The following is a 53,864-nucleotide window of genomic DNA, read 5'->3' on the forward strand; positions in this document are numbered from 1 at the left end:
CGTCAAAACGGGGCAGGCCCAAGGGGCTTCTGTTCGTGGTTGGCGCCGGATCTATCCTCCCTGGAGCGTTTTCGATGACTACATGCGTTGGTCTCGGCGTACCGGGTTTTCCGATCAGGTTAAGCTGAAGCAGCAAACCGCACAGTAGCGCAATCGCAAAGAGTGCGGGATAGAGCACGCGGTAAACCACAGCGGGCCTCGCTTGCCACAGTTGCCTGAAGCTAAAGTGCGTTTGAAAGCCCGTGAAAAGACCAATGCGATGGGCGCGAAGCTGTCCCCGAAACCGTACTGCTACGTCGGGATCGTCGCCAGACCGACTCAGCATGTCGTAATACCCGGTGACTAGCCTTTCGGTGCGAACCGCGTGCCCGGATGCCTCCCGATAGAGCCATCCGTGGTATCCGTCGAGGATTGCGAATATTGCCGCCACTATCGCTGCCAAAAACCCGAGCTGTGAGAGCTTCTGCTGAAAGGCGAATCCGAGCAATGCAAGCCAAATAGTGACGGATGATCCTCGAAGGGCGGCACCTGTTGCGATAACGCCCTTTATGAATTCGTTCGTCCGCGCGAGGTCAGCTTCTGCCAAACGGATTCTTTCTTTCTCGTTTTCGTCAACCATTCTGTGTCCTCAACTGCATCCTCGTACGTCCGTGAGCACTGTTCTATTCGTGCAGCGAGAGATTCTTGTCCCGTATTGGTAGCCCAGTCGCCGGCCAGCCCCAAGAGACGAGTCAGGTAGTCCTCGTGAAAGATGTCATACGTAACGTCGCTCCCACTGCTGTAGTTGCTTGATAGGTCGCTGTACATGTCGCAGAACTCTTCGAACATGACGATGATCCTGCGGGCGTCCCTGGTGCTGTCTGGTTCGTCGCGATGCAGGCGTTCGGCGAGTTCCCCGGCGTTCTGTTTCGACTTGCGACCGAAACCAGTAATTGAGCTGCCTAAGCTCCCGAAGAACTGATCGAAGAAAGATTCGCAGAAAGCCAGCATGTCGGAGGAGCGCTCAACCGTATCCCAGCGACCAATTTTGCCAGTCTTGAGCTGGTTAGCAAAGTCGTCAATGAAGTCGAAAAGAGACTCTTCAATCGGTGGAGTCACGGCAGTTCACGGCTTCGTTCCAAGAGCCGAGAGATCGCCTCGCGCGCCTCTACCAGCTTGCGCTCGGCCTCAGGCCCAGTGGGGTCGAACGGAAGTTCGATGTCCGAGCTGTCGATTCTTACTCGTTTATAAAAGGGGCCGAGAGACATGATGACATTTATGTCTTCAGTCCAGGTCGGGTGTCGTGCGAGGAGTTCCTGAAAGGCCGACTTTCCGTCGAACTCCAAGACACCCTCCTTTGCGAGGAGCGCATATGCGGTGGCGCGGCCGATCCTGTGTAGATGAGCCAATGGGAATAGGAAACGACCGCCGAACCGCTCGACGTGTTTGTAGGTTTGCAGGTGGTGTTGTTGCGTGTCGAGCTCAGATTCGACGGATATCGGCACCTCATCCGATAAAAGGGTGCGCAGTTGGTCGCCGGTATCGTGTAAAATCTTTCCTTCTTGTCGAAGGTGTGCGCCAAAGCGCGACCAGCGACGAATGTAGGCTGCTAGGCCATCAGAGGTATGCGATGACAATGATATCGGCACCTCGCGCAGGGAAATCGGCAAGTGGTGTCGGAGGTCGGTTATCTCCAAGTCATCTGCGGTCACTAGAATCAATAGGTCGATGTCGCTGTCGCGGCTTGCGCGGCCGCGGGCAACCGAACCGAAGAGAACAACACCCGCTACCTCTGGAACGCTTGCAAGGGCATCCGAGGCTTCTTTGGCCTGTTGAAGTTTCTGTACTGCGGCCGCGGTTGACATGGCTGCATGCTACTGCGGGCGTATGACAAGTTTGGTCGGGTGACTCGCGATCGGAGGGCCGGCCTCCTGGTGTGTTCGCCGAAGAAGCTGCAGGGCCGCGTAACGGTGTATGGTGACCAAAGCTCGCAATTGGGACGAAGAAGCTTGGGATGAAGTGTGCTGCCTCCCGGCGAAGTCATGATCAGAGGTGATGCGACCCGAGGCTTGCTCGCTGCCTCGCGGGTTGTTGACCATGACGTCGTGCTGATCAATGTACGCGGCCGAAGTGGCCTCCAACGCGCTCAGGATCGGGCTCCGTTCTGCAGCGTTGGAGTGCACGGCTACGCCGGCCAGCGATGTGCTTCAAGAGGCAATCGGCATCCAAAGGACGGCCTCCCAGCTCAAGGCAGGGGCGTGATCCGTCCACTTCCTATGCGCTTCGGTCGTAGTGCGGCGGAGAAAGTTCTGTTCGCGAGATGAATCGGCGAGCTGCTAACGGAAGGGCAGTCTGGCGGCCGAGCCTTCCTCGCTTCGCAGGGCACGACCATCCATCAGATCTCAATGGCACGCGCGTCTCAATGGCACCCGCTCCGAGATTTAGGCTCGTTGGCCGTCAGGCCAAGCGCATGTAGCTCGGCGTGCGTGTCTCGCGGATGTTGTGTCCGATCCACGGGGTTCAAGTAAGCAGACAGCAGGTCCACTGCAAGATCAACGGCGGTGGCCTGATGAGGCCACCGCCGTTGGCTTTCGTCGCACCGTCTACCTGCGGGTCACGCTGAACCGCGTCGCCGATCCGGTGGTTTCGCTTCCGTGAGGGGGCGAGGCGCCGCCTGTCCGGCGGTGCCGTTCCCATTGGGGACGCCATACCATCTGGCGATTATGAATGGACAGTCTCTGTTGAGCACCGCCGTGGTCGAGGCGCTGACCTTCCGGCGGTCCCACGGTCCCCCGGACCGGCTCGTGCCCGCGGACCAGTCGGTCCTGGCGCCGTTCCTCGATACGCTGCTGGGCGAGTTGCCGTGGTGGAATCGCGGTTGGCGGGTCGCCGAAGTGGGAGCGGCGCGTTCCAGCTCGTCATCCCGGGCCCTGTCGCCCGAGGTCATGCAGGTCGTCGAGGTGACCGTGCCCGGTCTTCTCAACGGAGACGCCGGCGAGGTGCTGCCGTTCTCGGCGCGGGTGAGGTTTTTGGAAGACCGGCTTCTCCGCTGGCAGATGAAGATCGGGGAGGTAGTCATCGGGCCGGGGCTCGCCCCGGCGGGGGAGCCGGAGCCGCACGCCTTCGGTGCCGTGTTCCAGTTGCTGGCGGAGATGCGCGGCCTGTCGTTCAAGGAGGTGGCCCACCGGACCGGGCGAGCAGAGTCGACGATCAATAGGCTCCGAGCCGGAGCGCTGGTTCCCGAGCGGATGCTGATCGAGGAACTGGCCCGGGCGCTCGACTTGCCGGCGGCAAGTTTGGCCGTGATCGCCGGGCTGGACCCGGCCGACCCGGGGCGGGCAAGGGATCCCGCGCCGCCCGCCTGAGCATGGTCAGCACTCGTGTTGGCTGCTCCTCAAGGTTCAAGTAGGCCGATAGCACCTCCACTGCAAGATCAGATGATGCCTCGGCTGTCGTTCGAGGCATCATCTGGTCGGTGGCTTTCGTTTGGCGAGAGCGGATCTCGACGGGGTGTCGGAGTTTGTCGGCCAGTCGCTCGGCGGGTCCCATCGGTACCCCTCCAGGAACTCTGCGTCGGTGGCTCGGTGCCGACGGCCCGGCTTTTACGATCCCGGGCAATCCTCAGTTCGGAGTGCCTGGCGTGGAGTCCCAGGACCTGGAGGCCATTCCGGTATTTATAGGCAAGTGTGAGCGAGCCAGCTCACGTGTCTGCGTCTGGTCAGACGGCCAGGATGGGGACGTCGTATTTCTGGATGTCCGCGTCTCGGGTGACTAGCGTCAGCCCTTCGGTCTGTGCCTGTGCGATCAGCATCCGATCGAAGGGATCGCGGTGGTGCATGGGGAGTCGGCCGGCTGTGATGCCGTGCTCTGCGGTAATGGACAGGAGGTGAAAACCGCTGTCTCGTACGAGTTCGGGAATGTTCTCCGGACCTAGCTTTCCCAGCGACTGTTTGATGCGACTTCCCAGACGGTCGCCGAGCTGAGATATACGTACGGCTCATGGTCGAGGCGGTCTTTGACATCTTCGGAAAGCGTTGAATCGTTGGCGAGCCACCAGAGCACGACGTGGGTGTCGAGTAGCAGGTTCACGGTGCGAGCCCGAAATCGCCGGCAATGGCTTCGTTCACCTCTGACGAGTCCCAGTCATCAGACATGAGCAGGCGTCCGGCCAGGGAACCCCGGCCGGTCCGGTTGACACGTTGCTTGAGCGGGATGACTTTCGCGACCGGTGAGCCGGCGCGGCTGATGATGATCTCCTCGCCATGTTCCACGCGATCGATGATGCGTGACAGGTTGGCCTCGGCATCATGGATGCTGAAGTTTGCAGCCGGCTCAGACATGGCGACCCCCTCAACAGGGAGACTAGTCCAGCCGAGAAGACTCCGGTCAGAGGTGCAGCTCAGGTAACCTGTGCGGCGCCGGCGTGAGGGGGTTGGAGCGCGGAGCGCCTTTCCTCGGGCGCCGGCTCGGTCTCGGGCGATCAGCGCTGGTCGGCGGAGGGCCGGATCGACTGCAGCCATGTCCTCACTCCCGTGCCGTTGCCGACTTGCCAGAAGGTCCAGCCGTTGCGGTTGTCGTTGATGCTTGGGTTGTAGTGCCTCACGACGGCGCGGGCGGCGCCCGTCGGCGTACCGAATGACTGTCCGGCCAGTGGTCCGTCAACAATCTCGACCCGAGCCGGTGCGTAGAACCTTGCTCGCACGCGATGGCCTTCGTAGTCGGCAAAGATGGCGACGCCTGGCGTGATCTTCTCGTCTTCCCTCGGTGGTGCGCTGCCTCGGACCAGGCGGCGAACGATTTCACCCTCGCTTACATTCGCCATGCGGGCAGCGAGCGACACTGCTTGTTTGGTGTTCTGATCGACCTCGATCAACGCCATCTGCCACCTCCGCGAGGAGGCTATCCCAGCGGGAAGCGCATGTAAAGCATATTGAGAATCGTCCGGAATGTTGGTGCAGGGGGTCTGAACTGCTGACTTGAGCTCTATCCCCGAACGTGGAGTTGACTCGGACGTTACTCGGATGGCCGCCTCAGTCTTGCTTTCGGAGTGCGCTCGGTGGCGCTGATGTGGTGTCCCCCAGGACTGACCCCCCGAGGTTCCTCCAGGTCAACTCGCGAGTTCGAGTAGGTCATGAGCATCTCCACTGCCTAACGGCCCCCCGTTCGCGGAAAGCGCGAACCGGGGGCCGTTTCGGTTTGTCTGCTCCGTGGGCCGAGCCCTCGGACGCCCCACGGTGCTGTGGTTGCGGTACCGGCCACCGCTTGCGGTTCGGTGCGCCGATGCTGCAGTCGGCTTGAAGCGCCTCCGGTCCGGCTTGATGTGCCGCCCGTCACGGTGGGTCGCCGAGTGGAATCTGGGGTCGGCCGGCGAGGTTCGCGCCGATATGACGACGCTTGGAATCATCGGCAGTGGCAACATCGGAAGCACCGTGGCTCGGCTGGCCGTCTCCGCCGGTCACGACGTGGTGCTGAGTAACTCGCGTGGCCCGGAGACCCTTCAGGACCTGGTGGCCGAGCTCGGACCCAAGGCGCGTGCCGCGACGGCGGCGGAAGCGGCGGCAGCCGGCGACGTCGTGGTAGTGACCGTGCCGCTCAAGGCGTACCGGGAAGTCCCGGTCGAGCCGCTGGCGGGCAAGGTCGTCATCGACACCAACAACTACTACCCGGACCGTGACGGCGTGTTTGACGAGCTGGAGAACGGTTCCACCACCACCGGCGAGCTGCTGCAGAAGCACCTGCCGGAAGCCCGCGTGGTGAAGGGATTCAACAATATCTGGTTCGATCACCTGCGGACCCTCCCGCGGCCGGCGGGCAGCCCGGACCGATCGGCGCTGCCGATCGCCGGTGACGATGCCGCCGCCAAGAAGGTGGTCACCGAGCTGCTCGACAGCCTCGGCTACGACACCGTCGATGCCGGGCCGCTGGCCGAGAACCGGCGCACCCAGCGGGACACCCCGGTCTACGTCGCTCCCTACGGCCAGTACGGAGTCCTTCCCGGCACGCCGGCGAGCGCGCAGGTCGTCCGCGACGCACTCGCCGCGGCCTAACCAGACCTGTGGGTCGGCTGCCCCGCGTTGCGAGGTTTGCGGTTGGCGCCTTGCTTGCGCTGAACCTGGACTCGGTCTTATGTACCCTTGTTGTTACGTACCTTGATGGTTACGCTCTTGGGCATTATGGATGCTGTTTTGCAGGCGTTGGCTGATCCGAGTCGGCGGACGGTGCTCGAGGTTCTTCGTGGTCGTTCGGCTACGGCTGGGGAGCTTGCGGCTGTGCTTCCGATCGCCCGCCCGGGGGTGTCGCGGCACCTGCGTGTGCTGCGGGAGGTCGGACTCGTCGACGTTCGTCAGGACGCGCAGCGTCGGATCTACTCGCTCCGGCCGGAAGCGCTGGTCGAGGTGGACGAGTGGCTGGAGCCTTACCGCGCGCTCTGGCGAAATCGACTCGACGCCCTGCACACGGAGATCGCCCGAGGGAAGAAGGTGCGCGAGTGAAGATCGTCGGAACCATGCGGTCGCTCGACGGGACGCGCGGAGCGGTGCGCGTCGAGGACGTCTACGACACCGACATCGACGACCTGTGGGAGGCGTGCACCGATCCGGAACGCCTCGCCCGCTGGATCGCCAAGGTCTCCGGTGACCTGCGCGTCGGTGGCTTGATCCACGCCGTCTTCACCAGCACCTGGACGGGCCCTGGGCGCATCGACGTCTGCGAGAAGCCCCACCATCTGCTGCTCACCACCGAGCCGGGCACCGAGGACGAGGCCCAGATCGAGGCATGGCTGACCGCGGAGGGCCCCCGGACGCGCCTGGTTGTCGAGGAGCGCGGCCTGCCGGCGGAACGTCTCCACTTCTACGGTGCCGGGTGGCAGGCTCACCTCGAGGATCTCGCGCGGTCGCTGGAAGGCGGGTCGGCGGCCGGTCTGCAGCCGTGGACCGAGCAGACGCCGGAGCCGACGTGGCGTGCGCGTTGGGCAGAGCTGACACCGACGTACGAGCGGGCGGAGCTCCACTGATGTCCGACACGATCAGGCTCAGCGGCGTCACGGTCAACGCGCCGGACGCCCTCGAGTTGGCCACGTTCTACGCCGTGATCACCGGCGGCGTGGCCCAGGGGACCTCCCACTGGGCGACCGTCACCGGGCCCAACGCGGTCATCGGCTTCCAGCGGGTCGACGAGTTCCGCCCGCCGGTGTGGCCGAAGGGCGCCGTACCGATGCAGATGCACCTCGACTTCTTCGTCGACGACCTCGCCGCCACCGAGGCGCGTGTCCTCGCCGCCGGCGCCACCCGCTTCGACTTCCAGCCGAACTCTGACCACTGCTTCGTCTACGCCGATCCGGCGGGCCACCCGTTCTGCCTGTCCACCTGGGACATCGCGCAGCTCGAAGTGAAGCCGGCCGGCGCCTGACGGCCGCCGTGGCATCATCGGCGGATGTTCACTCCGGTGACCGTGCATGTCGATGATCATTGGATCGACGTGATCGTCGGGCCGCCCGACCATCCCTACCGGGTCCTCGACCTCGATGAGTACGCCGACGCGATCGCCGCCGGCGACATCGATGCCGCGGTCGGGGTCGACGGGCTCCGCCGTACGCAAAGGTTCCTCGACCGGCACCTGAACCGCCGGCATGACATCCGGCGCGACAGCTGGCCGGACTTCCCGCCTCGAGCCATTGCGGCGCTCGCCGCTCTGCCGTTCAGGCCGCGGTCCGAATCGATTGACGACCCGCAAACTGATCTGGCGTGATTTATGCCTTTGTGGTCATGGGGGCTGTTATCTGAGCTATAGCGCTGGCTAGTTGGTGTTGCATTTTTTGGCCACGCTCAGTAGCTGCGCCCAGCGGTAGTGGACGCTTCCGTCAACCAACCGGTTGATCCTGGAATCCGTAGGTGGAGCGATTACCGGCCGGCCGTGGCGCACCAGGATGTAGTACATGCCTCGTTTGAAGAACGTCCTGTCGTATCGGTCCAGCGGCTCGATACTGAGCGTCTGCTCGAAGGATTCGATTCTGTCCGTCGGGTCGTACGGATCGATTCTGTCGGTCGCGTCCGTCGCCTCGGTGCTCTCGGTTCTTTCGGTCGGTTCGATCGGCTCGGTGCTGTCGATCGGCGCGTTCGGGTCGATCCTGTCGATCGGGGTCTTCGCGGCTGCCTTGACTACCGGGTCGTACGCCTTGGCCGGTGTTGTTCTGATGGCCGCCCTGGTCGGGTTGGTCCTGGTCGGGGCGGCCGGGCGGGCGGTGGCAAAGGTTCGCTGAAGTTCTTTGCAACCGGGATGGGTTGGTCGGTGTGTTCTCCAGTGTGCAAGCACTGATGGGAAGCGGGGGACATGGCGGGCAGCGACAGCGCCGACTTTGATGCCTTCTACATCGCGACGGTTCGGCGCGTTGTGGTCTACCTCTATGCGGCCTGCGGCGACCGGGGTGATGCGCAGGACATCGCCCAGGAAGCCTTTGCCCGGGCCTGGCAGCACTGGTCCAAGGTCGGCGGATACGACGATCCCGAGGCCTGGGTCCGCGCCGTCGCCTGGCGGCTCATGGCCAACCGGTGGCGCGGGGTGCGGCGCTGGGTCGCTGCCCGTGCCCGGATGGGTCCGCCGGTCGAGGTGACCGGAAGCCCATCGCCGGATCGGGTGGCCGTCGTCGACGCGCTGCAACAGCTACCGAAAGCGCAGCGGCAGGCCGTCGCCCTGCACTACCTGCTGGATATGTCGGTCAACGACATCGCGGCGACCACCGGCATTCCGGCGGGGACCGTCAAGGCACAACTCTCGAGGGCGCGGACCGCCCTTGCCCGGTTGCTCGGCGAACAAGATCAGGAGATCAGCGATGTCACGTCCCGTTGAGGACCAACTGCGGGAGCTGTCGGACGACGTACAGAATCTGCATGTTCTGCCGGCCGCGGCCGTGCGGGCCCGCGGCCGTCGGCGCGGCCGTCAGCAGATGGCCGCGCTGGCGGTGGCGGGTGCGGTGATAGCGACGACGGCCGGGATCACGGTCACCAGGAGCCTGGAAAGCCCGACCGCGAACCAGTCGGCCGATCGGAGTTCTCCGCTCGCGGCCTGCGTTGTCGCGCTGCCCGACAGCCCGGACGCGGTCCGGATCCGGGTCCTCGACGGCGGGGCGCCGGCCGGACTGCCCGGTACGACGGCTGCCGAACTGCGCGCCCGTTCCTTCACCGTGGTGGCCACCGGCACCAGCAACGACCCTGCCGTCGGCGCCGCCACGTTGAGTTACGGCCCGACCGCGATCGGCGCGGCAAACCTTCTGCGGGCCGTCGTGCAGGGCCAGGTCACCATGCGGTTCGACCCCGAACGCCACGACGACACGGTCGATTTGGCCCTCGGCCCGGCCTTCACCCGGTTGACCACCACCACCGAGCTCAACCAGAACCTCGCCGCCGCCGGCGAGCCGACCGCACCGCCGCAGTGCCCGACCGTCGTGTCGCGCTGAGTGTCGATCAGTAGGAGCCGACGGCTTCCGAGTGGGACCAGGCCTTGCACGGGGTGTCGTAGCGGCCCTTGATGTAGCCGATGCCCCACTTGATCTGGGTTGCCGGGTTCGTCTTCCAGTCGGCGCCTTCCGAGGCCATCTTGCTGCCCGGCAAGGCCTGGGGGATTCCGTAAGCGCCGGAGCTGCGGTTCTCGGCCCGGTAGTTCCAGCCGCTTTCCTTCTTGAACAGCTTGTCCAGGCACGGGAACTGGTCGAGGCCGAAGCCCGCGTCGAGCAGCAGGGCGCAGCCGATCTTTCGGCTTCCGCTGTACTCGTTGCAGCTCGTCGGGATCGGGCCGGTGTAGGCGACCGGCCCGCCGGCCTCGGCCTTCTTCCGGTCCGCCGCGGCCTTCTTCGCCGCGGCCATCTTGACGTTCAGGTCGTGGGCCTTGGTCGCGGCCGTCTTGGCCTCGGTCGCGGCCTTGTCGGCGGCGTCGCCCTCGGCCTGACGCTGGTATGCCCGGGCGGCCACGTGGTCACGCTGGCGCTGCTTCAGCAGCTGCATGTCATCGGTGTCGACCTGCGCCACGTCCAGGGAGACCTGGGCGGAGAGATGTTGCGGCTCATGGTCCCGGCCCATGTAGGCGCCGCCTGCCACGCCTGCCACCAGTAGGGCTATCGCGGCGGCACGAATGCCTACGCGGCTCCAGGGCCGGTTCACAAAGCATCCCTTCGTCGGGGGGCGATGATGCTCGCGCAACACCATGGCCTACGCGGGCGCCAATGGTAAACACCGCCGCGCCGACGCGCGACCGGTCATATCGGACGGTCACCGCCGCCAAAACGGAGCGTCACGATTCCGTACGGACGGTCACCGGTTACTGACCACACGGGCAAGACGTGAGGCACATCACTCCAGCTAGCGTGCGTGCCACCTTCGTTACGAGGAGTGATCAATGGCCGAAGACACCTGGCTTGCCGCCAGACTCATTCCGACATCGGGCATCAACGGCGCGGACGAGCAGGAACGACGGGCGACGTCCGCGTTGCTGGCGGTCATGAGCGCGGTTCGGGAGTTCGGCCGAGCGCTGACGCAACCGCTCGGTGCGCCGGCCGGCACGGTGCAAACGTTCATCGAGGTTCCCTTCCAGTACGGCGAGGGCAAGCTTTTCCCGGACGGCCTTATTCGGGTGAGCCGCGGCCAGCGCCGATGGACCGCTCTGGTGGAGGTCAAGACCGGCACCAACGAACTGCAAACCGAGCAGCTCGAGCACTACCTCGACATTGCTCGTGACCAGGGCTTTGATGCGCTGATCACGATCTCGAACGAGATTCCCCCGATAGCCGGTCAGCATCCGACCACTGTCGACAAGCGGAAACTCAAGAAGGTCGCTCTGTATCACCTGCCCTGGTCGGAGGTTCTCACGGCGGCGGTGATGCAGAAGGAATACCGCGGAGTCGCCGACCCTGACCAGGCTTGGGTTCTGGGGGAGCTGATCCGTTATCTCGAGCACCCGAGGTCCGGAGCCCTTGAGTTCAGTGACATGGGTCCGCGGTGGGTTTCGGTCCGGGATTCCGTCGGTGCCGGCACGCTCCGAGCCGCCGATGCTGCCGCGTCCGAGATCGTCGGACGGTTCGACGCGCTGGTGCGGTTCGCGGGTCTCAAGCTCGGGCGGCAGCTCGGCACCGAAATCGTGCCCGCGCTCAGCCGGCGCGAACTCGCGGAACCCGCGGCGCGTACGCAGAACCTGATCACGCAGCTTGCCGCTACCGGGGCGATGACGGCCGCGTTGCGCATCCCGGGTGCGGTGGGTGTGCTGTCGATAACCGCGGACCTGCGGGCTTCGAAAATCACCTGCCACGTCGATGTGGACGCACCCAGGGAAGGGCGTCCCACGACCCGGGTGAACTGGCTCGTGCGTCAGCTCAAGGACGCCCCCGAGTCGGTGCGCCTGGAGTCGTTCGCGGCTTACTCGCGTGGTCCCGGCAACGCCGAACTCCTGAGGACGGTGCGCGAAAGCCCGGCGGTGCTCGTCGGTGATCCCGGTCGGGAGATCCGGTCTTTCCGGGTGGCGGCGACGTCGGCGGCCGGTGGTAAGCGCGGCACGGGCCGAGGGTCGTTCATCGATTCCGTTCTCGACGCCATCGACGGCTTCTACGGGCAGGTGATCCAGAACCTCAAGCCGTGGATGCCGGCGCCGCCCAAGTTGAGGTCCGCCGAGGAAGTGATCGAGGCGGAGCCGGTCTCCAAGGCGCTGATCTCCAGCGCGATCTCTTCGCAGGACGGGCCGGAGGCCGGGACGGGCGAGCAGCCGGAAGTCCAGGCTCCGCTCGAGGGTCTGCCCAGGTGGCGAACGTAGCGAAAGGAACGATCAGTCGATAAACGGGGGCTGCCCGGTGGTCCCCTTCTTGAGCTCCAGCCGTCGCGGCATTTGCCGGTAGCCGCGGTGGTTCGTGGTGAAATGCGAGAAGCCGCTGTTGTCGTGCCGGCGCCGGGGCGGCGGCACGACGGTGATAACCGCACCGGGTGCTTCCGCCGCCACGGAAGCACCCGGTGCCGCCGGTGCCGGGTGGCGTTGGCGTGAGCGGATGTGCCGCGTCACGAACAACGCCGTGACACACACGAGGATGCTCACCAGAATCATCGTGCGAATCACGGTTGCCACGACCTCTCACACCCGGGGTCATTGGTTATCGAGACAACGACAGTAGCAGTGGCCAATCCCGGAACCAATGGTCCGTGAGTCCCCCGGCAGTGTCCGAATTGTGGACGGGACCGTGCTAGGGGCGGGCCTATGCTGTGCCGATGGCACCACCGCGGCCCGCCACCGGATTCGGCGCCTACCTGAAGGAAGCGATCCTGGCCGCCCGGTTCCCGACGCCGACCCACTTCGCGCGGGCCGTCGGCACCGACCCGTCGGTGGTGCTGCGCTGGCTGAGCGAGGAACAGCGGCCCACCATCAAGTCGATCGAGCGGATCGCGCCGGTCCTCGGCCGCAGCATCAACGAACTGGTGCTGGCCGCTTACCCCGACCGGCTCAGCGGCCCGGCCCCGGCCGCGCCGGCCACTCATCCGCTGGTTCACGAGCTGGGCCGGTTCCTCGCCGACGACTCACCGATCCCGCGCGCCGACCGCGAAGCACTGGAGACGGTCCTCGATCGGATGCTCGATCCCTATCGGAGACTGCTGCGGCGTCGCAAGTCCGGGTGACAGATACCCGCCTGAACGCACGTTGTCGCTGGTCGATGGTCGCGCTGGCGGCTCCGGGTCACTAGCCTCCAAGCCATGACCGAGCGGGGATTCCAGCTTCAGATCAGCAAACTGCTCGTAGTCGCGGTCATCGTCGCCACCGCGGCCACCGGCGCGCTGATCGTCACCCTGCTGACCTCGATGCCGTCCGGGCAGACGCCCGCACCGGGCCCGAACGGCCTGCCACCGCCGCCGCCGAACCTGCGGCCGATCGCCGTGTTCTCGATCGTCACGGGTTTCTTCGTGCTCTCCTGGCTGGCCGTTCTGGTGGTGTTCGCCCGCGACCAGATCCTGCGCCAGCTCCGCCTGCACCAGGAGCCCCTCGGCCCCGACGGCGAGTTGAGCGGCCTGCTGGCCGGCCTGCGCGCCGAGATCGCCGCCGACCGCGAGCGGGACCTCGAGGCGTTGACCGACCGCCTGGCCGACCTGACGGCAGAGTTCGGTGAACGCCGCGAAACCGACGGTTACCTGAACGGCATGCGCAACGCCGCCACCCCGGATCCACCCGAGGCCAACGTCCGAGCGCTACGCCGCACCCCACCCCAGCGCTGAGGTTCAGTCGTCGTCGGTGAGTTCGGCGAGGACCTCGGCGGCGTCGGAACTGCCCATCGCGGCCAGGCGGCGTAGCTCGTCGAGGTTGTTCTGTTCGCCGGCCAGCTCGATCAGGGCGTCGGTCGCGTCGGAGTGGCCCCGGTCGGAGAGGCGGCGCAGCTCGGCCAGGTCGCCCCGGTCGGTGGCCAGCTCGACCAGGTGGTCGGTGGCGTCGGAACTGCCCGCGTCGGCCAGCCGGCGCAGCTCGTTGAGGTCCTCGCGGTCCACCGCCAGGGCGATCAGGGCGTCGAGGGCGTCCTGATCGCCGGAGGCGGCGCGCTGTCGCAGGCGAAGCTCGTCGGGGTCGCTCATCCGGCAACCATGTCAGGCGCCGGTGACCGCCTGGTAGCCCTTGTGGGTGCGGAAGTAGTCGGTCATCGTGTCGGTGCGCAGCGCCAGGAACAGGGCGCGGCAGCCCGCGGTGTTCAGGCGGTTGGCGGTGCCGGCGGTGGTGTGCACGAAACCGGTCGACGGGATCGTGGTGAAGGCGAGGTCGTCCTGGCGCAGGCCGGACAGCTGGCGGACGGTGCGGCCCAGGTCCAGGGCCTGGTCGACGACCAGCGACCGGGCCGCCTCGGACAGCAGCTCGTTGAGGCGGATGGGGTTGGTGAGCACGCCCATCGACAGCACCTTGCCGGTCAGCGCGTGCAGGTACTGCTGCTGCCGCTTGACCCGGTCGAAGTCGCCCTCGGCGAGACCGTAGCGCTGGCGTACGTAGATCTCGGCCTCCTTGCCGTCCAGGTGGTTCACGCCCGCCTTGAACCGGTGGCCGGTGCGGCCGTCCCGCACGGTCTTGCGCACGGTCACGTCGACCCCGCCGACAATGTCGGTGATCTTCCGGATGGCGGCGAAGTCGACCCGGACCACGTGGTCGATGCCGACCCCGGTCAGGTGGCTGACGACCTGCACGACCAGCGGTGCGCCGCCCCACGCGTACGCCGCATTGATCTTGGTTTTGCCGCCGGCCCACCGGCCCGCCACCGGCGGGATATAGACGTACGAATCCCGGGGGAACGACACGATGCTCGCGTGCCGCCGGTCGCCGGCCACGTGCACCAGCATGATCGTGTCGCTGCGGGACTGGCCCTGGGTCCAGCCGACGCGGGTGTCGACGCCGAGGACGAGGAAGTTCTCGCCGGCCCCGAGGCCGATGCCGGGAACTGCGGTGGGCAGGGTGGACGGGCCGGTGACCACCACGTACTCGGAGCCCTTGGTGATCTTCGGGAGTGCGGCGGCCTGCCCGAGCATGTCGTCCCGGCCGACCTGCCCGGCAACATGGTCGGCATAGAGCACAGATGCCCCGAAACCGGCCCCGGCGAGGGCGGCAAGGACCGTGATGGTCACGAGGACCGCTTTAACCCAGCGCACTCACACCCGCCTTCAGCCGAGGATCTGCCCACTCCCCAGACCTATCGGCGCTTCTTTTCGACCCGTGAGGGCGGGCTTCCGGTGTGGGGCGGGGCGTGGCGAAGCCGCCCGGATCGGCGGATTCGTAGCAGTTCGGCCGATGCTTGCGGCGGTGTCCGGGTTCGGTCGCCGACCGGACGGCGGGCCCGCGTTGATGAGCGCTGGAGGTCGGTCTTCCAGGGCGTCCTGAGCCGGTGACCGCATCAAAACAGAAAACCCGGACGCCTGTCCGGGTTTTCTTCGGGGTGGAGCTGAGGGGACTCGAACCCCTGACCCCCACACTGCCAGTGTGGTGCGCTACCAGCTGCGCCACAGCCCCTTACCGCCCCCGGCTCAGCCGGGCACGGAGGAAATACTACACAACCCCGAGGGGTCAGTTCAGGAGGGGGTCCGGAGGGAAGTGGGCCACCGCGGCCAGAATGTCGCCCTGGCGGCGCAGGACCATGCCCCACAGGTCGTCGGGGCGGGCCATGAACGGGTCGCCGGGCAGGGCGTCCAGCAGGAACCAGGAGCCGGACGCTATCTCCTCCTCCAACTGGCCCGCTGACCAGCCGGAGTAGCCCGCGAAGACCCGGATGCCGGCCACGCTGTCGCGGATGCGGTCGGGGTCGGCCGACAGGTCGACCGTGCCGAGCGCGCCGGACACCTGATGGAAACCGGTCACCCGCTTTTTCACCTCGGGGCGGGTGCGGGCCAGGCAGATCGCCGACTCGGGCTGCACCGGGCCGCCCTCGAACAGGACCGCAGGCTCGCCGGCCAGGGAGCCCCAGTCGCCCAGGACGTCGGCCACCGGGACCTCGGTCGCCCGGTTGAGCACCACGCCCAGGGCGCCGCCGGTCTCGTGGGCCACGAGCAGGACGACCGTACGATCAAAGTTCGGATCTTTGAGGGTTGGAGTCGCCACCAGCAAACGGCCGGTCATCGACTCCATCGACCGGCCTCCGATCCGCTGACCCTCGCTATGCACGGGCTACCCACAGCGCACGGGGGTCGTGTTCCACCAACGCCATGCCCAGCACATTAGCCCGAGACTCGGGGCCCCGATAAGGTCTGCCCATGAACGCTGCGGCGGAGATCGGTGTGATCGGCGGGTCGGGACTGTACGCACTCCTGGAGGACGCCGAGGAGTTCGAGGTGTCCACGCCCTACGGTCCACCCTCCGACCCCATCACGGTGGCGCAGGTGGGGGACCGAAGGGTCGCGTTTCTGCCGCGCCACGGGCGCGATCACCGGTTCCCGCCGCACAAAATCCCCTACCGGGCGAATCTGTGGGCTCTTCGCGCGCTAGGAGTACGCCAGATCGTCGCCCCGTGCGCCGTCGGTGGGCTGCGGCCGGAGCTCGGGCCGGGCACGTTCGTGGTGCCGGACCAGCTGATCGACCGGACCAGTGGGCGGGTGCAGACGTTCTACGACGAGGGCGCGGTGCACGTCTCCTTCGCCGACCCGTACTGCCCGGCCGGGCGGGCCGTGCTGCTCGCGGCGGCTCGGGAGGTCGAGCCGGTGGACGGGGGCGCGATGGTCGTGGTCGAGGGGCCACGGTTCTCGACCCGGGCCGAGTCGCGGTGGTTCACCGCGATCGGCGGGGCGGTCGTCAACATGACCGGGCACCCGGAGGCGGTGCTGGCCCGCGAGCTGGCCCTCTGCTACACCACGATCGCGCTGGTCACCGACCTGGACGCGGGGGTCGAGGGCGATCACGGGGTGACCCAGGAGGAGGTGTTCTCGGTGTTCGCGGAGAACACCGAGCGTCTCCGGGGCGTACTCCTGGAGGCCGTGACCAAACTTCCGGCCGCGCGGGAATGCCCGTGCGGGAGTGCCCTCGACGGCATCAAGCTTCCGTTCGCCCTGCCGTAAGGAGCAGTCACTCGGCTCGACACCGTCCATTGAGAAGGTGCAGCCGTGCTCAATGATCGCGCCTCGGCGCGCGCCGTCGGATTCGCCGGGTCCGCCCTGATCGCCGCGGGGGGATTCGGTGCGGGGGCCCTCCCGATCGGCTTCGTCGGCCGTCATGCGCGGCTCGGTCTGGTCGGTGTCTACACCGGACTTCTGCTGCTCCTGCTCGCCTGGTGGTGGTACGGCCGGGTGGCCCGGGAGGAGTCGCACTGGCGCACCCTGGCGCTGTGGTCGGCACCGCTGCTGCTCGCCCCGCCGATGTTCAGCCGGGACGTCTACAGCTACCTCGCGCAGGGGCTGATGATCGATTCGGGGATGGACGTCTACCGGCACGGCCCGGCGCTGCTCGGTGGCGTGGTCGCCGACCAGGTGCCGGCGATCTGGCAGCACACGCCGAGCCCGTACGGTCCGGTCTTCCTGCTCGTCGCGCGGGCGGTGGCCGGCCTGCTCGACGCCCACCTGCTGCTCGGGATTGTGGCGTTGCGCCTGTTCGCGATCGCCGGCCTGGTCATGCTGGCGGTCTCGGTGCGGGTGCTGGCGGGCGAGGCGGGGGTGAGTCCGTCCAGCGCGACCTGGCTGGCCGTACTCAATCCTCTGGTTCTGATTCATCTGATCGCCGGCGCCCATAACGATGCCCTGATGGTGGGCCTGCTGGCGGCCGGCCTGGCGGCCGCGGTCCGGCACCGGCCGATCGTGGGCACCCTGCTGGTGGTGTCGGCCGGCCTGGTCAAGTGGCCGGCCCTGCTCGGTCTGGGGGCGGTGGCGGCGATCTGGGCGACGCGGTGGGCGTGGGCGAAGGTGGCCGCGACCGCCGTCGCCGCGACGGTGGCGATCACCGCGGTGGCCGGGACGGGGTACGGCTGGATCAGCGCCCTCGCCACCCCGATCACCACCGAGAACTGGTCGCTGACCGGGCTGCTGGGCCGGTGGTCGGCCGGCACCCCGATCGCCGAGGTGTGGCGCTGGGCGGGCCCGCTGGCCATGGTGATCGTGGCGGGGGCGGTGTGGAACTATCGCACCCGGCTCGGCCCGGTCTACTGCCTCGGCATCGTGCTGACGGCGGTGGTGGTGTTCGGCCCGGCGATCCGGCCCTGGTACGTGGTGTGGGGCCTGGTCCCGCTGGCGGCGGCCGTCGCCGATCAGCGGGTGCGCCGGATTCTGGCCGGTTTCTGCGCGGCGCTGGTGCTGGTGGTGCTGCCGGACGGGTTCGCCGCGGACGCCGACCGGGTGTCGCTGGCCGTGCTGGGGGCGCTGATCGGGATAGTCGCGTTCTTCGTGGTGACGCTCCCGCAGACGGTGAAGGCGATCCGATGAGGATCGCCCGCATCGTGCTGGTGATCGTCGCGGCGGCCGCGGTGGCGCTCTTCCTGGCCACCGTCCCGACCTTCCGGCACTTCTTCGACCTGGGTGTCTACCGCGGCGCAGTCCGCTACTGGCTGTTCGACGGCGGTGACCTCTACCGGTACCGCTACCAGGGCACCGAGTACGGCTTCACCTATCCGCCGTTCGCGGCGCTGACCATGAGCCCGCTGGCGATCACGTCCTGGCCGGTCGCGGTGGCAGCGAGCCTGGTGCTGAACTCGGCCGCGGTGATCCTGCTGCTGCGCTGGTACTTCGTCCCGATTTTGCGCCGCTACCGGGCGCCGGTCTGGACCGGTTGCGCGCTGATGTTCCTGGGCTTCCTGCTGTTCGAGCCGTCCCGGGACACGTTCAGTTACGGCCAGGTCAATCTGCTGCTCCTGGTGCTGGTCTGCGGCGACCTGCGGAACAAGCGGTTCGCCGGCGTCGGCATCGGCCTGGCCGCCGCGATCAAACTGACCCCCGCGGTCTTCATCGGATACCTGATCCTGGCTCGGCGTTACCGGGAGGCGGCCACCGCGACGGTCACCGCGGCCGGCGCGACGGTCCTGGCCCTGCTGGCGGCGCCGGACGCCTCCCGCGAGTTCTGGACCGACGCGGTCTGGGACACCAGCCGGGTCGGCCGGCTCTACCACGTCTCCAACCAGTCGCTGCGCGGCGTGCTGGCCCGCCTGGACGCGCCGGCGACGTGGTGGCTGGTGGCCGTGGTGCTGGTACTGGCGTACTGGTCCTGGTGGGTGCGCACCCGCCGGCCCGACGCGGCCACCGGCTTCGCGGTGACCGGCGTGATCGCCGTCCTGATCAGCCCGATCAGCTGGGTGCATCACCTGGTGTGGCTGATCCCCGGCCTGTTCCGGCTGATCGACCGCGCGCTGTCGGCGCCGCCCCGGGAACGACGGTGGCGGCTGGCCGTCCTGTTCGCCGGTTTCGTCGTGATGAGCAGCAGCATCGTCTGGCTCTGGTGGGCCCATCCGCACGGCTGGGCGGCCTTCCCCGGCAGCAACACCTACGTCTGGCTGAGCATCGCGGTTCTGATCGCGCTGACCGCGAAACCCGCGGTCATCTCGCGCGAGGCGGATGGTCGCTCCGCATTCGAGGAGTACGCGCGGGAGCGTTGACAACCGCAGGAGACCCCGTCCCGAGGCACCGGGTGCAAAGCGCCCGTCCCGTAGGTCAGGCCCGCCGGCCGAGGAGCGGCAGGGTGAAGGTCATTCGCGAGCCGCCGCGGTCATTTCCGGCCACGCTGATGGTGCCGCCGTGCCGTTCCACGATTCGTTTGCAGATGGCCAGGCCCAGGCCGGTGCCGGCGTAGCCCTGGCCGGTGTGGGCGCGGTGGAAGTTCTGGAAGATCGCGTCGTGCTGGCCGGCCGGGATGCCGATGCCGTTGTCGTCCACCGCTACCCGGACGAAGCCGTCGCCGGTCGGCTCGCAGGACACCGCGATGCGCGGCACCACTCCGGGCGCGGTGTACTTGATCGCGTTGCCGATCAGGTTTTCCAGCAGTTGCCGGGTGAGCACCGGGTCGGCGTCGACGACGGCCAGGTCGTCGATGTCGAAGCGGGGCATCGGCGCGGACATGCCGGCCGCGTTGTCGAGCCGCCCGGTGGCGATGTCCCGGACGATTTCGTCGAGGTCCACCGCGGTCGGCGACAGGCTCGCGTCCCGGGCCGTGGTGTAGGCCAGCAGCCCGTTGATCAGGCTGCGCATCCGGGTGGCGGCCCGCTGGATCCGGGCCACGCTGTCGCCCTGCGCCCCGCCCAGGTCATCGGCGAGCGCCTCGGACCAGCCCTCGATCGTGGTGAGCGGGTTGAGCAGGTCGTGCGCCACCACCCCGGCGAACGAGGTGAGCTCGTCGCGGTGCCGGCGGTCGGCGGTGACGTCGTGGAAGACGATCACGGCCTGCCGGCGGCCGTCCGCCGAGGCGGCCACCTCGGAGCCGGTGACCTGGACGATCCGGCCGTCGGGCACGGCCGCGTTGCGGATGAGCAGATCCATCGGCTCCCGGTAGCGGCCCGTGAAGATCTGCCGGTAGACGTAGTCGTCCTCGGCGAGGGGGGTGCCGTCGGGGTGGAACAGGCCGTAGAACCGGTTCTCCCGCATCATGTCGTCGTCGCTGGTCACGCCGAGCAGCCGGGTGGCGGCCGGGTTGCGGACCCGCAGCCGGCCGTCCTCGTCGACGACGCCGAGGCCCTCGGCCATCGAGTCGATGATCGTGGTCATCGTCCGGGCCTGTTCGACGGCCGCCCGCTCGGACTCGCGCAACTGCTCGACCAGCGCCTCCCGCTCGTCCCGGCTGAGCGCCAGGGCCAGGCCGACCACCGCGACCATGCCGACGAACAGCTGGGCCACGAGGGCGCGCATCGGGTTGGCCGCGATCTCGGCGAACGGGCCGGTGCCGTGCAGCGTGAACAGGATGGCGAGGGCGCCGAAGGCCACGTCGTGCAGGACCACGAAGGTGGTGCGCATCCGCAGGCCGGCCCAGATGGTCAGGGAGATCGCGACGAAGGCCAGCGGCAGGCCGTTGGCCAGGCCGAAGATCATCCCGTAGACGAGGAGGGACACGGCCACCAGGGTGATGTACTCGATCCGCCGGGCCGGGCCGAGCGCCGACCAGATGCCGGGCCCGGTGCGCGACCGCCGCGATTGCCAGATCCAGGCGATCCGCCGGGCTCCGATGCCGATGAGCAGCACACTGACCGTGTTGCGGGCCAGCCAGACGAGGGTTGACTCGTACGAGAAGTGTCCGTTGATCAGCCACATGCCGAGGGTGCCGAGGCCCGCGCCGGCGACCGTGCTGGCCGCCGCGGCCGCGATGAACCGCCACAGTTCGGACAACCGGGTCATCGTCCGCCCGCAGGGCGTCCACAAGTCGGGCAGCCATTGGTCGAAGAGCCGGGCGAAGACGACACCCTGCACCAGGTTGGCGACCACGAACACCACCGCGGCCCGGGCGCTCGCTCCGGTGGCCAGGTTGACCGCCATGGTGACGACGGCCAGCGCGGCCCCGTCCACCCAGCGCCACGGCGACCGCCGCTGGGTGGTGAACCACACCGCCAGGATGCCGGCCGCCGGCCAGATCATGCTGAGGTTCGTGGCGTCCATGACCGTGAGCCGCCCGGCGTACGTGGCGACCAGGTACAGCACGGTGAAGCCGAGCGTGCGCCGCAGCGACCGGTTCAACGTGTCGGACATGCCATGCCCTTCGGCAGCCCGCACCGGCGACCTTAATGTCAGTGTTGGGCGGTGGCCAGGAGCAGCCAGTTGACTCGGCGCAGCATCTCCACCTGGCTGAACGGCTTCGGCAGGTAGTCGTCGGCGCCGATGGCGAAGCCCCGGTCGATGTCGGCCGGCCGGTTGTTGCCGCTGATCATCAACACCGGGATCTGCGCGGTCTCCGGCCGGGCGTGCAGCTCGTAGCAGACGCTGAGGCCGTCCATCTGCGGCATGCTCACGTCCAGGACGATCAGGCGCGGGCGGCTCTCCACCGCCAGGTTCAGCGCGGACTGCCCGTTGTCGGCACTCAGCGTCCGGAAGCCGGCCACCTGGAGTTTGAAGGCGATGACGTCACGGATGTCGTCATCGTCGTCGGCGATCAGGATCGTGGAGCTGATCGGCGCCGAGATCGGCGGCGAGGTGAGCGCCTGGATGAACTCGTCGGGGCGCGGCTCGGTGATGATCATCTGGGTGAACCTCCTAGCGGATGGACGGGTGCCGGTTGGTGATGAGGTCTTGCAGTTCGGCGACCAGCAGCCGCGGGGAGAGCGGCTTCGGCAGGTAGCGGTCCGCGCCGGCGCCGAGCCCGGCGTCGACGTCGTAGGCGTGCGTGTTCGACGAGATCATCAAGATCGCGGTGTCCCGGTTGGCCGGGTTGCGGCGGGCGAGCTGGCAGAGCTCGATGCCGTTGAGCGCCGGCATCCGGACGTCGGTGATCAGGCCGACCGGCTTGGCCACGGTGAGAATCCGGGCCGCCGTGTTGCCGTCCTTCGCCGCGACCGTCCGGTAACCCGCGGACTCCAGGGTGAAGGCGAGCATGTCGCGGACGTCGGTGTCGTCCTCGGCTATCAGGATCAGGTTCTGGTTCATGCGGCGCTCCCTCTGCGACCGGCTTCCGGCTCTGCGACCGGCCTGATCGTCCGCGGCGGGGTGACCCTGAACGAGATTCCGGTTGCATCCCGGGAGCGGCGTCTGCCGATGGCAGAAGAACTGGGCACAACCGAGCGCATCGGTGAGGATCGAGCGATGGTGACCTTCTCGCTGCAGGCGCAGCCGACCGACGCCGCCGGGTGGCTCGACATCGCCCGCCGGGCCGAGCAGATCGGATTCGACTCGCTCTACGTCGCGGACCATCCGGGTTCCTGCGCGGCACCGTTCGTGGCGCTGGCCGCGGCGGCCGCGGTCACCACCCGGCTGCGCCTGGGGTCATACGTGTCGAACGCGGGCGTCCGCGAACCGATCCTGCTCGCCACCGATGTGGCCACCCTCGACGTGGTGTCCGGCGGCCGAGCCGTTCTCGGCCTCGGCGCCGGGCACACTCCGGCCGAGTGGGCGGCGGTCGGCAAGGTCCGGCCCGGCGTGCGTGGCCGGGTCGACCACTGCATCGAGGTCGCCGAGCGGACCAGGGCGATCCTGGCCGGCGACGGTCTGGACAAACCGCGCCCGGTCCAGGAGCCGGTGCCGTTGCTGATCGGCGGCGGCAACAGCCGGCTGCTGCGCTGGGCGGCCGGGCACGCCGACCTGATCGGCCTGTCCGGCTTGGGCCGCACCCTCGAGGACGGGCACAGCCACGAGACCCGCTGGTCCGCCGGTCAGGTCGACGCGCAGGTGGAGTTGTGCGGCGACACGCCGACCGAGGCGCTGGTGCAGCGCTTCGAGATCACCGACGACGCCGGTCGGACGTATGCCGAGTGGGCGAAGGAGTGGGGCGAGGACGAGGCCGACCTGGTGGCGGCGCCCTACGCCTTCGCCGGCACCCGGGACGAGATCGTCGCGCAGCTGCGGGAGATCGAGCGACGGTGGGGAATCACCCGATACGCCGTCCGGCTCCCGGTGATCGACGCGATCCCCGCGATCCTGGCCGCTTACTGATCCTCGAAGAGCTCCCGCTCCACCCGGTCCCGGTAGTCGACGTAGATCTGCCGGTACCGAGCCAGGGCGGCCCGCGTGTCGCCGCCCTCGAGCAGCGCGATGATCTCGTCGTGCCCCTGGATCCACACGTTCCACAGGCCGCTCTCGGCGGTCATCGCGAGAATCCGCATGGTGCGGGCGACCACAAGATCCACCATGGACTGCAGCTCGCGGTTGCCGCTGGCCAGGATCACGATCGAGCTGAAGTCGGCGCCGGCCGCGCCGGCCGCGAGCACGTTGCCCAGCCGCAGGGCCTCGGTGAACTCCTTCTGTCGCCGGCGCATCAGGTCGAGGTGGGTGTCGGTGAGGTTGTCGACCCCCCACTCGAAACCGGCGCAGGCGAGCACGCTCATCACGTCGATCAGCTCGAGTGCGTTCTTCTGGGTCACCTGGGTGACGTGCCGGGTGCGGTTGGGGGCGATGTCGATGAGGCCTTCGACCGAGAGCTGGGCGATGGCCTCGCGAATGGGCGTGATGCTGACACCGAGCCGGGACGCCAGCTCGGCATCTTTGATCAACGTGCCGGGTGGCAGCTCGCCGGTGACTATCTCGTTGCGTAGCTGCCGGACCACGGCTGCGGTGCGGGTCGGTGGGACCGCGTAAGACATATGGGCAGAGTACTCACGGTGACCAGATGCCGACGCGAGTACTCGCCGGGCATGCTGAACCCATGGTGGCCGGCGTACCCCTCATCGATCTCGATCGTCCGTCGCCGGCGCCGGACCCCGCCTCGGCGCGGGCGCGGGTGCGCCCGGCGCTACTTCTGGTGGCGCTCGTCGCGGTGCTGCTCGCGCTGGGCGGCGCCGCGCCGGCCCGGCGCGGGTTGACGCCCGTGCTGTCGGTGGACGAGCCGGTCACCTCGGCCGAGCTGGGTGCCGGGTCACTCTTCCTGGCCACCCCCAAAGAGGTACGCCGGTACGCGCTGCCCGCCGGGACCCGGGACTGGACCACCCCCTCCGAGCTCAGCGTGCAGAACCTGTGGGTGGACGAGGTGGCCGGGGTGGTGCTGGTCCTGGCGGCCGGGGACGGTGACTCGCTGACCGCGCTGGACGCCCGCTCCGGCCGGGAGCTCTGGACCCGGCCGGCCGGTGACACTCTGGTGATCTCCCTGTCCCGCGGGGGACTTCTCACCCAGACCGGGTTCGGCGAGGTGGCCCGGCTGACCCTGAACGACTCGCGGACCGGCCAGGAACGCTGGAGCCGCGAGGTCGACCCGGCCGGTTTCCTCGGCCCCGACGACATGTACGAGGGCCGCTCGTCGATGATCGTGGCGGTCGGTGCCACCGGCTCGGTGGTGGTGCTGTCCTACACCGACGGGTCGGTGCTCGCCGACGGCGTCCTCGACCTGAACCTGCAGACCACTACCGACCGCTCGGTGCCGGCCAACTTCACGTCGGTGAGCGTGGTCGGCGACCGGCTCTACCTGTCCCGGCGGGTGCTCGGGCGGGCCTCGCTGGCCGCGTACTCGGTGCGGCCGCTGGCCGAGCTGTGGCGGGCCGAGGGCGGCCCGACCGGCACGGTCACCGACTGCGGGCCGGTGCTGTGCGTCGCCGACACCCGCTGGGTGACCGGGGTCGACCCGGCCGGCGGCGCGGTGCGCTGGGAGCAGACGGCCTGGGGCGTCGCCTACCGGTACGACGGGCACCGGCTGTTCGCGTACGACAACCAGGAGGACGCCCGGGCCGCCCTGCTGGACGCCGCCAGCGGCCGGGTACTGCGCCCGCTCGGGCAGAGCCGGCAGCTGGGCGACCTGATCCTGCGCACCGACGGCAGTCGCACCTTCGTGACCGTGCCCGACCCGGCCACCGGTGACCTGCGGACGGTCGGTTCGATGGTCGACGCGGCCTGGTTCCGCTGCCAGGCCGGCGGCGACTACCTGGTCTGCCCGACGCTGCGCGGCGACACCGCGGTCTGGCAGGTCAACTAGCGACCTGACAGGCGTCACTCTTGCGGCAGAACGCGCTGAGCACGATGCTGGCCGTGGCCGCGTCGTCGCTCCCGGTCACCGAGACCGAGGTGATCAGGACGGCCCGGCTCTGCACGGTCTGGAGCCGCTTGAGCACCTTGGAGATGTTGGCCGCGGTGCCCTTCACGCTCAAACCGATCGGCACCGAGTAGACCCCGGCCGTCCCGGTGACCGCCTGGGGGGCACTGATCCCGACCGAGTCGATCTTGATCGTTACCGCGCTCTCCGAGGTCTGGAGCAGGCGCAGGTAGCCGGTCATGTCGTACTTCTCCGGCAGGGCGGCTTCTTTGGCGGTCAACTGGGCCTGGTAGGTAGCGAGCTTCGCGTCCTTCGCCTTGAGTTCGTTCAGGTCGTGTCGGAGCACGACCAGCTGCACATCCTGGTCGTCGGCCTGGCCCAGCAGGTCGGACTTCTCCGCGTAGACCGGCTTGATGGCCAGCAGGAAGGTGGCCGCAACGATGATGACCACCGCCGCCACCCCGCCGAGCAGCCACAGCCGGTTGCTGTTCTGCGTGCCACCCATCATTTGCTCCCGCAGGTCGTCGTGCTGAACCGGCCGCAGAGGTAGTCCTTGGCGACGGCGGCGGTCAGGGTGAAGGTCCAGGTGCTGTCGTCCTCAGCGGTCGTGGCGGTGAGGTAGACGTTGTCGACCCCCTTGACGCCGGCCAGCGCGTCGACGACGTTCGCGACGGTGGCCTTGTCCTTGGCGGTGCCGCTGATCTGCAGGGTGCCGACGGTGTCGCTGGTGGCGGTACTGCCCGCGGTGTCCTCGGTGAGGGTGGCGGCCACGTCGGTGAGCGTTCCGCCCTTCTTGGACGCGGCGCTGCGCATCGCGTCGAACAGGGTGTACCAGGGCAGGTCCTTGGCCGTCGCCACCTTGAGGTCGGCGACGATCTGGTCCCGCTCGTTGATCACGTCGGTGACCTCGTCGTAGGTGCGCGCCGCCTTGCGGGCGTCGTCCACCTGGCCGGTCACCGAGGCCAGGTCGCTCGCGGCCAGGTCGCGTTCCTTGTCGGCCAGCAGGTACCAGCCGCCCATCACGAGGACGACCAGCACGACCGCGCCGATCAGCAGGAACCGGGTGCGGCGGGCGTTGCGCCCGGAGAGGATCTCGTCGGGCAGCAGTCTGGCGCGGATCGGCAGGATCCGCAGCGCCTGCTCGGGGGAGACGGCCGCGTCGAGCGGCATCAGGGCCGTGGTGGTGGTGCTCATCAGGCTGCCGCTCCCAGGGTCAGGCCGATCGACACGGCCGCCGACGGTACGAAGCTGTCGAAGCCGTTCTCGCGGCCCTTGCGCGTGTCCCGCAACCGGCTCGCGCCGTCGGCGTACATCACGGTGATGCCCAGCTGCTGCTGCAGGTGCTCGGCGAGGCCGGGCATCAGCGCGCTGCCACCGCAGAGCGCGAGCCGGGTGACCTGCTTGGCCCGCTCGCCGGACGCCAGGTAGGTGAACGAGCTGCGCAGCTCGCTGGCGATCGGGCGGACCGCCTCGGCGGCCGCCTCCACGGTGACCGGGTTGCCGTCGCCGTGCAGGCCGAAGCGGCACTTGACCATCTCGGCCTCCTGCGCCGAGATGCCGAGCCGGGTGGCCATCGAGGCGGTGATCTCCTGGCCGCCGCGGGGGACGGTCCGCACGATCAGCGGTTCACCGTCCGCGTGCACGACCACACTGGTCACGTCGGCCCCGATGTCCACGATCGCCTCGACCTGGGTGTCCAGCCGGGAGGCGGCCCGCAGCAGGGCGAACGTGGCCAGGTCGACCCCGTCCACGGTCAGGCCGGCCTTCTGCGCCGCGTCCACCGCGGCCAGCACGGCGTCCTTGGGCGTGGCGATGAGCAGGCCGCGTACGGTCGGGTTGCTGCCCGGCTCCTCGAGCGGGTAGAAGTCCAGCACCGCCTTCTCCACCGCCAGCGGCAGGGCGTCCTTGACCTGGAACGGCAGTGCCTGGTGCAGCTCCTTGGCCGGCAGGTTGGCCACCGACATCTCGCGCACCACCAGCTGCGGGTGGGTCACCCCGATGCTGACGTGCTTGGTGCCGAACTTGTGGGTGGTCCAGAGCTGCCGCAGCGCGGTGGTGACGGCGACCGGGTCCTGGACGACGCCGCCGGTGACGGTGCCCGGCGCCAGGGCGATCTGGCCGAAGTTGGCCAGTGCGTAGCCCTCCTTGGTCCGGCGGGCCTCCACGGCACGGATCGTGGACGAGCCGATGTCCAGCCCGATCGGTATGGCGCCTGCCATGGGGATCCCTTCGAGTGCTCAGGCGGTGGGGAGAAGGAGATTCGCGTACCAGTCCGCGATCGGCGCGGCCGCGAAGACCGCGAGGAAGGCGCCCGCGAGCATGTACGGGCCGAACGGGATGCGGCTCCTGCGGGTGGCCAGCTTCGCGGCCATCAGCAGGACACCGGCGACGCCGCCGAGCAGGAAGCCGGCGAACGCGCCCACGACCACCGAGCTCCAGCCCAGCCAGCCCAGGTAGAGCCCGAGCAGCGGGGCGAGTTTGACGTCGCCGCCGCCCATGCCCTTGGGGAGCACGGCGAGGATCCAGTAACCGGCGTAGAGCAGGACCGCCGCGATCAGGCCGCGGACCGCCGCGTCCCAGCTGTGCTCGGCGATGACCGCCGGCAGCAGCAGGAGCGGGGCCACCGCGTAGGACGGCAGCACGATCTTGTCGGGCAGTCGCATCAGGTCGATGTCGATCGCGGCCAGGGCGATCGACACGGCGGCCAGGTAGAGGTAGGCGGGCAGTTCCCACGACCAGCCGAACTTCGCGGCGACCGCCACGAACAGGGCGGCGGTGCCGGCCTCCACCAGTGGGTAGCGGGCGCTGATCGGCGCGGCGCAGTCGGCGCACCGGCCGCGCAGCACCAGCCACCCGAGCACCGGGACGTTGTGCCGGTTGCGGACCGCGCTGCCGCAGTGCGGGCAGTGCGACCCGGGCTGGACCAGCGACTCGTTGCGCGGCACCCGATAGATCACGACGTTCACGAACGAACCCACCGCGAGGCCGAGGAGGCCGACGATGCTGAGCAGCAGGGTCTGCGGCATTGTCCGTCCTCCTCGGCCGGGTGCGGGTGGTGGTGTCCGGATTGCGCCCTGGGGGCGCGACCCGATGGGTGGATCAGGTGCAGGTGGCCACGGAGGGGGTGCCGGCGGTGGAGGTCTTGACCGAGCCGCCGTTGAGGCTGTTGTAGATGTAGACCTTGCCGCTGCCGCCGCCGTTGGTCGCGCAGACCACGTACGAGGTGCCGCTGGTGTCGAGCAGGTAGGTGAAGGTGGTCTTGTCCGACAGCGTGATCTTCTGGTTACCGATCGCCACCGGCGACGTGGACTGGCTGACCAGGGTGGTGGCGTTCGCCGGGTACGTGTTGCCGTTGTCGGTGTAGTACTGCTCGATCGCGCTGATGGCGCCGCGAACGTCCGACTGTGCCGACTTGTCGGCCGCGCCCTTGCGGTAGTTCAGGTAGACCGGGACGGCGATCGCGACGAGTACGCCGATGATGACCACGACGACCAAGAGCTCGATGAGGGTGAAGCCCTCGTCGCCCTTCTTGGTGCGGAGCCGGTTGATGATGTCGGTCATGGGGGTGCCTCCATGGCTGAGGATGGTGCGGGGAAGGGGTCAGGGATGGTGCCGCCGGGACTTACGCACCCGGGCAGCCGCAAAATCGGCCGTTCGCAGCAAAACTTGAGGCTCAGTTGCTCTGGATGTTCTGGTAAATCGTGAACATCGGGAGGTACAGACAGACCACCATTCCGCCGACCACGGCGCCCATCACGAGCACCATGATCGGTTCGATGGATGCGGTCAGGGATTCGGCGGCGCTGTCGACTTCCCTGTCGTAGAAATCGGCGACTTTGTCGAGCATCTGACTGATCTGACCGCTTTCCTCCCCGACCTCGACCATCTGCGTGACCATCGCGGGGAAGATCTTGTGATGTCGCATGGCGGAGGACATGGGCTGGCCGTCCCGTACGGCACCCTGGATGTCCTTCATGGCGACGTTGATGACCTCGTTGCCGGTCGTCTCGCCGACCACGGCCAGCGCCTGCATCACCGGCACGCCGACGTTGAGCAGTAGGCCCAGGTTGCGGGAGAAACGACTCATCGCGAGCTTCTGGAAGAGCGATCCGAAGACCGGCGCCCGCACCTTCAGCTTGTCCACCGCCAGCCGGAACTCGGCGCTGCTGCGCGCCTGGTGCTTGTAGCCGGCCGTCCCGCCGACGAGCAGGATGACGATCAGCGGCCCGATCCACCACATGTTGTGGCTCGCGTCCACCAGGAACTGGGTGATCGCCGGCAGCTCGCCGCCGAGGCTTTTGAACATCGCCTCGAAGATCGGGACGATGAAGATCAGAACGGCCGCGATCAGGACGAACGTGAAGGACAGCACGATCGCCGGGTAGGTCAGCGCACCCTTGATCTTGCCGCGGAGGGCGGTGTCCTTCTCCAGGCTGTCCGCGATCTGCTCCAGCGCGCGGTCGATCATGCCGCCGGTCTCGCCGGCCCGGATCATCGCGATCATCAGGCGCGGGAAGACCTTCTCGTGCTTGCCCATCGAGGCGGACAGCGAGACACCGCCGGACACGTCGCTGCGGACATCGCTGAGCGCCTTCTTCAGCGGGGGCGACGAGGTCTGGTCCTCGAGGATCGCCAGCGATCGCAGCAGCGACATGCCGGACGCGGTCATCGTGGCGAACTGGCGGGCGAAGACCGCCAGGTCCTTGAGGCTGGTCCGGCCGCCCAGTCCCGGGATCTTCAGATCCCGGTTCAGGCCCTGACCGGCCTCCGTGACCTCGAGCGGCACCTCGCCGCGCTGTCGCAGCGCCTGTGTCGCCGCGGCCTCGTTCGGTGCCTCGACGGTGCCCTTCGACTTGCGTCCGGTGGCGTCGATGCTGTTGTAGTGGAAGGTCTTGGTCGAGGGCATGCCATCACATCCGGCCGATGAGTCGCTTGAGTTCCTCCTGCGAATGACAGAGCTCGAGGGCGACCTGCAGGGTCACCACGCCCTCCCGCACCTTCTCGGCCAGGTGCTGGTCGAAGGCGAGCATTCCCTCGCTCCCGCCGGCCTGCATGAACGAGGGGATCTGGTGCGATTTGCCCTCGCGGATCAGGCTGCGGATGGCCGGGGTCGCGGTGAGGATCTCGGCGATCACCACCCGCCCCTTGCCGTCCGCCTTCGGTGCCAGGGCCTGGGTGACCACGCCCTGCAGGGACGCGGCCAGCTGGGCCCGGATCTGGAGCTGCTGGTGCGGGGGGAAGATGTCGATGACCCGGTCGATGGTCTGGGTGGCGCTCTGCGTGTGCAGGGTGGCCAGCACCAGGTGACCGGTCTCGGCCGCGGTCAGCGCGGTCGACGTGGTCTCCAGGTCACGCAGCTCACCGACCAGGATGATGTCCGGGTCCTGCCGCAGCGCGTGCTTGAGCGCGCTGGCGAAGTCCTCGGTGTCCGAGCCCACCTCGCGCTGGTTCACCACGCTGCGCTTGTGCGGGTGGAGGAACTCGATGGGGTCCTCGATGGTGATGATGTGCGCGGCGCGGCTGCGGTTGGCGAGGTCCAGGACCGAGGCGAGCGTGGTGGTCTTGCCGGAGCCGGTGGGGCCGGTGACCAGCACGAGGCCACGGGGCAGGTGGGCGAAGCGGGTCACCGAGTCGGGCATGCCCAGTTCGTCCAGCGGCTTGATCTCGTGCGGGATGGCCCGGAAGACCGCCCCGCACGAGTTGCGCTGCACGTAGAGGTTGCCGCGGAAGCGGGAGACGCCCACGATGCTGTGCGCGAAGTCGAGCTCCTGCTTGTTCTGGAAGGTCTGCCACTGCTCGGCCGTGATGGCCGCGCGGGCCAGCAGGGCGGTGTCCGACGAGTTGAGGTTGCCGTAACCGGGCAGTGGGCGCAGCGAGCCGTGCACCCGGATCATCGGCGGGGTGCCGACGGTCAGGTGCAGGTCGGAGCCCTTCGACTCGACCAGAGTCACCAGCATCTGGTTGAGCACGGCCAGATCGCCCGACGAGGAGGCGGGCGGCGCCGGTGGCGCCGCCTGCTGCTGCGGCGCCGGTTGGTCGGTCGTGTACATCGCACCGGCAATCTGTTGGCTTTTCGTGATGCCACCTAAATTCGGCACCGGGCCGGGCCGCTTTAGCAGGCATTTCGCAAGAATCGGGCGAAGCCCACCACGGCTGGGTAGACTGCGCGTTTTTTCCTAGATGGCGACCCGGGAGACCTCGCGCACCGAGGTGAGGCCGCCGGCCGCCTTGGCCAGGCCGTCCGCTCGCAGGTCGTACATGCCCTGGTCGAGGGCGACCTCGCGGATCTCGTTGGAGGACGCGCGCCGGATGGTCAGCGACTCGATCTCCGGCGAGATCGGCATGACCTCGTGGATCGCGATCCGGCCGCGGTACCCGGTGTTGGCGCAGTTGCGGCAGCCCTTCGGCCGGTACAGCGCCTCCGGCACGACCAGGTCCTCGAACGGCCACCGGGCCCCGACCAGCTCCTCCTCGGTCGGCGTGTACGCCTCCTTGCACCAGTCGCAGAGCCGCCGGGAGAGCCGCTGGGCGAGCACGCAGTCCAGCGACGACCCGACCAGGAACGGCTCGATGCCCATCTCGGTGAGCCGGGTGACCGCGCCGGGCGCGTCGTTGGTGTGCAGGGTGGAGAGCACGAGGTGACCGGTGAGCGAGGCCTCGACCGCGATCTGCGCGGTGTGGCTGTCCCGGATCTCACCGATCAGCACCACGTCCGGGTCGGACCGCAGGATGGCCGGCAGCACGGCCGCGAAGGTCAGGCCGGCCTTCGCGTTCACCTGCACCTGGTTGACCCCGCGCAGGCGGTACTCGACCGGGTCCTCGACCGTGATGACGTTGATCTCCGGCTTGCTGATCCGGCCCAGCGTCGCGTACAGCGTGGTCGACTTGCCGGAACCGGTCGGCCCGGTGACCAGCACCATGCCGTGCGGTTTGCTGAACGACTCGGCGAAGCGACTGAGGTTGTGCTCGGTGAAGCCCAGCTTGTTCATGTCCAGGTCGATGCCGCCGGTGTCGAGCACCCGCAGGACGATCTTCTCGCCCCACACCGTGGGCAGCGTGGCGGTGCGCAGGTCGACCGGCCGCTCGCGGATCAGCGCGGTGATCCGGCCGTTCTGCGGCACCCGCCGCTCGGTGATGTCGACGCCCGACATGATCTTGATGCGGGAGATCAGGGCGGCCATCACGCCGCGCGGCACGATGTCCACCTCGTGCAGCACGCCGTCGATCCGGTAGCGGACCCGCATCTCGTCCTCGGTCGGCTCGAGGTGCAGGTCGGAGGCGCGGTTCATGACCGCCTGCTCGATCAGGTTGTTCACGTACCGGACGATCGGCGCGTCGTCCACGCCGGCCGCCTGGGCGGCCATCCCGACCTGGTCCTCTTCGTCGTCGGCGATGTCGGCCAGGTCGCTGGACTCGCGCTGGAGCTTCTCGATGATCCGGCGGACCTCGGAGCGGGCCACCACCACCGGGCGAATGATCATGCCGGTGGCCGCCCGGACATCGTCCAGCGCGACCACGTCACCCGGGTCGGTGACGCCGACGACCAGTTCGCCGTCGTTCATCGACAGGCCGAGCACCCGGTGCCGCAGCACCACCGACAGCGGGATGCGCTTGAGGGCCTGCGGGTCGGGCGTGAAGCCGACCAGGTCGACCGTGTTGATCCCGAACGCGGCCGCGGCCGCCGTGGTGAGCTGTTCCTCGGTGACGACCTGATCGTTGATCAGGACGGCCCGGACCGAGCGCCCGCTGCGCTGCGCCTCCTGGGCAGCCGCGTCCACGGCCTGTGCATCGACACCGATCTGCTTGAGCGCGTCGAGCAGCGGCCGGAACGTCTGATCCATTACATCCTCAGGGAGACAATTCGGTCTTGTCTCTCGCATCGGACGCGGAGGCGCATTACTGAGTCACTATGACGCAGATTGCACCGGGCGGAACGTCTTCCGGTACGCGCTGGGCGCCACTCCGATCGACGCCTGCATGTGCTGGCGCAGGGCCGTGCCGCTGCCCAGGCCGGAGCGGCGGGCAACCGTCTCGATACCCAGATCGGTCGACTCGAGCAGAAGCTGAGCGTGGGCCACCCGCTGCCGCAGCAGCCACTGCCGCGGGCTCACCCCGGTCTCCTCCCGGAACCGCCGGGTGAACGTGCGCACGCTCATCCGGGCGTGCGCCGCCATGTCCTCCAGGCTGACCGGGTCGGCGAGTCGGTCGAGCGCCCAGTTCCGGGTCGGCTCGGTGCCGATGCCCGCAGCGGGCGGCACCGGCCGCTCGATGTACTGAGCCTGGCCGCCCTCGCGGAACGGCGGCACCACGCACCGGCGGGCGGCCCGGTTGGCGACCTCGGTGCCGTGGTCGTTGCGCACGATGTGCAGGCAGAGGTCGATGCCGGCGCCCACTCCGGCCGAGGTGAGGACGTCGACGTCGTCGACGAACAGGACGTCGAAGTTCCAGTCGACCCGGGGGTAGAGCGGCGGGATGCGGTCGGCCCAGGCCCAGTGGGTGGCGGCGGTGCGGCCGTCGAGCAGCCCGGCCGCGGCCAGCACCGAGGCGCCGGTGCAGATCGAGACGATCCGGGCGCCCCGCTCGTGGGCGGCGCGCAGCGCGTCCTTCACCGCGGGATCGAGGGTGCCGTCGGTGACCGGGCCGCCCCGGCCGATGCCCGGGACGATCACCGTGTCGGCGACCGCCAGCTGCTCGAGACCGTAGTCGGGCACGACGGTGAAGCCGGCCGTGCTGCGCACCGGGCCGGTGCCGCAGACGCGCACGGTGTAGAGCCGCTCGCGATCGGAGCGGCGGGCCGCGTGGAAAACCTGCGGCGGGGTTCCCAGGTCGAGTGCGACGATGCCGTCCAGGGCCAGCTCTGCCACCAAATGCGCCATGGCCCAATTCTTGCGCATGATGGCCTTCCGGCCACTCGTTCGAGCGGCCGAAACCAACCAGGATCGAGAGCGTGCAGAAGTCGTACCGAATTCATCCGGCCTGGTTCGTCGCCGTGATCGCCTTTGTCGCCCTGGTCGGCGCGGCGGGTTTCCGCGCCACCCCGTCCGTCATGATCCGCCCGTTGCACGACGAGTTCGGCTGGTCGCTCGGCACGATCTCGGCCGCCGTCTCGGTGAACCTGCTGCTCTACGGCCTGACCGCTCCGTTCGCGGCCGCGCTGATGGAGAAGTTCGGCATCCGCCGGGTGATCATGGCGGCGCTCGTGCTGGTGTCGGCCGGCTCCGGCCTGACCGTCTTCATGCACTCCAGCTGGCAGCTCATCCTCTGCTGGGGGGTGCTGGTCGGGCTCGGCACCGGCTCGATGGCGCTCGGCTTCGTGGCCGTCATCACCAACCGCTGGTTCGTCAAGCACCGCGGCCTGGTCACCGGCGTGCTCACGGCCGGCGGCGCGGCCGGCAACCTGGTCTTCCTGCCGGTCCTGGCCCGGCTCACCGAGAGCCAGGGCTGGCGGGTCGCGGCGCTGACCGTGTCCGGGGTGGCGCTGCTAGTCGTGCCCCTGGTCTGGTGGCGCCTGCGCGACCACCCGGCCGAGCTGGGCCTCGGCGCCTTCGGCGGCGAGTATGAGGAACCGAAGCCGATCGCCCCGGCCGGCGCCGCCCGCACCGCGTTGCGCGCGCTCGGGCAGGCCGCGAAGACCCGGCCGTTCTGGCTGCTCGCGGGTGGCTTCGCGATCTGCGGTGCCACCACGAACGGCCTGGTCGGCACCCACTTCATCCCGGCCGCGCACGACCACGGGATGGCCGAGACCACCGCGGCCGGGCTGCTCGCCCTGGTCGGGCTGTTCGACATCGCCGGCACGATCATCTCCGGCTGGCTCACCGACCGGGTCGACAGCCGGGTGCTGCTCGGCGTCTACTACTTCGGCCGCGGGCTGTCGCTGCTGGTCCTGCCGTCGCTGTTCGCCGCCACCGCGCACCCCAGCATCGTGGTGTTCATCCTGTTCTACGGCCTCGACTGGGTGGCCACCGTGCCGCCCACGGTCACCCTGTGCCGGGAGTACTTCGGCGCCTCCGGGCCGATCGTCTTCGGCTGGGTCTTCGCCTCGCACCAGTTCGGCGCGGCCGTCGCGGCCAGCGCCGCCGGCCTGCTCCGCGACCAGCTCGGCACCTACAACGCGGCGTGGTACGGCGCCGGGGCACTGGCGATCCTGGCCAGCCTGCTGAGCCTGATGCTCTTCGCCGGCAAGCGGCTCAAGCCGATCGCGCCCGGCATCGGACTGGCGCCGGCGGTATCTAAAGCGTGACTTCGACGACCTCGAGCAGGCCGCTCAGCATGAGAATCTGGTGAACGGTGCGATTCGGGTGGGCCAGCCGGAATCGGATGCCGGCGTCCCGGGCGCGCTGAAATCCGAAGATCAGCGCGCCGAGGCCGGTCGAGTCGATGAAGGTGAGCTCCCGCAGGTCGACCACGATCTGCCGAGGTCGGACGGCCAGTGCCTCCTCCAGAGCCACCCGAACCTGGTCCACGGTGAGCACGTCGACCTCGCCCTGGAGGGCCACGGTGGTGGTCTCCGCGTCACGGTCGAGATTCGTCACGATCTCGTCAGGCAACGGGTCCTTCTTCCACAGTCGTCATGGTTCCACGTACGGTAATCGGCATCACCAAACACGTGAGGAGCGTGGTGTGCCGATCCTGGGCGGTCTGCCGCCGCGTAACCCCCGTTTCGTGGGTCGCGAGGATCTGCTGGCCCGATTGCGGGGCCGGCTGGCGACCGGACCTGTCGTCCTGCTGCCCGGTGAGGAACACCCACTGGGCGGCACTGGACGTACCCAATTGGCGGTGGAATATGTCTACCGCTACGCCGAAACGTACGATCTGGTGTGGTGGATCCCCGCGGAGCAGTCCGCGGGCACCCGGTCCGCGCTGATCGGCCTGGCCCAGCGCCTCGGCCTGGCCGAGACCGGCGACATGAACCGCACGCTGGCCGCGGTGCGCGACGCGCTGAGCCGGGGCGAGCCGTTCCGGAACTGGCTGGTGGTCTTCGAGGACGCCAACCGGCCCGAGGAGATCAAGTCTTATCTGCCCTCCGGGGCCGGGCACGTGCTGATCACCAGCCGCAACCCGCGCTGGCCGGCCGAGGTGGCGCAGTCGGTGCCGGTCGGCGTGTTCGACCGCGCGGACAGCATCGATCTGCTCAAACGGCGTACCCCCGATCTGGCCGTCGCCGACGCCGAGCGGCTGGCGGACCGCCTCGCCGATGTCCCGATGGCCCTGGAACTCTCCGCCGCGGTCCGCGCGGCGACCGGCTGGCCGGTCGCCGACTACCTGGAGCGGTACGACGTTCTCGCCGAGGAGCTGGCCTTCCCCAGCCCGATCCGGGTGTCCTGGGGACTGGCCGCCGACGCGCTGCGCGAGCACGCCCCGGCCGCCTACCGACTGCTCGAACTCTGCGCCTTCCTGGGCAGCGCGCCGGTCTCGTGGCGGTTGCTCTGGGGTGCCCGGATGCTGCCGCTGCCGGCCGACCTGGCCGCCACGGTCGGCATCGAGCGGCGGCTCAAGACCGCGCTGCGCCTGATCGGGCGGTACGGCCTGGCCGAGCTCGACCCGCCCGGCGAGCACCTGATCGTGCACCCGCTGGTGCGCGGCATGCTCGGCCAGGGCCTCAGCTCCGAGCAGCACGGCACCCTGCTGGCCACGGTCCGGGGCATGCTGGCCGCGGCCGACCCCGGCGACCCGGACGACCCGACCGGCCACCCGCGGTACGCGGAGCTGACCCCGCACCTGATCCACTCGGACGTGCTCGGCGCCGGCACCGAGGAGATTCGCCAACTGGTGATCAACGCGGTCCGCTACCACTACGCCGGCGGCGACTACGACTCCAGCCGCGCCCTCGCCGCCGCCGCGGTGGCCCGCTGGCGGGAGACCCTCGGCGAGCACGACGAGCAGACCCTGCTGGCCTCGTTCCACCTGGCCAACGCGCTGCGGGCGGTGGGCCGCACGGCCGAGGCGCGGGTGCTCAACGAGCAGACCCTGCGGGCCCAGCGCGAGGTGCTGGGCGGCGACGACGAGACCACCCTGGCCACCGCCAACAGCGTCGGCGCCGACCTGCGCATCCGTGGCCACTTCGAGCAGGCCCGCCAGCTCGACGGCGACAACCTGGTGCGCTACCGGCGGCTGTTCGGCGAGGGCTTCCCGACCGCGCTGCGCTGCGCCAACAACCTCGCCGCCGACCTGCGCCTGCTCGGCGACTTCCGCGGCGCCCGCACGATCGACGACCAGACCCTGCGGCAACGCCAGGCGATCCTCGCCGACGGCCACCCGGAGATCCTGTCGTCCCGGGCCGGGCTCGCGTTCGACCTGTTCGGCCTGGGCGACTACGCCGGCGCCACCGAGACGCTGGCCGCCGTGCGCGGCGACGCGGTGCCCGACGATCACCCGTTCGCGCTGTGGGCGAGCCGGGTCGCGGCCATGGCGGCCCGCCGGCGCGGGCTGGCCGACGGGCTCGGCCTCGCCGAGACCACCGCGACGCTGACCCGCCGCCGCTTCGGCGACCTGCACGTGGAGACGCTCGCCGCGGTGGTGACGCTGGCCAACGCGGCCCGGGCCGGCGGTGACCTCGACCGGGCCCACGAGCTGCTCGAACGCGCGGTGATCCGCTATCACTCGGTGCTCGGCGACGATCATCCGTTCACGCTGACCGCCTCGGCCGGGCTGGCCGGGGTGGTGCGGGCGACCGGCCGGCACGCCGAGGCCCGCCGGATCGACCAAGAGGCCCTCGGCGGCCTGCGGCGCAGTGTCGGCTCCGACCATCCGTTCACGCTGGCCTGCGCCAACGGCTATGCGACCGACCTGTTCGGGCTGGGCGAGCGGCAGGAGGCACAGCAGATCGCCGCGGACACCTGGCAGCGGTCCCAGCTGGTCCGTGGGGCCGAGCATCCCGACACGCTGGCCTGCGGCTGGAACGCGGTGCTGGACGGCGGCGACGAGGAGGCCCGGCACCAGGCGACGGTGGCGCTGGTCAAGGCCTACGGCGAGGGGCACCCGACGCTGGCCCGGGTCGCGGCCGGCGAGCGCCTGGAGACCGACGTGGACCTCCCGCCGCTATAGCCGCCGGGACGTTCGCGGTCAGGCGCGGGAGGGCATGAGGGATCGACTCAGCCACTCGGTCACGGTGTCCAGTCCTGCTTCGTCCGCCGAGAGCCACACGGCTCGGACGAGTTCGGGCTGCTCGTACAAGGCCCGATGCGGCGCGACCACGGCGAGCCCGGCCCAACGATCAAGATCCCCAGGCCCAACCCCCAAGTCTTCGACGTACGCGGCGTAAGCCGTCCCTGCCTCTCCGTCCAGGTAGGCGTCATCCCCAGGCCGTAGGCCGCTTCCGGCCCGGCCCGGGTGGTCACCGTCGCGCAGTAACCGGTGCACGAGCGCGAGCCGCACGCTGTTCTCCAGGCGGCGTCCGTCATACCGCCGGAGTTGCGCCTCGGGCACGGCGGGTGCGGGCTCACCGCGCCGCCAGGCCGCAACCAGCTCGGCCACCACGTCATCGGGGACGGCGAGATTGCGCAGCCGCCACCGGGCCCGATGCTCGGCGTTGGCCCCGTCGGCCAGCCGGGCCACCCGCGAGTCGACGGCGTCTCCCTGCCACCCACCCACCTCGTCGTGCATGACCTGCACGAACCGCTCGCCGGCCAGTGTCAGGTGCCCGCTGGCCAGCAGCGTCTCGGCCGCCCCGGCCACGGCGGCCCGCCAGCGGGCGAACTCGAATTCGGCAAGGCGCCCCCCAAGCCCCGCCGGCCCAGCACTTCCCGTCGCCGTCCCGCGCGGTCCCGCCTCATGGAGTGCGGGCGGCTCGGCGACGGGAAGGTGGGCAAGAGAATTGTCGGTCGGGGCCGAGCGGGGTGTCAGGGCCGTTCGGCCCTGTCGCTGGGCCGGGATCCGGACCGCGGCCTCGGTGCGCCAGAAGCGGGTCACCGACTGGTAGGCGTAGGCGCCGTGCAGCAGGCCGGCGAGCGGGCGCGGGTCCTCCCGCCACGGCGAGCACACCCTCGGCCCACCCGGGTCGACCAGGTCGAACAGGGTGTTCGTGGCGTTCAGCAGGCTGTGCTGGCACTCGTGCAGGAGGCCGACCGCGAACGCGCGCGGATCACCCGGGGTGGAGATGGCCACCGCGCCGAAGGCGTGGGCCGAGGTGGCGCTCAGACCGCCGGAACCCGGATCGGCCTCCACCGGGACGATCACCGACAGCACCGCGGCCAGGATCTCGGCGGCCGGGCGGTGCCGGGTGGTCAGCAGACGCCACCCGGCGGTGAGCAGTTCCCGCCAGGTGGCCACCTGGTCCGGTGTCAGCTGTCGGGAAGGCGTCAGCCCCAGCCGGGAGCGGAGCGGGTCGGTGTCCTCGAGGCGCACCCGCAGGGTCAGTCCGGCGTGGGTGATGCTCAGGTCGTGCCGGGCGGCGACGCGGGGCGGCGGGGGAGCGGTGCCCGCCCGCAGCGCGGCCAGCGTCACCGACGTGTGCAGCGCGGCCATCGGGTCGTACCGCTCGATCGGCTCGGGAATCGGGCCGCCCAGCCGGCGGATCTCGCCGAGCAGGAGGAGGTGGCGGCTGGCCTGCGCCCGGCGCAGGACGCCGACGGTGTCCGCGGACGGGCGACCGGCCGCCAGTTCGGCGAAGGCCCGGTCGGTCAGCCGAAAGGACTTCAACTGTTACAACGCTGAGTTGAAGCCGGCGATCGGCTCGCCGGGGTCGGTCTGCTCGTCGGAGAGCCGGCGCAACGCGTGGGCCAGCGCGGAGTCACCCTCCTGGGCGGCCAGCTCGTCGAGAGACATGCCGGAGACGTCGACCATCGGCGATCGCCATTCGTCGGCGCCGTCCTCGGCGGTCCGGTCCACGACACCCTCTCTCCCCGTTGCCGGTGACAATCAATGTATTGCCTGAAGGTTACGGTGGTCGCCGGGGCGGGTGGTGCCCGGGCGTTGTACGGGCGGGTGCGGATGCCGTCGTTGCACACCCGTGATCTCATAGGACGCCACAGCCCGAAAGTCGGCAACGGAGGACAAAACTGTGCCGGGTGGAACTCTCGCGGATCGGCTCGCGGCGCTCAGCGCGTCCGCGACCGGTGACGACGGCGTGGTCACGGTGACCGTGACCGGGTCCGGTGTCGTCACCGGCCTGCGGCTCGACGACCGCGTACAGCGACTGAGCGGCGCCACGCTCTCGGACGAGATCCTGCGGACCATGCGCCGTGCCCACGTGGCGCTGGCCGAGCAGGTGGAGGCGGCGGTCGACGAAACGGTCGGGGCCGACACCGAGGCGGGCCGGCTGGTGCTCGACGCGCTCGCGCGGGCCGGTGCGGCCGACGAGCCGGCCATGCCGGTGATGCCGTTCCCCAGCTTCCAGAACGTGCCCACCCTGCCGCAGCAGTCGCCCGGCAACGGTTACGAGAGCGGAAGGGACAGTCGTGCCCGCTGAATTCCCCCAGCTGCCCAAGCGCGGCCCGGCTCCGGCGGTCGATCGGATGAGCAACGCCGAGCTGGCGCGGATGATCGAGGCGGAGCATCCCTATCGGGGGAAGGCACTGTTCGAGCTCTCCGACCGGATCGCCCACGACGACGACGCGGCGACCAAGGTGGCGATGCTGAGCCGGTTGACGTCCCTGCGGCAGGCGCGGCTCTTCGACCGGGTCTCGCTGGCCTGGTCGGCGATCATCGCGCTGCTGGCGGCCGAGACGGAGCACTCCCGGGCGTCGGCCTACGAGGCGTTCGGCGCGCTCGACCCGGCGGAGCAGGGGGACATGCTCGATTACCTCGAGGTGTCCGCGATCGAGGAGGCCCACCCGCGCATCGCGTGAGCGGGCCTCACATGGTCAGGCTTCTACTCGGACGTCCTTGCGGAAGGCAACCCGGTCTCGTACGGCCTTGGCGTCCGGCTTGGGCTCCGGGTAGAACCAGACCGCGTCCGGAGCGGTGTGCCCGTTCGACGACAGTGTGTAGTAGGACGCCTTGCCCTTCCAGGGGCAGACGGAGTGAGTCTCGGAGGGAACCAGCACTTCCTCGCGCACCGATGTGCGGGGGAAGTAGTAGTTGCCCTCGACAATCACGGTGTCGTCGCTCTCGGCGATAACTTCGTCGTTCCAGATGGCCTTCGGCATACCGTCGAACGTAGCGCGCGCCGCGCCCGACGTCCGATATGCGAACCTTAATCGCTATAGTGGGTGAAACGTGGCGATCGTCCCCCTATTGCCGCGTGAGTGTAAGAAGATCTAGAGTCGATCCGCCAGACCCCCCGACCGAGAGCGGCCCGGTGAACCATCTGAGCACGCTACCGAGCACCGGTGAGCAGGCCCGACACGCGCTGCTCCTGATCGGCGCGCCCGCCGGCGCCCGGCTCGTGGTGGACGTGCACGCGGCCATCTTCGACGGCGACCTCTCGATGGCCGACCTGGCCGGCCGGGTGCCCGGCCTGTGCGCGGCGTTGCGACCCGACCTGACCGCGGCCCCCGGCCTGCTCGCGCTGGCCGAGTGGCCGATCGAGCGGCGCATCGTCACCCCCGCGCGGCGGCAGGCCGACGAGCTGACCATGATCATCCGGGTGGCCGAGTTCGTGGCGCTCCGGCCGGGGCGGGCCGCCACCCGGTTGCTGCGGGAGCTGGCTCACCGCGTACCGGATGGGGTCGAAGCAGTTGATCTTGCTGACGCGGCGCGTGCCGCGCTGGCGTCGCCGCGGCTGGCCGCCCAGCTCGCGGCCGAGGTCCCGGCCCGGGAAGACGCGGTGGCGCGGGCCGCCGCGCTCGATCCGCGGCACCAGCTGTTCGGCCTGCCGAGCGTGCCCCACCAGCGAGGACATGGGTGAAACTGGATCGGTTACGCGGCCCGGCCAAGGCGAAACGACACAACGCGCGGACCATCGCTGCGCTGACCGGCAACCCCGGCTGCGCCCGCCGGTCGGTGCTCGACGCGGCCGGGATCGACAAGGTCAAGCTGGCCGAGCGGATCGGCTTCCCGGGCAGTTTCGGCCAGTCGCGGTTCGCGCTGGCCCGGGGAAACGCGTTCGAGGCGATGCTCAAGGCGGACGGCTGCGCGATGCTGCGCTCGGTGCTGGACGTCGGCGTCGTCGACTACCAGGACCTCGGTGAGGACGCGGACGACACGCTGGGCGCGCGGCACGACCGGACGCGGTCACTGCTGGCGTCCTCGACCTCGGCGCTGATCGACCATCCGCTGCTGACCCTCTCGGTGGCCGGCCAGACTGTCTTCCTCGAGCCCGACCTGATCGCCTTCCAGAGTGAGGGCCGGCTGCGGGTCGTCGAGATCAAGTCGTTCGCGGTCGTCGACGGCCAGGCCGACGCGGCCAAGGTCTCAGCCGCGGCGGTGCAGGCCGCGGTCTATGTCCTGGCCCTGCGGGAACTGCTCGGCGAGGACCGGGTCAGCCACGAGGTGGTGCTGGTCTGCCCGGAGAATTTCTCGCTAGAGCCGGTCGCCGTGATCCTGGACGTCCGCAAGCAGCTCTCCACCCTCCGTCGCCAGCTTTCCCGCCTGTCCTCGGTGTCGTCGCTGGTAGAGGCCCTGCCGGAGTCGGTTTCGTTCGACGTGACCCTGCCGGTTTCGTCACTTCTCGCGTCCCTCGCCGAGGTCTCGGCTCGTTACGTGCCTGAATGTCTCTCGGCTTGCGAAATGTCGGTTTATTGCCGGGACGAGGCGGCCGGGTCGACCGCGGCGCTCGGCCGGTCGGTGCGGGAATCGCTCGGCGGGGTCGAGACGGTCTCGCTGGCGCTCGACCTATCGACCGGGGCGGCTTCGCCGACCCCTGAGCAGGAGGAGGCGGCGGCGTTGCTGCGCGCCGCGGCCCGCCTGCGCGAGGAGGCCCTTTCTTGAGTACGCCCCTCTTCACCGGATGAGCACGCTCGTCGCGCTCGCTCGCGCGCAAGCGTTCGCCGCCGGCCGGGCCCAGCCCATCGCCACCGTGCGTCACCTGCACGTGCAGGATCACCCGTTCGTGCTGATCCCGCTGGCCATGGCGGGCGAGGCCAACGCGCCACTGGCCGCCATGGTCGGCACCACGCCGGACGACCCCCGGCTGCTGGTCGTGGCTCAGCCGCGCAACCGGGACGAGCGGTTCGCCTTCGCCGACGGTCTGGCGACCGCGCTGGTGCCCTACCTGACGTCGTTCGCCGGCGACACCGAAGCGGTGCCGGTCGACCGGGGCCGGGACGTGCGGCACCGCTTCGTCGACGCCCCGCAGGTGTGGGTGCCGAACACCGGTGGCGTCGACTTCCTGCGGCTGTTCGGCCGCTCGACCCGCTTCCGCCGGGTGGACGGCGAATACCCCGTGCCGCCGACCGTCCCGCTGCTCGGTCAGTGGCTGACCTTCCTGGCCGGCGCCTCCGAGGTGCCCGGCTCGTCGCTGCTGCTCAACGCGGTGCAGGCACTCGGGATGCACTGGGCGACCGGCCAGAGCGGCGCCGAGGACGCGCACCTCGGTTCGCTGCTGGCCTGGATCGAGTCCGGTGCGGCGGCGGCCCGCGAGGCCGAGGCGGGCCCGGTGGCCGGGCCGGCCACCGACCCGGACTTCGACAACCGGGTCCTCGCCCCGCTGATCGCCGACGGCGACCCGGCCCTCGCCTCGGTGTTGCGTGAGCTGATGCTGCCGACCTGGCAGCAGATGTGGCGCACCCTGGCGCTGCTGCGCACCCTGCCGGCCGGCGACCGGGTGGCAACGCGCTGGGACGGCGACCGCGACTCCTACTCGTCCTTCGTGGAGCACCTCGCCGAGAGCGGCCTGCCCCAGCCCCGCCGCGACGGCGCGGTGGCCGCGGCCGCCCGCCTGCAGCGCCTGGAGAACGCGGCCACGCGCTACGCCGTCCAGCGCGCCTTCGACGATCCCCTGGTGATGGCCGAATATCGGCTGGCCGGGGTGGCTTTCGGTGGAGTCGTGACGCTGGCCAACCCGGACCGGGTCGACGACACCGGCAAACGGCCGGTGCTGCGCCCGCGGATCATGGTCGCCACCACCGAGACGCTGCGCATCGAGGCGGGCGCGACGCTGACCTCACCGGCCCGCCCCGCCCAGAAGGCCAAGGTCATCTCCATCACCCCGACCGGGACGGGCTGGGACGTCCTCCTGGAGCTGTCCGGCGGGATGGGCCGCAAGCTGGTGGCCGACCCGGGAACCGTCCCCCTGGTGGGCGAGAAGCTGCTGCTCACGACGTTGAGCGAGGCCTACCGTCCGGGTGTGGCCTTCCCCGACCCGACCGAGACACCCTGGACCCACGGCGGCCCGCCGGAGCCCTACGCGGAGCCCTGATCCGGGCTACGCCGGGGCCCAGACGAAGCGGATGTCCGGCGCCTTCTCCTCGTTGCCGGCGCCGTCGGTCGTTTCGGCCTCGATGAAGCCGTGCCGGCGGTAGAACCGCTGCGCGCCGGTGTTGGTGGCGAACGTCCACAGCTGGAGTCCGCCGGGGCGTCGCGATTTGGCCAGTTCGACGAGCTGCGAGCCCAATCCGTGGCCGGTGACCGCGGGCTCGACGTAGAGCTGATCGATCCAGTCGTCGTCCAGCACCAGCGCCGCCAACGGGCGGCCGTCGGCATCCTCGGTGAGCCACACCTCGCGGTCGGGAACGACGACGGCGCCGATCCACTCGTGCACCTCGGCATCGGAGTGGACCGCGGCGGGAATCGCGCCGGCCGCGGCCCGACGGGACCGGATGATCACGTCGGCCACCGCCGGGGCGTCGGCCGCCTCGGCACGGCGGGAGATTGCCAGTTCGCGCCATCCGCTGTCCACAGGACTCATGAGAGCCATGCTGTCGCGCCCGGGTCGCCACGCAACCGAATTACCGTGCCGCCGGTCCCGCCCGGCGGCCGGAGACGGGATCGCGCGCCGCTGCGGGCGGGCCTGGCCCGAGCTCGCCACGCCCAACCCGCCGGCACGAACAGTCCCGGGCGACAGCTCGGTCGGCCGCGATCTTGTGGACTTTCCGCGAGGGGAGAGCGGCAACTCCACAAGATCTGTGATCCCGGGCGCCACGACGTGGCATCTAGCTCCGCCGATGGGACGAATGGGTGCAAAAACGCCCTCCGAGCAGAGGAAGCGGTAGGTATGGGTGAGAAGGGCAAGGCGAGGGCTGGGTGCGTGCGTCGTTGCGCGAGAGTCGCGGCACGTGCCGGTGTGGCACGGTGCTTGCGGGGTGGCGGCGGTCGGGTGATGTTGCGGTTGGTGACGGTGTTGCCCGTACCGGAAAGTGGGTTTGATTCTCGCGAGCCCCGAAGATAACTAAGGGTCAGGTCAGGCGGATGACCAGGAGGGCGATGTCGTCGTCGCGGCGGGTGACCGTGCTCAGCAGGCGGGCGCAGAGTTCGTCGGTGGGGAGGGTGGCGTTGCCCTCCAGGACCTTGCGGAGGCGGGCGATGCCGTCGTCGATCAGCTGGGCCGGGCTTTCCACCAGGCCGTCGGTGTAGAGCAGCAGCGTCGAGCCGGGCCGGACGTAGCGGCGGTGGGTGCTGCGATCGTCGCGGGGGAGCAGGCCCAGCAGCGGCTCGGGAGTTTCCCACCAGACCTCGACCTCGCCGTCGGGGCGCAGCAGCACCGGCGGTGGGTGGCCGGCGTTGGCGAAGGTCAGGTCGTAGCCGTCGCCGACGCGGCGCAGCCGGGTCAGCACGGCGGTCGCCGCGGCGGGCATGCTCAGGCCGTGCAGCGCCCGGTCGAGCTGGGCGAGCAGCGGGCCGGGCTCGTCGTCGCGGCCGTAGGCGTCGCCCCGGACCAGGTTGCGGACCTGACCCATCGTCGCGGCGGCCTCGATGTCGTGACCGGAGACGTCGCCCACGGCGAGCATGACGCTGCCGTCCGGCTGGAGGAAGGCGTCGTACCAGTCGCCGCCCACCGCCGCGCCGACCTGCGCCGGGAGGTATCGAGCGTGCAGCTCGATGCCGGGAATGTCGGGCAACTCGGGCAGCATGCTGTGCTGCAGGACCTCGGCGACGTGCCGCTGGCGCCCGTAGAGGCGGCTGTTATCGACGGCCAGCCCGGCTCGGCGGCCGATCTCGGTGGCGGTGCCCTCCTCGGCCTCGCCGAACACGCCCCGCTCGGCCCCGTTGACCAGCATCAGCACGCCGACGGTGCGGCGGCCGACCGGTGCGGTGATCGGGGCCGCCAGGTAGGAGGCGAAGCCGAGCCGCTCGGCGATCTCGGCGATCTCGCCGGTGGACATCCGGGTACGCAGCGATTTCGGGTCGGCCTCGTCGCGGCGGAGCGGGCCGGACGCACGTTGCACCGCCGCCATCAGGGCTTTGATCTCGCGCGGTGCGTCGGCGGCGAGCCGGGCCAGCCGAGCGGTGGCCGGGGCGTGCGCCGGGTCGAAGTGCGCGACCGACACGTGCCGGACGCGGCCGGACGGCTCGGCCAGTGCGACCACGCACCAGTCGGCGAGGCGGCCCGCGACCATCTCGCCGAGCCGGCCGAGGGCCTCGTCGATGTCCATCGTGGCCGACAGCGTCTCGGTCAGTTCGCCCAGCAGGCTGAGCTGGTCGTGTGCCGACTCGGCGTGCCGCCGGGCCTCGTCGGCGATCTCCCGCGCGATGCGCAGCCGCAGCTCCGAGGAGCAGATCTCGCCGAGCTCGACGAGCAGCGCGACCTCGCTGCGCGTCCAGATGCGCGGCTCCCGGTCCATGACGGCGAGCGTGCCCAGCACGTGACCGTCCGAGTCGGTGAGCGGCACCCCGGCGAACGCGATCGCCCCGAGATCGTGCACGGCCGGGTTGTCCCGCATGACCGGGTCGGTCCGCACGTCCTCGACGACCAGCATTCGGCCGGCCTCGAGCACGTGCCGGCTGAGCGAGTGGGTGAGCGGCATCTCCCGCGCCGACGCCAGCGCCTCCGGCAGGCCGACCTGCCCCGGCAGGAACTGCCGGTCGGCCGCGAGCACGGTCACGAGCGCGACGGGGGCGTCGACCAGACGCTCCACCAGGTCGGCGATCCGGTCGAAGGCCACGTCGGCCCGGGCGCCCAGCCCGAGGCGCCGCACCGCACGCAGGCGGGCCGGGTCTTCCAGGACCGGACCCACAGCTTTATCGACCAAGTCTCCCCGCAGCACGTCGCCCCCCGGCCGCTTCAGCCTCGACAGGCTACCCGCTGGGCAACCCCTGATCGACCCCCCGTTCATCCGTTCCTGCCTGCCAAAATCCTGTGTGCGGAGGGTCTCAGTTGTTCGGCGCCGGGTCCGCCGCCGTGGTGACATCGGCGTCGGCCGCCACCGGGGCCCAGCGTTTCGTCCACTCCTCGCGCAGCGTCTCGAAAGCGGCGTCGTCCAGGCCGTAGGTCGAGACCGTCACCTCCATCCGCCCCGCATCGCGGTCGCCGAGCGGCAGCCGGCCGGCCACCACGACCAGGTGCCCGTCGGTGTCGACCACCCACGCCACCCGCGGGCCCGATCTCTCCCACTCGCCCGCGGGGCTCTCGACCAGGGCCAGCGCCTGCCGTCCGGTCGTCTCCCCGGTCAGGTAGAGCGTGCGCCGGCGCCCGGCCGGCCGTCGGTCGAGCAGGAACCGCAACTGCACCAGGAACGCCCGCCAGCCCTCCTCGATCGCGTCGTACCGCTCCGGGCCGGCCGAACCGGAACCCTCGCGAATCACCCGCACGGTGGCCCGGTCGTCGTTCCCGGTGACCTCCAGGTAGGACCCGTCGGCCCAGCCCATCTGCTCCGGCGCGAGCAGCACCGCCTGGTCCACGAAGATCTGCTGGATCTCCGCGCCGAGCCCGTCGTAGTCCCAGCCGAACCACTGATGCAGCACGGCCGGCTGCGTGACGGCGTCCCAGGTCTCGTCCCGACCGGCCGCCACCGCGACCTCCACGTCGTAAGGCTTCAAGCCTCGTCGATCGCTCATGCCCTCAATAGTGGAGTACGCGATGGTTCGGCATCGATGGGTGCCCGGCGACCCGCCGTGAGCCCGGACCGGATCGTGCGCCGCACCTCGGCCCGGCCGAGCCCGGCCCGGCGCGCGGCCGCGTCGAGCTCACGGACGACGTCGCCGGTGTCGAGCAGGCCCGCCCCGACCAGCCGGCCCAGCGCGAACGCGGCCCGGTTGAGCGTGTCGTTGCGGGAGCCCACCGGCGCGGCCGCCACCCGCTCGGCCTCGGCCGCGAGCGCGACCTGCGCGTAGCGGTCCGGATGGGTGATCGGGCGGTGGTCGGCGGGCCGCGGCAGTGGTCCCTCGATCAGCGCGAGCAGCGCGGGCGCGCCGGCCGGCAGGTCACCACCCGGACGCCGCACCCACCGGTAATCGGCGCCGCGTGCGTGCCGCGACGGCGGGGCCACCACGTAACCGCCCGCGCCGCGCCAGTCGAGGCCGGGCAGCAGGTGCACGCGGTTGCCGAACCCGGTCGGCCGGAACCAGAGATGCCACCCGCCGCCGCCCGTGCGCACCCGCGGGCCGGCCGGCAGCGAGCCGCCGAGCAGGTGGACCAGGCCGTGCCAGCCCTCGGCCGAATCGATGTCGGCGACGTCCATCGCGATGCCGGTGCGCAGGCCGACGTTTGCCTCCGGCCAGTGGGACCACCACATCTCGATCTGGCGCGGGTCGGTGCTCGCGTCGGTCAGGCCGTGTCGCAGGCGGGGGTGCTTGCCGGGTCGATCGCATCGGACTCCTCTGTCGCAGGAACAGCCGCCGCTCGGGTCAGGTGTGTGCACCGGCAGGACCGGGATGCCATGCCGGGCGTATGCCAGTGCGGCTGCCAGTGACATTAGAACAAGCGTACGACAGTTTTCAGAGGGTCGAGAGGACGTGGGCGATGTGGTGCGAGGTGCTCCAGGACATCCAGCTCGCCGAACTGCCGCCGCCGCGGGCCGTCCGCGCCCGCCGGGCGATCTCGGCGTCACCCCAGGAGAACCGGGCGCCCTCGGCCGGCCAGTGCGGCGAGTGCACCAGCGTGCGGCACAGGTCCTGACAGCGGTCGTCGGACCGCCCACCGCGCCGCGACCAGCGGTAGATCCACCAGTTGTGCTCGGCCGTGTACCGCAACGTCGGCAACTGCCGGTGCCGCTGCACCCCGAGCCGGCGAACCGGCGAGGTCACGCCGTAGTCCGCGTACCCGATCCCGGGTTCACCCAGCCTGGCCCACACCCGCGCGTCGAGCCGGCCCACCGTGACCGGTAGATCGGTCGGCAGATCGTCGAGATTCGCCGGCATCGCGCCGGAGGCCACGCTCACCGACCGCCACGGCATCCCGTGCGCCCACCGCAACACCCGCCGGCACTGCTCCTCGACCGTGTCCGCGTGCGACACGCAGGCGGTCTCGGCCAGGTCGATCAGCAGGTCGATCTCCTCGACCGCCAGGCCCGACCGGCGCAGCAGCCGCTCGGTGACCTCGGTCGCCTCCGCCGGATTCCCGGCGTCGGCATGCGGCTGAAGCCGCAGCACGGCCCGGCTCAGGTGCATCCGTGCGGCCCGGCCGTGGTCACCCAGGCGACGACTGCTTTCGTACGGGCGGAGCACCGGCAACATGGCTACGCCCAGGTCGGCCAGCGCCTCGGCCATGGTGATCGGGTCGGCCCGGTCCTCCGGCAGGGCACCGAAGTCGATCGCGATCGCGCCGGTCCGCGGTGGCAACTGCCGGATCAGCGGCATGATGCTCGGCCCCGGTTCCACCTCCAGGATCGGCATGACCCGGGCGGCGTCGGAGGCTGTCAGGTGACTGAGGGCCGCCAGCTCACCGCGGCGTGGACGCAGGATGGGACGGTAGGCGTCGTCGCGCAGTGACCCCGCCGTCGTGAAGACCGCCATTCACTCAAAGTAGCGGCAACCTGTCGGATTAGCGACACTCATCGATGTAAATGCGAGAGTATCGCCTGATTTGCCTCCCAGCCGTCCGGGAACTTTACCGGGACGTTGAGGTGCACCGGCTCGGTCGACGGATGTTCGTCGAGCAGTTCCGCGATGCCGTCCCGGGCCACCACCACGCACGCGTGCCGGTGCCGCGAGGTCAGCACGCACAGTCGCCCCGACTCGAGGTGGAAGGCGGTGGCGTCGCGCCGGCCGGAGAGCGGGTGCAGCACGATCGTCAGGTCGTACTCCCGGCCCTGCAGCCGGTTGGCGGTGTCCACGGTGACGCCGGCCGCCTCGGCCGGCAGGTGCGCCCGGATCGCCGCGGCCTGGTCGCGGTGCGCGGCCCCGATCGCGATGCGCTGCGCCGTCAACGGCCGCTCACCCGCCTCGGAGACGGTCACTCCGCCCCGGGCCAGCGCCCGCGCCGCCAGTGCCGCGCAGGCGGCGGCCGCCTCGGCGTCGGTCCGGATCGTGAAGCGTTGCGCCAGCCGGTGCAGCCCCCAGCCGGTCGCCGCGGCCGTGTCCAGCACGTCGTCGAGCGGCCCGTGCCCGCCCTTGAAGGTCAGCGTGCGGTCGCCCGGCCCGGTGCCCGATCGGAACCCGGTGAACGGGTAGAACGCCTCGGCGACCACTCCCGCCGCCGAGTGCGGGAGGCGCCACGACACCGGCAGGCGGTGCACCGGTAGGTCGGGGTTGTGCCGCAACAGGACCGCGACGGCGCTCTGCATCGGATCCCAGGACAGGCCGGTCCAGCGGTCTACCTCGACCGTCGAGAACGGGTCCAGCTGACCCGGGTCACCCACGAACAGGGCCCGCTCGAACCGGGACGCGACCCGCAGCAGGGCATCGGACCGCATCTGGTACGCCTCGTCGACGATCGCCCACGGCCAGACCCCGTCGGCCACGGTGGCCCACTTGGCCGCCGTACCGATGGTGACGGCCGGTGATCCCAGATCCGCGACCTTCGCACCCACCCGGCAGGCCGGGTGGTCTTTCACCCGATCGGACGGCTCGTAATCCACCGCCGAGAGCCGCCCCACGGTGACTTCCGGCGACCGCGCGCCGAGCCGCTCGACCAGGTCGTCCACCTGCTCATTGGTCTGCGCCACGATCATCAGCGGCACTCCGGTGGCCGCCAGCTCGCCCGCCGCCCGCACCACCAGCGTCGACTTGCCCGCCCCCGGCGGCGAGTCGACCACAACCCCGCGATGACCGCCGGTCCGCAGATCACGCAGCACCGCGTCGACCACCCGCCCGGCCTCGACGGCCGGCGTGTTCGCACTCACCCCGGCACGGTAGCGCGCTGATCATCACCCGCTCGGCAGGCGGGCCGACCGGGCCGGCGACCGGGTCACGCTTTTCTGATCTTGCGTCTCACTATGTGGTTGCGGATCTTTATGCGGCAGTGGCTTGTGGACGGTGCTTTTCGTGGCGCGCCGAAACCGGCCTAACGGGCGAAGTGGTGGGCGTTTTCGGGGTAGTGACGGAAATCTGACACCAGGGTTGTAGGAGGCGCGGTAGCGGTGCCTCGCAGGGCCTTCGCCCGCTGGTGGTGTGAGTGGCCACTGTGGATCTCACCAGATGGTATGGGAGCGCGCCCATTCTTGAAGGTTTTCGGATTGGTCTATGTCTCTGCGCAGGTGAGAGGCGCTCGATCGTCACTGTGAGTGGATGTTTGCGCGGTGGTCACCACTCTGAAATATGGGAGTGATTCACTCTGATTGCGGGTTGAATTTCGAAGCCGACATGCAACTTGCACGCGCGGTTCGCCGTGCAAGTTGCATGTTTCGGAGGCTCTCGACCTGCAGCTCCATCGTCGTGGCTCTGTTCTGATCGTCGCACTCGTTTTCATTCATGAGCGTTTCTGCGATGTCCGAAGCCGACCCTTCCAGTCGATCACCGGAAGTGGAACTCTTCTAAGCCAGCAGTAACGCCAGCGACACGGACGGTGGTGGTAACGAATGCGCCCAGACGTTCTGGTCGGTCCGAGCGAGTGGGTGGTCGAGCAGTTCGGCGACAAGGTTGCCGGCGAACTGTGGACCCGGGTTCCCGAGGCGTTGAGCACCGCGATCGACCGCGAGGTCAACGCTCACCCCGCTATGACGCAGACCATGGAACGAGTGATCGCGAATCCGCGATGGCCGCTTCCTTACGAGGAGCTCGTGCTGTTTCTCGGCACGCTCCCCGGCGCAGAGATCATCAGTGTTCCCAAGTCCATCTACCAGCTTGTTGTGATCAACGGACATGTCGTGGTGCCGTGGTGCTACGGCCAGTCCGCGTTGACGTCCATGCGCGACGTCGAGGTCGGTCGCTCGTTCGGCCGGCTCGCCCGGGAGCTGCTGCGCCGGTTCGGTCCGCCGTGGCGCCGTTCCCAGGCCGAGACCCCACTCCCGCTCGACGCCGTCGACGAGCGCGAGGTTGCCAAGATCTGTGCGGCGATCGCGAAGATCGATCCGAAGCCCGAGGTGGTCATCGCCGGCTTTGCCGGGGCGCCGCACCTCGGTCTGCTCCGGGCCTGCCTCGGTGAGATCAAGTCCACCGACAACGGCCACCTGCTCTGGAGCCACATCGACGACCTGCCGCTCCCGCCGCCAGTCATCCCCCGCCCACGCCGCATGCAATTCCCCTGATCGGCCCTTCCCCGCAGGCGGGCGACCTTCCCGGCGCCGCCTCGGGGAACGACCAGCCCGCAGGCCGGGCGGTCCGCGATGCAGGTCCCGGTCATCGGCGACCTGCCACCAGAAACCACACGCGGACCGCGACCGGGCATCCGTCCGGGCCAAGAGCGCCGACGCGGCGCCAACGAAGCCGCCGCGGGCCGGCGAACCCGTTCTTTCCCGAACCGCTTGGCCGTCTGCGTGTTGGCATGCTTCGCATTTCGGGCCGCTTGGCCGGCTGCGTGTTGGCATGCTTCGCGCTCCGGGCCGCTTGGCCGGCGGGGCGCCTCGCTTTCTTTGAGCTGCCGGGCCGGCGGATCCACCTCCTCGAAACCCTCCGGGGCGCCTCGCGGTGGAATGGTGGTGGGGGCGGTGTTGTCGGGAGGCGGGAGTGAGTGGGTTGAGGTCGCATGTGGTCACGGGTGGAGGTCGCGGGGTGGGGCGCGCGATCGTCGAGCGGCTGGCGGATGGCGGTGACGCCGTGGTGATCGTCGAGTTCGACGAGTCCGCGCTCGACTGGGTCGGTGACCATCCGGCCGGGGAGCGGCTCGTGCCGGTGGTCGGGGACGCCTCGGACGAGGCGGTGGCGGGGACGGCGGCCGAGGCGGCCGCCAAGGTCGCGCCGCTGCGGGGGTGGGTCAACAACGCGGCGGTCTTTCGCGACGCCTGGCTGCACGAGGTGCCGGCCCGCGAGGTCATCGGCCTGATCGGGCGCAATCTCGACCCGGTGGTGGTGGGGTGCGCCGCGGCGATTCGCCACTTCCGGGCGGCCGGCGATGGCGGGGCCATCGTCAACGTCTCGTCGCATCAGGCTCAGCGGGCGGTTCGGGGCGCCTTCGCATACGCGACGGCGAAAGCCGCCATCGAAGGCGTGACCCGTGCGCTTGCGGTTGATTACGGGGCTTCGGGCGTACGCGTCAATGCCGTCGCCCTCGGATCGATCGCCACCGACCGCTCGGACGCGCATCTCGCCGGCCTGGCCGGCGAGGAGCGGGAGCGGTTCGCCCGGGAGATCAGCCTGCTGCAACCGCTCGGCCGGATGGGGCGGACCGCCGAGGTCGCCGATGTGGTGGCGTTCCTGCTCTCGGACCAGGCGGCGTTCGTCAGCGGCGCGATCATCCCGGTCGACGGCGGCCGGTCGGCGGTGGGGCGCGACCCGGAAGAGGCCTGAACGGCGGATCACCTGCGGGGGATCTGGCACGGTCGGAAGTACGCGTGCCGGTTGTCATGGGACTATAGTCGTGTGCATGGAAGAGCTGATGCGCCTCGCCGGCGCACACGAGGTCAAGCAACTGCTCGGCGTAAGCCGCCAGCGGGTCTATCAGCTGGCCGCCCGATCCGATTTCCCGAAACCGGTGGCCGCCCTCGCGCAGGGCAAGGTCTGGCTGCTCGGTGACATCGAGCAGTGGCTGGCCGAGCGCCAACTGCTCTTCGGCAAAG

The 53,864-nt window shown here is 69.6% G+C and carries 60 protein-coding genes, 1 tRNA gene and 1 pseudogene (1 of these 62 running past the window's edge); 27 read left to right on the forward strand and 35 right to left on the reverse strand.

Annotated elements, in window-relative coordinates:
- The 3 genes from Ato02nite_RS05465 to Ato02nite_RS05475 form a co-directional block, all read right to left on the reverse strand.
- The coding region (locus Ato02nite_RS05465) for a hypothetical protein (protein ID WP_213005272.1) at positions 1-619 on the reverse strand (619 nt) is incomplete at its 3' end.
- The gene (locus Ato02nite_RS05470) at positions 547-1,098 is read right to left on the reverse strand and encodes a hypothetical protein (RefSeq protein WP_213005273.1); all 552 of its coding nucleotides are present in this window, start codon (positions 1,096-1,098) and stop codon (positions 547-549) included. The genes Ato02nite_RS05465 and Ato02nite_RS05470, both read right to left, overlap by 73 nt.
- Positions 1,095-1,844, reverse strand: coding sequence for a nucleotidyltransferase domain-containing protein (locus tag Ato02nite_RS05475; RefSeq protein ID WP_213005274.1), 750 nt, complete (start codon positions 1,842-1,844; stop codon positions 1,095-1,097). Before Ato02nite_RS05475 ends, Ato02nite_RS05470 begins: the two co-directional genes overlap by 4 nt.
- A gap of 876 nt (positions 1,845-2,720) precedes the next feature.
- On the opposite strand from Ato02nite_RS05475, the gene Ato02nite_RS05480 reads away from it, so the two are divergent.
- Positions 2,721-3,344, forward strand: a complete 624-nt coding sequence (locus Ato02nite_RS05480) for a helix-turn-helix domain-containing protein (RefSeq protein WP_213005275.1) — start codon at positions 2,721-2,723, stop codon at positions 3,342-3,344.
- Between the two features lie 353 nt (positions 3,345-3,697).
- Here the strand turns inward: Ato02nite_RS05480 and Ato02nite_RS52805 are convergent.
- The 3 genes and pseudogenes from Ato02nite_RS52805 to Ato02nite_RS05495 form a co-directional block, all read right to left on the reverse strand.
- Positions 3,698-4,068: pseudogene (locus Ato02nite_RS52805) on the reverse strand (type II toxin-antitoxin system VapC family toxin).
- A complete protein-coding gene (locus Ato02nite_RS05490) occupies positions 4,065-4,319 on the reverse strand; it encodes a type II toxin-antitoxin system Phd/YefM family antitoxin (RefSeq protein ID WP_213005276.1) in 255 nt (84 codons plus the stop codon). Before Ato02nite_RS05490 ends, Ato02nite_RS52805 begins: the two are co-directional and overlap by 4 nt.
- A 140-nt stretch (positions 4,320-4,459) precedes the next feature.
- Positions 4,460-4,858 carry a hypothetical protein gene (locus Ato02nite_RS05495; RefSeq protein WP_213005277.1) on the reverse strand — a complete coding sequence of 133 codons (399 nt, stop codon included), beginning with the start codon at positions 4,856-4,858 and terminating at the stop codon, positions 4,460-4,462.
- Between the two features lie 439 nt (positions 4,859-5,297).
- Between Ato02nite_RS05495 and Ato02nite_RS05500 the strand changes: the two genes are divergently transcribed.
- The 8 genes from Ato02nite_RS05500 (at position 5,298) to Ato02nite_RS05535 (ending at position 9,430) form a co-directional block, all read left to right on the forward strand.
- Positions 5,298-6,026: an NADPH-dependent F420 reductase gene (locus tag Ato02nite_RS05500; protein WP_213005278.1), complete on the forward strand. Its 729-nt coding sequence runs from the start codon at positions 5,298-5,300 to the stop codon at positions 6,024-6,026.
- Positions 6,027-6,152: 126 nt separating this feature from the next.
- Positions 6,153-6,470, forward strand: a complete 318-nt coding sequence (locus Ato02nite_RS05505) for an ArsR/SmtB family transcription factor (RefSeq protein WP_213005339.1) — start codon at positions 6,153-6,155, stop codon at positions 6,468-6,470.
- The gene (locus Ato02nite_RS05510) at positions 6,467-6,991 is read left to right on the forward strand and encodes an SRPBCC family protein (RefSeq protein WP_246606147.1); all 525 of its coding nucleotides are present in this window, start codon (positions 6,467-6,469) and stop codon (positions 6,989-6,991) included. The genes Ato02nite_RS05505 and Ato02nite_RS05510 overlap by 4 nt, the downstream gene beginning before the upstream one ends.
- Positions 6,991-7,386, forward strand: coding sequence for a VOC family protein (locus Ato02nite_RS05515; RefSeq protein WP_213005279.1), 396 nt, complete (start codon positions 6,991-6,993; stop codon positions 7,384-7,386). Before Ato02nite_RS05510 ends, Ato02nite_RS05515 begins: the two co-directional genes overlap by 1 nt.
- A gap of 24 nt (positions 7,387-7,410) precedes the next feature.
- On the forward strand, positions 7,411-7,725 hold the full coding sequence (locus tag Ato02nite_RS05520; RefSeq protein WP_213005280.1) for a DUF402 domain-containing protein: 315 nt from the start codon (positions 7,411-7,413) through the stop codon (positions 7,723-7,725).
- Between the two features lie 187 nt (positions 7,726-7,912).
- Positions 7,913-8,236: a hypothetical protein gene (locus tag Ato02nite_RS05525; RefSeq protein ID WP_213005281.1), complete on the forward strand. Its 324-nt coding sequence runs from the start codon at positions 7,913-7,915 to the stop codon at positions 8,234-8,236.
- A 71-nt stretch (positions 8,237-8,307) separates the two neighbouring features.
- The gene (locus tag Ato02nite_RS05530) at positions 8,308-8,823 is read left to right on the forward strand and encodes an RNA polymerase sigma factor (RefSeq protein WP_213005282.1); all 516 of its coding nucleotides are present in this window, start codon (positions 8,308-8,310) and stop codon (positions 8,821-8,823) included.
- Entirely contained in the window at positions 8,807-9,430 is a 624-nt protein-coding gene (locus Ato02nite_RS05535; RefSeq protein ID WP_213005283.1) for a LytR C-terminal domain-containing protein, read from the forward strand. Before Ato02nite_RS05530 ends, Ato02nite_RS05535 begins: the two co-directional genes overlap by 17 nt.
- Positions 9,431-9,437: 7 nt before the next feature.
- Here Ato02nite_RS05535 and Ato02nite_RS05540 read toward each other — a convergent pair whose 3' ends face one another.
- A complete protein-coding gene (locus Ato02nite_RS05540) occupies positions 9,438-10,130 on the reverse strand; it encodes an aggregation-promoting factor C-terminal-like domain-containing protein (protein ID WP_213005284.1) in 693 nt (230 codons plus the stop codon).
- Positions 10,131-10,365: 235 nt separating this feature from the next.
- Between Ato02nite_RS05540 and Ato02nite_RS05545 the strand changes: the two genes are divergently transcribed.
- Positions 10,366-11,769: a stress response protein gene (locus Ato02nite_RS05545; RefSeq protein WP_213005285.1), complete on the forward strand. Its 1,404-nt coding sequence runs from the start codon at positions 10,366-10,368 to the stop codon at positions 11,767-11,769.
- 12 nt (positions 11,770-11,781) lie between these two features.
- On the opposite strand, the gene Ato02nite_RS05550 is transcribed toward Ato02nite_RS05545, so the two are convergent.
- Positions 11,782-12,045 (reverse strand): hypothetical protein, encoded by a 264-nt coding sequence (locus Ato02nite_RS05550; RefSeq protein WP_213005286.1) that lies wholly within the window; start codon positions 12,043-12,045, stop codon positions 11,782-11,784.
- A gap of 170 nt (positions 12,046-12,215) precedes the next feature.
- Here Ato02nite_RS05550 and Ato02nite_RS05555 point away from each other — a divergent pair, with 170 nt between their 5' ends.
- On the forward strand, positions 12,216-12,620 hold the full coding sequence (locus Ato02nite_RS05555) for a helix-turn-helix domain-containing protein (RefSeq protein WP_213005287.1): 405 nt from the start codon (positions 12,216-12,218) through the stop codon (positions 12,618-12,620).
- Positions 12,621-12,695: 75 nt separating this feature from the next.
- Positions 12,696-13,211 carry a hypothetical protein gene (locus tag Ato02nite_RS05560; RefSeq protein ID WP_213005288.1) on the forward strand — a complete coding sequence of 172 codons (516 nt, stop codon included), beginning with the start codon at positions 12,696-12,698 and terminating at the stop codon, positions 13,209-13,211.
- A gap of 3 nt (positions 13,212-13,214) precedes the next feature.
- Here Ato02nite_RS05560 and Ato02nite_RS05565 read toward each other — a convergent pair whose 3' ends face one another.
- The 4 genes from Ato02nite_RS05565 to Ato02nite_RS05580 form a co-directional block, all read right to left on the reverse strand.
- Positions 13,215-13,562, reverse strand: coding sequence for a hypothetical protein (locus Ato02nite_RS05565; protein WP_246606149.1), 348 nt, complete (start codon positions 13,560-13,562; stop codon positions 13,215-13,217).
- Positions 13,563-13,574: 12 nt separating this feature from the next.
- Positions 13,575-14,594, reverse strand: a complete 1,020-nt coding sequence (locus Ato02nite_RS05570) for an LCP family protein (RefSeq protein ID WP_246606152.1) — start codon at positions 14,592-14,594, stop codon at positions 13,575-13,577.
- Positions 14,595-14,903: 309 nt separating this feature from the next.
- Positions 14,904-14,976 (reverse strand) — tRNA-Ala (locus Ato02nite_RS05575).
- Positions 14,977-15,030: 54 nt separating this feature from the next.
- The gene (locus tag Ato02nite_RS05580; RefSeq protein WP_213005290.1) at positions 15,031-15,588 is read right to left on the reverse strand and encodes a YqgE/AlgH family protein; all 558 of its coding nucleotides are present in this window, start codon (positions 15,586-15,588) and stop codon (positions 15,031-15,033) included.
- Positions 15,589-15,713: 125 nt separating this feature from the next.
- Between Ato02nite_RS05580 and Ato02nite_RS05585 the strand changes: the two genes are divergently transcribed.
- The 3 genes from Ato02nite_RS05585 to Ato02nite_RS05595 are packed head-to-tail and all read left to right on the forward strand — an operon-like array spanning position 15,714 to position 19,027.
- On the forward strand, positions 15,714-16,511 hold the full coding sequence (locus Ato02nite_RS05585; protein WP_213005291.1) for an S-methyl-5'-thioadenosine phosphorylase: 798 nt from the start codon (positions 15,714-15,716) through the stop codon (positions 16,509-16,511).
- Positions 16,512-16,556: 45 nt separating this feature from the next.
- Positions 16,557-17,864: a polyprenol phosphomannose-dependent alpha 1,6 mannosyltransferase MptB gene (mptB, locus tag Ato02nite_RS05590; protein WP_213005292.1), complete on the forward strand. Its 1,308-nt coding sequence runs from the start codon at positions 16,557-16,559 to the stop codon at positions 17,862-17,864.
- Entirely contained in the window at positions 17,861-19,027 is a 1,167-nt protein-coding gene (locus Ato02nite_RS05595; RefSeq protein ID WP_213005293.1) for a glycosyltransferase 87 family protein, read from the forward strand. Before mptB ends, Ato02nite_RS05595 begins: the two co-directional genes overlap by 4 nt.
- Positions 19,028-19,082: 55 nt before the next feature.
- Here the strand turns inward: Ato02nite_RS05595 and Ato02nite_RS05600 are convergent, their stop codons facing one another.
- From Ato02nite_RS05600 to Ato02nite_RS05610, 3 genes are read right to left on the reverse strand one after another with little or no spacing between them, the layout of a single operon-like run.
- On the reverse strand, positions 19,083-21,101 hold the full coding sequence (locus Ato02nite_RS05600) for a sensor histidine kinase (protein ID WP_213005294.1): 2,019 nt from the start codon (positions 21,099-21,101) through the stop codon (positions 19,083-19,085).
- A gap of 38 nt (positions 21,102-21,139) precedes the next feature.
- Entirely contained in the window at positions 21,140-21,589 is a 450-nt protein-coding gene (locus tag Ato02nite_RS05605) for a response regulator (RefSeq protein WP_213005295.1), read from the reverse strand.
- Between the two features lie 13 nt (positions 21,590-21,602).
- The gene (locus tag Ato02nite_RS05610) at positions 21,603-21,992 is read right to left on the reverse strand and encodes a response regulator transcription factor (RefSeq protein ID WP_213005296.1); all 390 of its coding nucleotides are present in this window, start codon (positions 21,990-21,992) and stop codon (positions 21,603-21,605) included.
- Between the two features lie 156 nt (positions 21,993-22,148).
- Here Ato02nite_RS05610 and Ato02nite_RS05615 point away from each other — a divergent pair, with 156 nt between their 5' ends.
- A complete protein-coding gene (locus Ato02nite_RS05615; RefSeq protein ID WP_213005297.1) occupies positions 22,149-22,994 on the forward strand; it encodes an LLM class flavin-dependent oxidoreductase in 846 nt (281 codons plus the stop codon).
- On the opposite strand, the gene Ato02nite_RS05620 is transcribed toward Ato02nite_RS05615, so the two are convergent.
- Positions 22,988-23,641, reverse strand: a complete 654-nt coding sequence (locus Ato02nite_RS05620) for a GntR family transcriptional regulator (RefSeq protein ID WP_213005298.1) — start codon at positions 23,639-23,641, stop codon at positions 22,988-22,990. The two genes, Ato02nite_RS05615 and Ato02nite_RS05620, sit on opposite strands and share 7 nt — an antisense overlap.
- Before the next feature lie 26 nt (positions 23,642-23,667).
- Between Ato02nite_RS05620 and Ato02nite_RS05625 the strand changes: the two genes are divergently transcribed.
- Positions 23,668-24,960, forward strand: a complete 1,293-nt coding sequence (locus Ato02nite_RS05625; RefSeq protein ID WP_213005299.1) for an outer membrane protein assembly factor BamB family protein — start codon at positions 23,668-23,670, stop codon at positions 24,958-24,960.
- Here the strand turns inward: Ato02nite_RS05625 and Ato02nite_RS05630 are convergent.
- The 9 genes from Ato02nite_RS05630 to Ato02nite_RS05670 form a co-directional block, all read right to left on the reverse strand.
- The gene (locus tag Ato02nite_RS05630) at positions 24,953-25,522 is read right to left on the reverse strand and encodes a type 4a pilus biogenesis protein PilO (protein ID WP_213005300.1); all 570 of its coding nucleotides are present in this window, start codon (positions 25,520-25,522) and stop codon (positions 24,953-24,955) included. The genes Ato02nite_RS05625 and Ato02nite_RS05630 overlap by 8 nt on opposite strands.
- Positions 25,522-26,211 (reverse strand): PilN domain-containing protein, encoded by a 690-nt coding sequence (locus tag Ato02nite_RS05635; protein WP_213005301.1) that lies wholly within the window; start codon positions 26,209-26,211, stop codon positions 25,522-25,524. Before Ato02nite_RS05635 ends, Ato02nite_RS05630 begins: the two co-directional genes overlap by 1 nt.
- On the reverse strand, positions 26,211-27,236 hold the full coding sequence (gene pilM, locus Ato02nite_RS05640; protein ID WP_213005302.1) for a type IV pilus assembly protein PilM: 1,026 nt from the start codon (positions 27,234-27,236) through the stop codon (positions 26,211-26,213). Before pilM ends, Ato02nite_RS05635 begins: the two co-directional genes overlap by 1 nt.
- A gap of 18 nt (positions 27,237-27,254) precedes the next feature.
- Positions 27,255-28,043: a prepilin peptidase gene (locus Ato02nite_RS05645; RefSeq protein WP_213005303.1), complete on the reverse strand. Its 789-nt coding sequence runs from the start codon at positions 28,041-28,043 to the stop codon at positions 27,255-27,257.
- Positions 28,044-28,116: 73 nt separating this feature from the next.
- Positions 28,117-28,578, reverse strand: a complete 462-nt coding sequence (locus Ato02nite_RS05650) for a type II secretion system protein (protein ID WP_213005304.1) — start codon at positions 28,576-28,578, stop codon at positions 28,117-28,119.
- A 112-nt stretch (positions 28,579-28,690) separates the two neighbouring features.
- The gene (locus Ato02nite_RS05655) at positions 28,691-29,923 is read right to left on the reverse strand and encodes a type II secretion system F family protein (RefSeq protein ID WP_213005305.1); all 1,233 of its coding nucleotides are present in this window, start codon (positions 29,921-29,923) and stop codon (positions 28,691-28,693) included.
- 4 nt (positions 29,924-29,927) lie between these two features.
- Positions 29,928-31,067: a type IV pilus twitching motility protein PilT gene (locus Ato02nite_RS05660; protein ID WP_213005306.1), complete on the reverse strand. Its 1,140-nt coding sequence runs from the start codon at positions 31,065-31,067 to the stop codon at positions 29,928-29,930.
- Positions 31,068-31,193: 126 nt separating this feature from the next.
- The gene (locus Ato02nite_RS05665; protein WP_213005307.1) at positions 31,194-32,858 is read right to left on the reverse strand and encodes a GspE/PulE family protein; all 1,665 of its coding nucleotides are present in this window, start codon (positions 32,856-32,858) and stop codon (positions 31,194-31,196) included.
- A 66-nt stretch (positions 32,859-32,924) separates the two neighbouring features.
- Positions 32,925-33,893, reverse strand: a complete 969-nt coding sequence (locus Ato02nite_RS05670) for a GlxA family transcriptional regulator (RefSeq protein ID WP_246606153.1) — start codon at positions 33,891-33,893, stop codon at positions 32,925-32,927.
- A 113-nt stretch (positions 33,894-34,006) separates the two neighbouring features.
- Here Ato02nite_RS05670 and Ato02nite_RS05675 point away from each other — a divergent pair, with 113 nt between their 5' ends.
- On the forward strand, positions 34,007-35,257 hold the full coding sequence (locus Ato02nite_RS05675) for an MFS transporter (RefSeq protein WP_438873013.1): 1,251 nt from the start codon (positions 34,007-34,009) through the stop codon (positions 35,255-35,257).
- Here Ato02nite_RS05675 and Ato02nite_RS05680 read toward each other — a convergent pair.
- Entirely contained in the window at positions 35,247-35,564 is a 318-nt protein-coding gene (locus Ato02nite_RS05680; RefSeq protein WP_213005310.1) for an STAS domain-containing protein, read from the reverse strand. The two genes, Ato02nite_RS05675 and Ato02nite_RS05680, sit on opposite strands and share 11 nt — an antisense overlap.
- Positions 35,565-35,637: 73 nt before the next feature.
- Between Ato02nite_RS05680 and fxsT the strand changes: the two genes are divergently transcribed.
- Entirely contained in the window at positions 35,638-38,061 is a 2,424-nt protein-coding gene (fxsT, locus tag Ato02nite_RS05685; protein WP_213005311.1) for an FxSxx-COOH system tetratricopeptide repeat protein, read from the forward strand.
- 18 nt (positions 38,062-38,079) lie between these two features.
- On the opposite strand, the gene Ato02nite_RS05690 is transcribed toward fxsT, so the two are convergent.
- Positions 38,080-39,654, reverse strand: coding sequence for an aKG-HExxH-type peptide beta-hydroxylase (locus Ato02nite_RS05690; RefSeq protein WP_213005312.1), 1,575 nt, complete (start codon positions 39,652-39,654; stop codon positions 38,080-38,082).
- Between the two features lie 3 nt (positions 39,655-39,657).
- Positions 39,658-39,843, reverse strand: a complete 186-nt coding sequence (gene fxsA, locus Ato02nite_RS05695; RefSeq protein WP_246606156.1) for an FxSxx-COOH cyclophane-containing RiPP peptide — start codon at positions 39,841-39,843, stop codon at positions 39,658-39,660.
- A 172-nt stretch (positions 39,844-40,015) separates the two neighbouring features.
- Here fxsA and Ato02nite_RS05700 point away from each other — a divergent pair, with 172 nt between their 5' ends.
- Positions 40,016-40,423 (forward strand): YbaB/EbfC family nucleoid-associated protein, encoded by a 408-nt coding sequence (locus Ato02nite_RS05700; protein WP_213005313.1) that lies wholly within the window; start codon positions 40,016-40,018, stop codon positions 40,421-40,423.
- Positions 40,413-40,802, forward strand: coding sequence for a hypothetical protein (locus tag Ato02nite_RS05705; protein WP_246606158.1), 390 nt, complete (start codon positions 40,413-40,415; stop codon positions 40,800-40,802). Before Ato02nite_RS05700 ends, Ato02nite_RS05705 begins: the two co-directional genes overlap by 11 nt.
- Positions 40,803-40,817: 15 nt before the next feature.
- On the opposite strand, the gene Ato02nite_RS05710 is transcribed toward Ato02nite_RS05705, so the two are convergent.
- Positions 40,818-41,102, reverse strand: a complete 285-nt coding sequence (locus Ato02nite_RS05710) for a DUF427 domain-containing protein (RefSeq protein WP_203802218.1) — start codon at positions 41,100-41,102, stop codon at positions 40,818-40,820.
- Between the two features lie 152 nt (positions 41,103-41,254).
- On the opposite strand from Ato02nite_RS05710, the gene Ato02nite_RS05715 reads away from it, so the two are divergent.
- The 3 genes from Ato02nite_RS05715 to Ato02nite_RS05725 are packed head-to-tail and all read left to right on the forward strand — an operon-like array spanning position 41,255 to position 44,254.
- Complete coding sequence (locus tag Ato02nite_RS05715; protein ID WP_213005314.1) at positions 41,255-41,803, forward strand: hypothetical protein; 549 nt, start codon at positions 41,255-41,257, stop codon at positions 41,801-41,803.
- Positions 41,800-42,825: a hypothetical protein gene (locus tag Ato02nite_RS05720; protein ID WP_213005315.1), complete on the forward strand. Its 1,026-nt coding sequence runs from the start codon at positions 41,800-41,802 to the stop codon at positions 42,823-42,825. The genes Ato02nite_RS05715 and Ato02nite_RS05720 overlap by 4 nt, the downstream gene beginning before the upstream one ends.
- Positions 42,826-42,844: 19 nt before the next feature.
- A complete protein-coding gene (locus Ato02nite_RS05725) occupies positions 42,845-44,254 on the forward strand; it encodes a hypothetical protein (protein ID WP_213005316.1) in 1,410 nt (469 codons plus the stop codon).
- A 6-nt stretch (positions 44,255-44,260) separates the two neighbouring features.
- Here Ato02nite_RS05725 and Ato02nite_RS05730 read toward each other — a convergent pair whose 3' ends face one another.
- The 6 genes from Ato02nite_RS05730 to Ato02nite_RS05755 form a co-directional block, all read right to left on the reverse strand.
- Complete coding sequence (locus tag Ato02nite_RS05730) at positions 44,261-44,743, reverse strand: GNAT family N-acetyltransferase (protein ID WP_213005317.1); 483 nt, start codon at positions 44,741-44,743, stop codon at positions 44,261-44,263.
- Positions 44,744-45,230: 487 nt separating this feature from the next.
- Entirely contained in the window at positions 45,231-47,009 is a 1,779-nt protein-coding gene (locus Ato02nite_RS05735) for a SpoIIE family protein phosphatase (RefSeq protein ID WP_246606162.1), read from the reverse strand.
- Between the two features lie 136 nt (positions 47,010-47,145).
- Positions 47,146-47,829, reverse strand: coding sequence for an activator of HSP90 ATPase (locus Ato02nite_RS05740; protein WP_213005319.1), 684 nt, complete (start codon positions 47,827-47,829; stop codon positions 47,146-47,148).
- Positions 47,826-48,686, reverse strand: coding sequence for a bifunctional DNA primase/polymerase (locus tag Ato02nite_RS05745; protein ID WP_213005320.1), 861 nt, complete (start codon positions 48,684-48,686; stop codon positions 47,826-47,828). Before Ato02nite_RS05745 ends, Ato02nite_RS05740 begins: the two co-directional genes overlap by 4 nt.
- Before the next feature lie 22 nt (positions 48,687-48,708).
- Positions 48,709-49,725, reverse strand: coding sequence for a beta family protein (locus Ato02nite_RS05750; RefSeq protein ID WP_213005321.1), 1,017 nt, complete (start codon positions 49,723-49,725; stop codon positions 48,709-48,711).
- A gap of 38 nt (positions 49,726-49,763) precedes the next feature.
- On the reverse strand, positions 49,764-51,053 hold the full coding sequence (locus tag Ato02nite_RS05755; protein ID WP_213005322.1) for an AAA family ATPase: 1,290 nt from the start codon (positions 51,051-51,053) through the stop codon (positions 49,764-49,766).
- Between the two features lie 711 nt (positions 51,054-51,764).
- Between Ato02nite_RS05755 and Ato02nite_RS05760 the strand changes: the two genes are divergently transcribed.
- The 3 genes from Ato02nite_RS05760 to Ato02nite_RS52810 form a co-directional block, all read left to right on the forward strand.
- Positions 51,765-52,397, forward strand: coding sequence for a hypothetical protein (locus Ato02nite_RS05760; RefSeq protein ID WP_246606164.1), 633 nt, complete (start codon positions 51,765-51,767; stop codon positions 52,395-52,397).
- Positions 52,398-52,836: 439 nt separating this feature from the next.
- A complete protein-coding gene (locus Ato02nite_RS05765; protein WP_307853579.1) occupies positions 52,837-53,595 on the forward strand; it encodes an SDR family NAD(P)-dependent oxidoreductase in 759 nt (252 codons plus the stop codon).
- Positions 53,596-53,671: 76 nt separating this feature from the next.
- On the forward strand, positions 53,672-53,864 hold the 5' portion of the coding sequence (locus Ato02nite_RS52810) for a helix-turn-helix transcriptional regulator (protein ID WP_213005325.1). It continues 68 nt past the right edge of the window; the window shows 193 of its 261 coding nt (coding positions 1-193); its start codon is at positions 53,672-53,674; its stop codon lies off the right edge, out of view.

This window comes from Paractinoplanes toevensis, from assembly GCF_018332695.1.
Taxonomy (GTDB): domain Bacteria; phylum Actinomycetota; class Actinomycetes; order Mycobacteriales; family Micromonosporaceae; genus Actinoplanes; species Actinoplanes toevensis.

Excerpts from the sequence above, each read along its gene's own strand:
- Ato02nite_RS05670 (WP_246606153.1), bottom strand. The coding sequence starts at position 33,893 with ATGGCGCATTTGGTGGCAGAGCTGGCCCTGGACGGCATCGTCGCACTC.
- Ato02nite_RS05605 (WP_213005295.1), bottom strand. The coding sequence starts at position 21,589 with ATGATCATCACCGAGCCGCGCCCCGACGAGTTCATCCAGGCGCTCACC.
- pilM (WP_213005302.1), bottom strand. The coding sequence starts at position 27,236 with ATGGCAGGCGCCATACCGATCGGGCTGGACATCGGCTCGTCCACGATC.
- Ato02nite_RS05515 (WP_213005279.1), top strand. The coding sequence starts at position 6,991 with ATGTCCGACACGATCAGGCTCAGCGGCGTCACGGTCAACGCGCCGGAC.
- Ato02nite_RS05595 (WP_213005293.1), top strand. The coding sequence starts at position 17,861 with ATGAGGATCGCCCGCATCGTGCTGGTGATCGTCGCGGCGGCCGCGGTG.
- Ato02nite_RS05545 (WP_213005285.1), top strand. The coding sequence starts at position 10,366 with ATGGCCGAAGACACCTGGCTTGCCGCCAGACTCATTCCGACATCGGGC.
- Ato02nite_RS05505 (WP_213005339.1), top strand. The coding sequence starts at position 6,153 with ATGGATGCTGTTTTGCAGGCGTTGGCTGATCCGAGTCGGCGGACGGTG.
- Ato02nite_RS05615 (WP_213005297.1), top strand. The coding sequence starts at position 22,149 with ATGGTGACCTTCTCGCTGCAGGCGCAGCCGACCGACGCCGCCGGGTGG.
- Ato02nite_RS05655 (WP_213005305.1), bottom strand. The coding sequence starts at position 29,923 with ATGCCCTCGACCAAGACCTTCCACTACAACAGCATCGACGCCACCGGA.
- Ato02nite_RS05650 (WP_213005304.1), bottom strand. The coding sequence starts at position 28,578 with ATGACCGACATCATCAACCGGCTCCGCACCAAGAAGGGCGACGAGGGC.
- Ato02nite_RS05490 (WP_213005276.1), bottom strand. The coding sequence starts at position 4,319 with ATGTCTGAGCCGGCTGCAAACTTCAGCATCCATGATGCCGAGGCCAAC.
- Ato02nite_RS05625 (WP_213005299.1), top strand. The coding sequence starts at position 23,668 with ATGCCGACGCGAGTACTCGCCGGGCATGCTGAACCCATGGTGGCCGGC.
- Ato02nite_RS05530 (WP_213005282.1), top strand. The coding sequence starts at position 8,308 with ATGGCGGGCAGCGACAGCGCCGACTTTGATGCCTTCTACATCGCGACG.
- Ato02nite_RS05580 (WP_213005290.1), bottom strand. The coding sequence starts at position 15,588 with ATGGAGTCGATGACCGGCCGTTTGCTGGTGGCGACTCCAACCCTCAAA.
- Ato02nite_RS05585 (WP_213005291.1), top strand. The coding sequence starts at position 15,714 with ATGAACGCTGCGGCGGAGATCGGTGTGATCGGCGGGTCGGGACTGTAC.
- Ato02nite_RS05610 (WP_213005296.1), bottom strand. The coding sequence starts at position 21,992 with ATGAACCAGAACCTGATCCTGATAGCCGAGGACGACACCGACGTCCGC.
- Ato02nite_RS05600 (WP_213005294.1), bottom strand. The coding sequence starts at position 21,101 with ATGTCCGACACGTTGAACCGGTCGCTGCGGCGCACGCTCGGCTTCACC.
- Ato02nite_RS05555 (WP_213005287.1), top strand. The coding sequence starts at position 12,216 with ATGGCACCACCGCGGCCCGCCACCGGATTCGGCGCCTACCTGAAGGAA.
- Ato02nite_RS05525 (WP_213005281.1), top strand. The coding sequence starts at position 7,913 with ATGCCTCGTTTGAAGAACGTCCTGTCGTATCGGTCCAGCGGCTCGATA.
- Ato02nite_RS05520 (WP_213005280.1), top strand. The coding sequence starts at position 7,411 with ATGTTCACTCCGGTGACCGTGCATGTCGATGATCATTGGATCGACGTG.
- Ato02nite_RS05725 (WP_213005316.1), top strand. The coding sequence starts at position 42,845 with ATGAGCACGCTCGTCGCGCTCGCTCGCGCGCAAGCGTTCGCCGCCGGC.
- Ato02nite_RS05660 (WP_213005306.1), bottom strand. The coding sequence starts at position 31,067 with ATGTACACGACCGACCAACCGGCGCCGCAGCAGCAGGCGGCGCCACCG.
- Ato02nite_RS05500 (WP_213005278.1), top strand. The coding sequence starts at position 5,298 with ATGTGCCGCCCGTCACGGTGGGTCGCCGAGTGGAATCTGGGGTCGGCC.
- Ato02nite_RS05750 (WP_213005321.1), bottom strand. The coding sequence starts at position 49,725 with ATGGCGGTCTTCACGACGGCGGGGTCACTGCGCGACGACGCCTACCGT.
- Ato02nite_RS05665 (WP_213005307.1), bottom strand. The coding sequence starts at position 32,858 with ATGGATCAGACGTTCCGGCCGCTGCTCGACGCGCTCAAGCAGATCGGT.
- Ato02nite_RS05745 (WP_213005320.1), bottom strand. The coding sequence starts at position 48,686 with ATGTCACTGGCAGCCGCACTGGCATACGCCCGGCATGGCATCCCGGTC.
- Ato02nite_RS05630 (WP_213005300.1), bottom strand. The coding sequence starts at position 25,522 with ATGGGTGGCACGCAGAACAGCAACCGGCTGTGGCTGCTCGGCGGGGTG.
- Ato02nite_RS05635 (WP_213005301.1), bottom strand. The coding sequence starts at position 26,211 with ATGAGCACCACCACCACGGCCCTGATGCCGCTCGACGCGGCCGTCTCC.
- Ato02nite_RS05645 (WP_213005303.1), bottom strand. The coding sequence starts at position 28,043 with ATGCCGCAGACCCTGCTGCTCAGCATCGTCGGCCTCCTCGGCCTCGCG.
- Ato02nite_RS05535 (WP_213005283.1), top strand. The coding sequence starts at position 8,807 with ATGTCACGTCCCGTTGAGGACCAACTGCGGGAGCTGTCGGACGACGTA.
- Ato02nite_RS05560 (WP_213005288.1), top strand. The coding sequence starts at position 12,696 with ATGACCGAGCGGGGATTCCAGCTTCAGATCAGCAAACTGCTCGTAGTC.
- Ato02nite_RS05565 (WP_246606149.1), bottom strand. The coding sequence starts at position 13,562 with ATGAGCGACCCCGACGAGCTTCGCCTGCGACAGCGCGCCGCCTCCGGC.
- Ato02nite_RS05740 (WP_213005319.1), bottom strand. The coding sequence starts at position 47,829 with ATGAGCGATCGACGAGGCTTGAAGCCTTACGACGTGGAGGTCGCGGTG.
- Ato02nite_RS05710 (WP_203802218.1), bottom strand. The coding sequence starts at position 41,102 with ATGCCGAAGGCCATCTGGAACGACGAAGTTATCGCCGAGAGCGACGAC.
- Ato02nite_RS05620 (WP_213005298.1), bottom strand. The coding sequence starts at position 23,641 with ATGTCTTACGCGGTCCCACCGACCCGCACCGCAGCCGTGGTCCGGCAG.
- Ato02nite_RS05495 (WP_213005277.1), bottom strand. The coding sequence starts at position 4,858 with ATGGCGTTGATCGAGGTCGATCAGAACACCAAACAAGCAGTGTCGCTC.
- Ato02nite_RS05475 (WP_213005274.1), bottom strand. The coding sequence starts at position 1,844 with ATGTCAACCGCGGCCGCAGTACAGAAACTTCAACAGGCCAAAGAAGCC.
- Ato02nite_RS05730 (WP_213005317.1), bottom strand. The coding sequence starts at position 44,743 with ATGAGTCCTGTGGACAGCGGATGGCGCGAACTGGCAATCTCCCGCCGT.